Source organism: Pelagibius litoralis (genome assembly GCF_011683915.1).
Classification (GTDB): Bacteria; Pseudomonadota; Alphaproteobacteria; order Kiloniellales; family Kiloniellaceae; genus Pelagibius; species Pelagibius litoralis.
This window is the reverse complement of the sequence record NZ_JAAQPH010000011.1, coordinates 115,343-171,173: the sequence shown is the minus strand read 5'-3', so window position 1 is coordinate 171,173 and position 55,831 is coordinate 115,343. Positions and strand designations below refer to the sequence as shown.

At 63.8% G+C, this 55,831-nt stretch carries 54 protein-coding genes (2 of these 54 cut by a window edge); 24 read left to right on the top strand and 30 right to left on the bottom strand.

Going from position 1 to position 55,831, the window contains the following annotated elements:
- Both HBA54_RS15450 and znuC read right to left on the bottom strand, forming a co-directional pair.
- Nucleotides 1-700 carry the 5' portion of a metal ABC transporter permease gene (locus HBA54_RS15450; RefSeq protein ID WP_322096048.1) on the bottom strand. The gene continues 137 nt to the left of window position 1, outside the view, so only the first 700 of its 837 coding nucleotides appear in the window; the start codon lies at nt 698-700; its stop codon lies off the left edge, out of view.
- Nucleotides 675-1,532 (bottom strand): zinc ABC transporter ATP-binding protein ZnuC, encoded by an 858-nt coding sequence (znuC, locus tag HBA54_RS15445; protein WP_167226148.1) that lies wholly within the window; start codon nt 1,530-1,532, stop codon nt 675-677. Before znuC ends, HBA54_RS15450 begins: the two co-directional genes overlap by 26 nt.
- Nucleotides 1,533-1,638: 106 nt before the next feature.
- On the opposite strand from znuC, the gene znuA reads away from it, so the two are divergent.
- Nucleotides 1,639-2,646: a zinc ABC transporter substrate-binding protein ZnuA gene (gene znuA, locus HBA54_RS15440; protein ID WP_167226146.1), complete on the top strand. Its 1,008-nt coding sequence runs from the start codon at nt 1,639-1,641 to the stop codon at nt 2,644-2,646.
- Here the strand turns inward: znuA and HBA54_RS15435 are convergent.
- Nucleotides 2,643-3,833, bottom strand: coding sequence for a trans-sulfuration enzyme family protein (locus HBA54_RS15435; protein WP_167226144.1), 1,191 nt, complete (start codon nt 3,831-3,833; stop codon nt 2,643-2,645). The two genes, znuA and HBA54_RS15435, sit on opposite strands and share 4 nt — an antisense overlap.
- 168 nt (nt 3,834-4,001) lie before the next feature.
- Between HBA54_RS15435 and pcaD the strand changes: the two genes are divergently transcribed.
- The 8 genes from pcaD (at nt 4,002) to HBA54_RS15395 (ending at nt 10,613) form a co-directional block, all read left to right on the top strand.
- Entirely contained in the window at nt 4,002-4,796 is a 795-nt protein-coding gene (pcaD, locus tag HBA54_RS15430) for a 3-oxoadipate enol-lactonase (protein WP_167226142.1), read from the top strand.
- Nucleotides 4,789-5,181 (top strand): 4-carboxymuconolactone decarboxylase, encoded by a 393-nt coding sequence (gene pcaC / locus HBA54_RS15425; RefSeq protein ID WP_167226140.1) that lies wholly within the window; start codon nt 4,789-4,791, stop codon nt 5,179-5,181. Before pcaD ends, pcaC begins: the two co-directional genes overlap by 8 nt.
- On the top strand, nt 5,178-5,891 hold the full coding sequence (gene pcaH, locus HBA54_RS15420; RefSeq protein WP_167226138.1) for a protocatechuate 3,4-dioxygenase subunit beta: 714 nt from the start codon (nt 5,178-5,180) through the stop codon (nt 5,889-5,891). The genes pcaC and pcaH overlap by 4 nt, the downstream gene beginning before the upstream one ends.
- Nucleotides 5,888-6,463 (top strand): protocatechuate 3,4-dioxygenase subunit alpha, encoded by a 576-nt coding sequence (gene pcaG / locus HBA54_RS15415; RefSeq protein ID WP_167226136.1) that lies wholly within the window; start codon nt 5,888-5,890, stop codon nt 6,461-6,463. Before pcaH ends, pcaG begins: the two co-directional genes overlap by 4 nt.
- Entirely contained in the window at nt 6,456-7,310 is an 855-nt protein-coding gene (locus tag HBA54_RS15410; RefSeq protein WP_167226134.1) for a 3-oxoadipate:acetyl-CoA acetyltransferase, read from the top strand. The genes pcaG and HBA54_RS15410 overlap by 8 nt, the downstream gene beginning before the upstream one ends.
- A 6-nt stretch (nt 7,311-7,316) precedes the next feature.
- The gene (pcaB, locus tag HBA54_RS15405) at nt 7,317-8,642 is read left to right on the top strand and encodes a 3-carboxy-cis,cis-muconate cycloisomerase (protein ID WP_167226132.1); all 1,326 of its coding nucleotides are present in this window, start codon (nt 7,317-7,319) and stop codon (nt 8,640-8,642) included.
- Between the two features lie 140 nt (nt 8,643-8,782).
- Nucleotides 8,783-9,553, top strand: coding sequence for a fumarylacetoacetate hydrolase family protein (locus tag HBA54_RS15400; RefSeq protein ID WP_167226130.1), 771 nt, complete (start codon nt 8,783-8,785; stop codon nt 9,551-9,553).
- 52 nt (nt 9,554-9,605) lie between these two features.
- Complete coding sequence (locus tag HBA54_RS15395; protein ID WP_167226128.1) at nt 9,606-10,613, top strand: 2-dehydropantoate 2-reductase; 1,008 nt, start codon at nt 9,606-9,608, stop codon at nt 10,611-10,613.
- A 9-nt stretch (nt 10,614-10,622) separates the two neighbouring features.
- On the opposite strand, the gene HBA54_RS15390 is transcribed toward HBA54_RS15395, so the two are convergent.
- From HBA54_RS15390 to HBA54_RS15360, 7 genes are all read right to left on the bottom strand, one after another.
- The gene (locus tag HBA54_RS15390) at nt 10,623-11,609 is read right to left on the bottom strand and encodes an alcohol dehydrogenase catalytic domain-containing protein (RefSeq protein ID WP_167226126.1); all 987 of its coding nucleotides are present in this window, start codon (nt 11,607-11,609) and stop codon (nt 10,623-10,625) included.
- A 22-nt stretch (nt 11,610-11,631) separates the two neighbouring features.
- The gene (locus HBA54_RS15385) at nt 11,632-12,396 is read right to left on the bottom strand and encodes an SDR family NAD(P)-dependent oxidoreductase (RefSeq protein WP_322096047.1); all 765 of its coding nucleotides are present in this window, start codon (nt 12,394-12,396) and stop codon (nt 11,632-11,634) included.
- Complete coding sequence (hisD, locus tag HBA54_RS15380) at nt 12,393-13,700, bottom strand: histidinol dehydrogenase (RefSeq protein ID WP_167226124.1); 1,308 nt, start codon at nt 13,698-13,700, stop codon at nt 12,393-12,395. Before hisD ends, HBA54_RS15385 begins: the two co-directional genes overlap by 4 nt.
- A gap of 21 nt (nt 13,701-13,721) precedes the next feature.
- Entirely contained in the window at nt 13,722-15,041 is a 1,320-nt protein-coding gene (locus tag HBA54_RS15375; protein WP_167226122.1) for a TRAP transporter large permease, read from the bottom strand.
- Nucleotides 15,042-15,051: 10 nt separating this feature from the next.
- A complete protein-coding gene (locus HBA54_RS15370; RefSeq protein ID WP_167226120.1) occupies nt 15,052-15,579 on the bottom strand; it encodes a TRAP transporter small permease in 528 nt (175 codons plus the stop codon).
- Between the two features lie 104 nt (nt 15,580-15,683).
- Entirely contained in the window at nt 15,684-16,838 is a 1,155-nt protein-coding gene (locus tag HBA54_RS15365) for a TRAP transporter substrate-binding protein (RefSeq protein ID WP_167226118.1), read from the bottom strand.
- On the bottom strand, nt 16,828-17,085 hold the full coding sequence (locus tag HBA54_RS15360) for a hypothetical protein (RefSeq protein WP_167226116.1): 258 nt from the start codon (nt 17,083-17,085) through the stop codon (nt 16,828-16,830). The genes HBA54_RS15365 and HBA54_RS15360 overlap by 11 nt, the downstream gene beginning before the upstream one ends.
- Before the next feature lie 179 nt (nt 17,086-17,264).
- Between HBA54_RS15360 and HBA54_RS15355 the strand changes: the two genes are divergently transcribed.
- Nucleotides 17,265-18,293, top strand: a complete 1,029-nt coding sequence (locus tag HBA54_RS15355; RefSeq protein WP_167226114.1) for a LacI family DNA-binding transcriptional regulator — start codon at nt 17,265-17,267, stop codon at nt 18,291-18,293.
- A gap of 12 nt (nt 18,294-18,305) precedes the next feature.
- On the opposite strand, the gene HBA54_RS15350 is transcribed toward HBA54_RS15355, so the two are convergent.
- Entirely contained in the window at nt 18,306-18,917 is a 612-nt protein-coding gene (locus HBA54_RS15350; protein ID WP_167226112.1) for a pyridoxamine 5'-phosphate oxidase family protein, read from the bottom strand.
- A 62-nt stretch (nt 18,918-18,979) separates the two neighbouring features.
- Nucleotides 18,980-19,951, bottom strand: a complete 972-nt coding sequence (locus tag HBA54_RS15345) for a bifunctional methionine sulfoxide reductase B/A protein (protein ID WP_167226110.1) — start codon at nt 19,949-19,951, stop codon at nt 18,980-18,982.
- A 132-nt stretch (nt 19,952-20,083) separates the two neighbouring features.
- On the opposite strand from HBA54_RS15345, the gene HBA54_RS15340 reads away from it, so the two are divergent.
- Nucleotides 20,084-20,827, top strand: a complete 744-nt coding sequence (locus HBA54_RS15340) for an SDR family NAD(P)-dependent oxidoreductase (RefSeq protein ID WP_167226108.1) — start codon at nt 20,084-20,086, stop codon at nt 20,825-20,827.
- 15 nt (nt 20,828-20,842) lie between these two features.
- Here the strand turns inward: HBA54_RS15340 and HBA54_RS15335 are convergent, their stop codons facing one another.
- Both HBA54_RS15335 and HBA54_RS15330 read right to left on the bottom strand, forming a co-directional pair.
- A complete protein-coding gene (locus HBA54_RS15335; protein WP_167226106.1) occupies nt 20,843-21,445 on the bottom strand; it encodes a putative pterin-binding protein in 603 nt (200 codons plus the stop codon).
- A gap of 44 nt (nt 21,446-21,489) precedes the next feature.
- Nucleotides 21,490-22,521 carry an L-idonate 5-dehydrogenase gene (locus tag HBA54_RS15330; RefSeq protein ID WP_167226104.1) on the bottom strand — a complete coding sequence of 344 codons (1,032 nt, stop codon included), beginning with the start codon at nt 22,519-22,521 and terminating at the stop codon, nt 21,490-21,492.
- Nucleotides 22,522-22,721: 200 nt separating this feature from the next.
- Between HBA54_RS15330 and HBA54_RS15325 the strand changes: the two genes are divergently transcribed.
- Entirely contained in the window at nt 22,722-23,492 is a 771-nt protein-coding gene (locus HBA54_RS15325; RefSeq protein ID WP_167226102.1) for an SDR family oxidoreductase, read from the top strand.
- A gap of 39 nt (nt 23,493-23,531) precedes the next feature.
- On the top strand, nt 23,532-24,551 hold the full coding sequence (locus HBA54_RS15320; RefSeq protein ID WP_205944684.1) for a LacI family DNA-binding transcriptional regulator: 1,020 nt from the start codon (nt 23,532-23,534) through the stop codon (nt 24,549-24,551).
- 27 nt (nt 24,552-24,578) lie between these two features.
- On the opposite strand, the gene HBA54_RS15315 is transcribed toward HBA54_RS15320, so the two are convergent.
- From HBA54_RS15315 to HBA54_RS15295, 5 genes are all read right to left on the bottom strand, one after another.
- Nucleotides 24,579-25,118: a cupin domain-containing protein gene (locus tag HBA54_RS15315; protein WP_167226100.1), complete on the bottom strand. Its 540-nt coding sequence runs from the start codon at nt 25,116-25,118 to the stop codon at nt 24,579-24,581.
- Between the two features lie 27 nt (nt 25,119-25,145).
- On the bottom strand, nt 25,146-25,985 hold the full coding sequence (locus tag HBA54_RS15310) for a carbohydrate ABC transporter permease (RefSeq protein WP_205944683.1): 840 nt from the start codon (nt 25,983-25,985) through the stop codon (nt 25,146-25,148).
- Entirely contained in the window at nt 25,978-26,910 is a 933-nt protein-coding gene (locus tag HBA54_RS15305) for a carbohydrate ABC transporter permease (RefSeq protein WP_205944682.1), read from the bottom strand. The genes HBA54_RS15310 and HBA54_RS15305 overlap by 8 nt, the downstream gene beginning before the upstream one ends.
- Before the next feature lie 66 nt (nt 26,911-26,976).
- Nucleotides 26,977-28,323 carry an ABC transporter substrate-binding protein gene (locus tag HBA54_RS15300; RefSeq protein WP_205944681.1) on the bottom strand — a complete coding sequence of 449 codons (1,347 nt, stop codon included), beginning with the start codon at nt 28,321-28,323 and terminating at the stop codon, nt 26,977-26,979.
- 55 nt (nt 28,324-28,378) lie between these two features.
- Nucleotides 28,379-29,467 (bottom strand): ABC transporter ATP-binding protein, encoded by a 1,089-nt coding sequence (locus HBA54_RS15295; RefSeq protein WP_167226098.1) that lies wholly within the window; start codon nt 29,465-29,467, stop codon nt 28,379-28,381.
- 124 nt (nt 29,468-29,591) lie between these two features.
- On the opposite strand from HBA54_RS15295, the gene HBA54_RS15290 reads away from it, so the two are divergent.
- Nucleotides 29,592-30,632 (top strand): LacI family DNA-binding transcriptional regulator, encoded by a 1,041-nt coding sequence (locus HBA54_RS15290; protein ID WP_167226096.1) that lies wholly within the window; start codon nt 29,592-29,594, stop codon nt 30,630-30,632.
- 11 nt (nt 30,633-30,643) lie between these two features.
- Here the strand turns inward: HBA54_RS15290 and HBA54_RS15285 are convergent, their stop codons facing one another.
- Nucleotides 30,644-31,288 (bottom strand): cytochrome b561 domain-containing protein, encoded by a 645-nt coding sequence (locus tag HBA54_RS15285; protein WP_167226094.1) that lies wholly within the window; start codon nt 31,286-31,288, stop codon nt 30,644-30,646.
- A 206-nt stretch (nt 31,289-31,494) separates the two neighbouring features.
- On the opposite strand from HBA54_RS15285, the gene HBA54_RS15280 reads away from it, so the two are divergent.
- From HBA54_RS15280 to HBA54_RS15270, 3 genes are all read left to right on the top strand, one after another.
- Nucleotides 31,495-32,709 (top strand): CaiB/BaiF CoA transferase family protein, encoded by a 1,215-nt coding sequence (locus HBA54_RS15280; RefSeq protein ID WP_167226092.1) that lies wholly within the window; start codon nt 31,495-31,497, stop codon nt 32,707-32,709.
- A complete protein-coding gene (locus HBA54_RS15275; protein WP_167226090.1) occupies nt 32,706-33,407 on the top strand; it encodes a glutathione S-transferase family protein in 702 nt (233 codons plus the stop codon). The genes HBA54_RS15280 and HBA54_RS15275 overlap by 4 nt, the downstream gene beginning before the upstream one ends.
- Nucleotides 33,408-33,543: 136 nt before the next feature.
- Nucleotides 33,544-35,772 (top strand): esterase-like activity of phytase family protein, encoded by a 2,229-nt coding sequence (locus tag HBA54_RS15270; protein WP_167226087.1) that lies wholly within the window; start codon nt 33,544-33,546, stop codon nt 35,770-35,772.
- A 59-nt stretch (nt 35,773-35,831) separates the two neighbouring features.
- Here HBA54_RS15270 and HBA54_RS15265 read toward each other — a convergent pair whose 3' ends face one another.
- A complete protein-coding gene (locus tag HBA54_RS15265) occupies nt 35,832-36,758 on the bottom strand; it encodes a glutathione S-transferase family protein (protein WP_167226085.1) in 927 nt (308 codons plus the stop codon).
- Between the two features lie 76 nt (nt 36,759-36,834).
- Between HBA54_RS15265 and HBA54_RS15260 the strand changes: the two genes are divergently transcribed.
- The gene (locus tag HBA54_RS15260; RefSeq protein WP_167226084.1) at nt 36,835-38,271 is read left to right on the top strand and encodes a S8 family serine peptidase; all 1,437 of its coding nucleotides are present in this window, start codon (nt 36,835-36,837) and stop codon (nt 38,269-38,271) included.
- 2 nt (nt 38,272-38,273) lie between these two features.
- Here the strand turns inward: HBA54_RS15260 and HBA54_RS15255 are convergent, their stop codons facing one another.
- The 4 genes from HBA54_RS15255 to HBA54_RS15240 form a co-directional block, all read right to left on the bottom strand.
- Entirely contained in the window at nt 38,274-39,434 is a 1,161-nt protein-coding gene (locus HBA54_RS15255; protein ID WP_322096046.1) for a trypsin-like peptidase domain-containing protein, read from the bottom strand.
- 5 nt (nt 39,435-39,439) lie between these two features.
- Nucleotides 39,440-39,880: a VOC family protein gene (locus HBA54_RS15250; RefSeq protein ID WP_167226081.1), complete on the bottom strand. Its 441-nt coding sequence runs from the start codon at nt 39,878-39,880 to the stop codon at nt 39,440-39,442.
- A 98-nt stretch (nt 39,881-39,978) separates the two neighbouring features.
- A complete protein-coding gene (locus tag HBA54_RS15245; RefSeq protein WP_167226080.1) occupies nt 39,979-42,222 on the bottom strand; it encodes a DUF294 nucleotidyltransferase-like domain-containing protein in 2,244 nt (747 codons plus the stop codon).
- 94 nt (nt 42,223-42,316) lie between these two features.
- Complete coding sequence (locus HBA54_RS15240; protein ID WP_167226079.1) at nt 42,317-43,120, bottom strand: hypothetical protein; 804 nt, start codon at nt 43,118-43,120, stop codon at nt 42,317-42,319.
- Between the two features lie 117 nt (nt 43,121-43,237).
- Between HBA54_RS15240 and HBA54_RS15235 the strand changes: the two genes are divergently transcribed.
- From HBA54_RS15235 to HBA54_RS15225, 3 genes are all read left to right on the top strand, one after another.
- Nucleotides 43,238-43,501: a DUF4212 domain-containing protein gene (locus HBA54_RS15235; protein ID WP_167226078.1), complete on the top strand. Its 264-nt coding sequence runs from the start codon at nt 43,238-43,240 to the stop codon at nt 43,499-43,501.
- A 15-nt stretch (nt 43,502-43,516) separates the two neighbouring features.
- Nucleotides 43,517-45,334 (top strand): sodium:solute symporter family protein, encoded by a 1,818-nt coding sequence (locus HBA54_RS15230; protein WP_205944680.1) that lies wholly within the window; start codon nt 43,517-43,519, stop codon nt 45,332-45,334.
- 83 nt (nt 45,335-45,417) lie between these two features.
- On the top strand, nt 45,418-45,771 hold the full coding sequence (locus HBA54_RS15225; protein WP_167226077.1) for a YggT family protein: 354 nt from the start codon (nt 45,418-45,420) through the stop codon (nt 45,769-45,771).
- Between the two features lie 108 nt (nt 45,772-45,879).
- Here the strand turns inward: HBA54_RS15225 and HBA54_RS15220 are convergent, their stop codons facing one another.
- The 5 genes from HBA54_RS15220 to HBA54_RS15200 all read right to left on the bottom strand — a co-directional run bounded on the left by HBA54_RS15220 (nt 45,880) and on the right by HBA54_RS15200 (nt 51,055).
- On the bottom strand, nt 45,880-46,620 hold the full coding sequence (locus HBA54_RS15220) for a hypothetical protein (RefSeq protein WP_167226076.1): 741 nt from the start codon (nt 46,618-46,620) through the stop codon (nt 45,880-45,882).
- Between the two features lie 232 nt (nt 46,621-46,852).
- On the bottom strand, nt 46,853-47,785 hold the full coding sequence (locus HBA54_RS15215) for a carbohydrate kinase family protein (RefSeq protein WP_167226075.1): 933 nt from the start codon (nt 47,783-47,785) through the stop codon (nt 46,853-46,855).
- Nucleotides 47,786-47,897: 112 nt separating this feature from the next.
- Entirely contained in the window at nt 47,898-48,698 is an 801-nt protein-coding gene (locus HBA54_RS15210; RefSeq protein ID WP_167226074.1) for an ATP-binding cassette domain-containing protein, read from the bottom strand.
- On the bottom strand, nt 48,695-49,918 hold the full coding sequence (locus HBA54_RS15205; RefSeq protein ID WP_167226073.1) for an ABC transporter permease: 1,224 nt from the start codon (nt 49,916-49,918) through the stop codon (nt 48,695-48,697). Before HBA54_RS15205 ends, HBA54_RS15210 begins: the two co-directional genes overlap by 4 nt.
- Before the next feature lie 111 nt (nt 49,919-50,029).
- Nucleotides 50,030-51,055 (bottom strand): sugar ABC transporter substrate-binding protein, encoded by a 1,026-nt coding sequence (locus HBA54_RS15200; RefSeq protein WP_167226072.1) that lies wholly within the window; start codon nt 51,053-51,055, stop codon nt 50,030-50,032.
- 282 nt (nt 51,056-51,337) lie between these two features.
- On the opposite strand from HBA54_RS15200, the gene glgC reads away from it, so the two are divergent.
- The 3 genes in view from glgC to glgX are tightly spaced (at most 38 nt apart) and all read left to right on the top strand, a layout consistent with a single transcriptional unit that may run on beyond the window.
- Entirely contained in the window at nt 51,338-52,606 is a 1,269-nt protein-coding gene (gene glgC, locus HBA54_RS15195) for a glucose-1-phosphate adenylyltransferase (RefSeq protein ID WP_167226071.1), read from the top strand.
- Nucleotides 52,607-52,644: 38 nt separating this feature from the next.
- Entirely contained in the window at nt 52,645-54,105 is a 1,461-nt protein-coding gene (gene glgA, locus HBA54_RS15190) for a glycogen synthase GlgA (protein ID WP_167226069.1), read from the top strand.
- Nucleotides 54,106-54,107: 2 nt separating this feature from the next.
- A protein-coding gene (gene glgX, locus HBA54_RS15185) for a glycogen debranching protein GlgX (RefSeq protein ID WP_167226067.1) crosses the window boundary here: on the top strand, nt 54,108-55,831 show its 5' portion. It continues 370 nt past the right edge of the window; 1,724 of the gene's 2,094 nt are visible here — the first part of the coding sequence; its start codon is at nt 54,108-54,110; the stop codon falls past the right edge of the window.

Here is a 55,831-nt window from a genome sequence, read left to right as displayed (position 1 = left end):
CGAGAATCACGGCAAGCGCCCCGAGACCGGCGGCCATCAGCGCCATGGTTTCCGGCCCCCGCGCGAAACGCCGTGCGGTGGCGGCGGGGATGATCAACAGCGAGGTGATCAGCAGGATGCCGACGATCTTCATGGCGATGGCGATCACCGCGGCCATCAGGATCATGAAAACGAGCCTCGCCCGCTCCGGGTTCAGGGCCTCGGCCGCAGCCAGTTCCTCGCTGACGGTGCCGGCCAGCAGTGGCCGCCAGATCAACGCCAGAAGGCCCAGCACGGCAAGGCCGCCGCCGTAGATCAGCACGATATCGAAGAGCGAAACCGCCAGCAGATCGCCGAAGAGATAGCTGAGCAGATCAATTCTGAGCCAGGCCATGAAGGAAACCAGCACCAAGCCCAACGCCAGAGTGGAGTGGGAGAGAATCCCGAGCAGGGCGTCGGTCGGCAGGATGGACTGGCGCTGCAGCATGACCAGCGCCAGAGCGCCCCCGGTTGCGATGGTAAAAACGCCGAAGATGACGTTCACCTCCAGCAGCAGGGCCAGGGCAACGCCCAGCAGGGCGGAATGGGCCATGGTGTCACCGAAATAGGCCATGCGCCGCCAGACGATGAAACAGCCCAGCGGCCCCGCCACCAGGGCAACGCCGATGCCACCGATCAGCGCCCGCCAGAAGAAATCATCCAGCATCGTGATCCTCGCCATGCTTGTGCCCCCGGGAATGATCGTGTTCGTGATCATGAGCAACGACGCGGCCATCGGCGAGATGAACGTGATCATGGTCGTGGCGATAGATCGCCAGGGCCGAAGCCGCCCTGCTGCCGAAGAGCGCCCGGTATTCGGGGCTGGCGGTCACCACCTGCGGCGTGCCCGAACAGCAGACATGGCCGTTCAGGCAGACTACCGTGTCGGTCTGGCCCATGACGATGTGCAGGTCGTGGGAAATCATCAGGATGCCGCAGCCCAGGCGCTCACGGATATCGTGGATCAACTCGTAGAGGGCGATCTCGCCGGCGAAGTCGACGCCCTGCACCGGTTCATCCAGCACCAGAAGCTGGGGCCGGCGGATCAAGGCCCGGGCCAAAAGAGCGCGCTGGAATTCGCCGCCCGAAAGCTGCTGGACCGGCCGCTCCGCCAGATGCGCGATCGCCACCTCATTGAGGGCCGCTTCGATCTCCGCCCGGTCGTGCCGCCCGGTCAGGGTCATCAGGCGGCGCACCGTCAGCGGCATGGTCTGGTCGACCGAGAGCTTCTGCGGCACATAGCCGATGCGCAGGCCCGGCTGCCGCGACAGGCAGCCCTCCGAAGTCTCGAGGATGCCCAGCAGCGCCTTTACCGTCGTGCTCTTGCCGCTGCCGTTGGGCCCGATCAGGGTCACGATTTCGCCCGGCCGGATGGTCAGATCGACCCCGCGTACCAGCCAATGGGTCCCACGGCGCACACCCAGGCCGCTCGCTTCGATCAGGGGCGCTTCGATCTGGGGGGCTTCCGCCGCCGGGCGCTTCACCTCTTCAACAGCCTGTATCACGGATGCCATGGACCTTTCCTGAGACTCCTCTTGCGAGGCGAAAAAACATACGTTATATCATTACACTTCTTTGCTCAAGCCGGCATTCGCCGGGCACTCAGGACCTTTGGAAAACATGCAAAAAACCGCCCTTTCCCTGCTTTTCGCCGCTGCCGCGCTGGTATTCAGCCTACCGGCCATCGCCGCGGAGGCACCGACCGTCGTCACTTCGATCAAACCGGTTCATTCCCTGGTCGCCTCTGTGATGAAGGGCGCGGGCGAACCCCATCTGATCGTCAAGGCCGGCGGATCGCCGCACAGCTACAGCATGAAACCCTCCGACGCGGCGGCGCTGGAGAAGGCGAAGCTGGTGTTTTGGATCGGCGATGAGCTGGAGCTCTTCCTCGAAGATTCAATCGAACAACTGGCGCGCAATGCCGAAGTCGTCGGCCTCAGCGAGGCCCCCGGCGTGGCATTGCTGCCGTTCCGCGAAGGCGGACCCTGGGCGGAGCACGACGACGAGCATTCGGAGCAAGGGCACGAGAGGCACGAGCACGAAGAACACGGCCACGCCGAGCACGCCGACCATGGTCATGAGGCCGAGCATGATCACGCGCACGGCGAGCGGGACATGCATATCTGGCTGGACCCGGAAAATGCCAAAGCCATGGTCGCGGCGGTGGCCGAAGCGCTGATCCGCAGCGATCCCGACAACAGCGGCATCTATCACGCCAACCGCATGATCATGGAGCGCCGGCTCGACCAGTTGAGCGCGGAAATCGCCGCCGAACTGGCGCCGGTGAAAGACCGGCCCTTTGTCGTATTCCACGATGCCTTTCAGTACCTGGAACGGCGCTTCGGCCTGAACACCGTCGGCTCCATCACCGTCAGTCCGGACCGCCAGCCCGGCGCCGCACGGCTGAGCGAGATGCGCGGCAAGATCGCCGAATTGCAGGCCCGCTGCGTCTTTGCCGAACCCCAGTTCGAACCCAGGCTGGTCGGCGTGGTGGTCGAGGGCACCCAGGCCCGGACCGGCATCCTGGACCCGCTGGGTGCTGAGCTGGAGGACGGGCCAGATCTCTACTTCGAGCTGATGCGCCGCAACGCGGCGGCCTTGCGGAACTGCCTGAGCGAGAACAGCTAGGCTTTTGCGGCAGAGGCGGCCGCGACGGCGGCGGTCAGCTCGCGCTTCAGCAGGTCGATTTCCTCGACCCCGACGGAAACGCGGATAAAGCCCTCGCTGATGCCCAGGGCGGCGCGTTCTTCGGCGGAAAGCGCCCGATGGGAAGAGCTGGCCGGATGGCTGATGGTGGTGCCCACATCCCCCAGCGTCGGGGCGAAGGCGATGTTGCCCGCTGCCCGCACGAAAGCGTTCACCCCGGCGCGGTCGGCATCCAGCTCGAAACTGACCATGTGGCTGTAGTTGCCCTGCAGCAGGTCGCGCGCCAGGGCGCGGTCCGGATGATCGTCCTCGCCGGGATAGAGAACACGCAGCACACCGGGTAGCCCGCGCAGATGATCGGCCAGGGCCTTGGCGTTTTCCTGGGCCCGCTGGAAGCGCAGATCAAAGGTATTGAGGCCACGCTCGGCCAACCAGCAATCGAAGGGGCTGGCGTTCAGCCCCCAGGTGGTGACAGCGTCGTAGAGCGCCGTGTTCCGCGCTTCATCCTTGGCGGCCACATATCCCAGGGTGACGTCGCTATGCCCGGCCAGCAGCTTGGTGACGGAATGCACGACGACATCGGCGCCGAGATCGAAGGGCCGGAACGACCGGGGCGTGGTGAAGGTGTTGTCGACCACGAAGATCAGACCGCGTTGCCTGGCAAGCTTGGCCAGGCCTTTGATATCGGCCAGCCGCAGAGTCGGATTGGCGACAACCTCCACCAGCAACAGCTTGGTTTCCGGGCGCAGCGCCGCTTCGACCGCTGAAACATCGGCGGCATCGACAAGGCTGGCATCGAAGCCCAGACGCGGCAGGTCCTTGGTCAACAGCCTGAGACAGCGCCCGTAGAGCTGGTTTCCGGCGACGATGTGGTCGCCCTTGTCGAGCAGCGCCAGGAAAACCGCAGAAAGCGCGGCCATGCCGGAGGCGGTAATGATGCCGCCCTCGACCCCCTCCATCCAGGAGATCTTGTCGGCCAGAAGACTGGCGTTGGGGTGACCTTCGCGGGCATAGCTGTAGCCGCTGGCCCGCCCTTCATAGACATCGTCCAGGGCATCCGCATCCTCGGCACAGTAGACGACCGAGGGAAACAGCGGGGTGACCAGGGGCGTGGTTTTGGAGGCAGGCGGCGCCGAACGGCGCACGACGGAACGATCCTCAGGCTTCATGGGCGGGGTCTCTCTGGGGGGTCACAGTCACGATTTGATTGCATCCACTAGGCCTTAGGGTCCTGGCCGGGTCAAGACCCGCACCGCATCACGTTTTGAATAGTGGCCGAGATATGGAATAACGGGACGGTCAACAGAAACCAAAAAACGAGGGAGCAGAGGACGGCGATGCACTTCATGGCGGTGAACGGCCTCACCCTGCATGTCAGCGACAGTGGTATGACGGAAAGACCGGCGCTGGTGTTCTCCAATTCCCTGGGGACGGATTTCCGCATCTGGGATCAGGTCGTGGCGCGGCTGGGCGAGCGCTTCCGCATCCTGCGCTACGACAAGCGCGGGCACGGCCTTTCCGATATCGGGGTCTCGCCCTACGCCATGACGGACCATGTCGAAGACCTGGCGGCGCTCATGGACAGCCTGTCCATCGACAAGGCTGTCATCTGCGGGCTCTCGGTCGGCGGCCTGATCGCCCAGGGTCTCTACGCCAGCCGGCCGGATCTGGTGCGCGGCCTCATCCTCTGCGACACCGCCCACAAGATCGGCAATGACGCGCTCTGGAACAGCCGCATCGCCACGGTCGAGACGGAGGGGATCGCCGCCATCGCCGAGGGCGTCATGGAGCGCTGGTTCACCAAAGCGCTGCGCGAGGGCGATCCGGTCGCCCTGGCCGGCTGGCGCAACATGCTGACCCGTACCCCGGCCGCCGGCTATGCCGGTACCTCTGCAGCCATCCGTGACACGGACTTTACCGATCAGACCCCGGCAATCGCCGTACCGACCCTCTGCATGGTGGGCGAAGAAGACGGCGCGACCCCGCCGGCGCTGATGCAGGAGCTGACGGCCCTGATCCCCGGCGCCCGCTGCGAGGTGATTGCAGGCGCCGGTCACCTGCCCTGTATCGAACAGCCGCAGGTCGTCGCCGAGCTGATCCTCACTTTCACCCGGGAGGCCGGCCTTGTCTGAAGACAAACGCCTGACAACCGGGCGCGCAACCCGTGCCCAGGTACTGGGAGAGGCCCACGTGGCCCGCGCCGAGGCCAACACGACCGAGATCGACGCCGCCTTTCAGGATTTCATCACCGCCGGGGCCTGGGGCAGCGTCTGGTCGCGCCCCGGCCTCAGCCAGCGCGACCGCAGCCTGATCACCATCGCGCTGCTCGCCGCCCTCGGCCACGACGAGGAGGTTGCCATGCATGTCCGGGCGAGCGCCAACACCGGCGCCTCTGCCGAGGAAATCACCGAAGCCCTGTTGCATGTCGCCGTCTACGCCGGGGTACCGGCCGCCAACCGGGCCTTCAAGATCGCCAAGAAGACCCTCGGCCAAATGGCAAAGGAGTCCGGCGCATGAGTTTCCGGCCCAGGGACTGGTCCAGTCATCCGCTGTTGATCGACGCCGGCTACAAGTCAACGGGCCTGCGCGGCGCGACCAAGCCCCTGGTGCCGCTGCCGCAGGGCCTTTCGGAATTGACCGGCCCCGTCTACGGCGCCGAGGCCGTCGGCCCTGACGACGCCGACCTGACGCGCAACGGCCGCCGGGACGGCGACCCCCAGGGCGGACCATTGGGCGAGCGTATCATCGTGACCGGCCGCGTGCTGGACGAAGATGAAAAGCCGCAGCCCGGCATGCTGGTGGAGATATGGCAGGCCAATGCCGCCGGGCGCTACATCCACAAGGTGGACCAGCACGACGCGCCTGTTGATCCGAACTTCTTCGGTGGCGGGCGCTGCGTCACCGACGCCGAAGGCCGCTACCGCTTCATCTCCATCAAGCCCGGCGCCTATCCCTGGGGCAATCACGACAATGCCTGGCGGCCGGCACACATTCACCTTTCCGTCTTCGGCCCCTCGATCGCTACCCGGCTGGTCACCCAGATGTACTTTCCCGGCGATCCCCTGTTGCCGCTGGACCCGATCTTTCAGTCGACCCCGGCAGAGGCACAGGACCGGCTGGTTGCCGTCTTCGATATCGATGCCACGGAGGCCGGCTTCGCGCTCGGCTACCGCTTCGACATCGTGCTGCGCGGGCGCCTGGAAACGCCCTGGGAGGCAACGCCATGAGCAAGGGCCAGACGCCGTCGCAGACCGTCGGCCCCTTCTTCGCCTACGGCCTGACACCGGAACAGTACGGCTATGCCTTTCGCAGCCTGGCGGGCGCGGACCTGCGCGACCCGGCCACGGCGGGCCGGGAGATCGTCATCAAGGGCCAGGTGTTCGACGGCGCCGGCGCGGTGGTGACCGATGCCATGATCGAGATCTGGCAGGCCGATCCGCAGGGGCGATACCTTCAGCCGGGGGCCCAGGGTAACCGCGGCTTTACCGGGTTCGGGCGCTGCGGCACCGGTTACGATGATGAAAACGGCTTCCGCTTCACGACTTACAAGCCCGGCACCGTCGATGAGCGACAGGCACCGCACGTCACTGCCATCGTTTTCATGCGCGGCCTGCTGAGCCATCTCTACACCCGGATCTACTTTGCCGACGAAGCAGAAGCCAACGGGCGCGATCCGATCCTGGCTTCGGTCGAGCCCGCGCGCCGCGCCACCCTGATCGCAGAGCCCGAAGAACCCGGCACCTACCGCTTCGACATTCACATGCAAGGGGAGCGGGAAACCGTGTTCTTCGATGTCTGACACCCGAGAGCCCGGAACCGGGCCCTGCATCATCACCGTCGCCATCACCGGATCGGTGCCGCGCAAGGAAGACAATCCGGCGGTGCCGATCACCGTGGCCGAGCAGATCGAGTCGACCCAGGAGGCCTTTGAGGCCGGCGCCACCATCGTCCACGTGCATGTGCGCGACGAACAACAGCGCGCTTCCTCCGACCCCGAGAAGTTCGCTGCTTTCCAGGAAGGCGTGCACAGGCACTGCCCGGGCATGATCGTGCAATTCTCCACCGGCGGGCGCGGGCGCGCGGCGGATCAGCGCGGCGCGATGCTGCACCACTGTCCGGACATGGCCTCACTCGCCACCGGCTCGGTGAACTTCCCCAACATGATCTATGAGAATCCGCCCGAGCTCATCGACACCCTGGCAAGCGATATGCTGCGCTACGGCATCAAGCCGGAGGTCGAGATCTTCGATCTGGCGATGCTCTATGCCGCCGCCGACATGGCGACAAGCGGGCAGCTGAAAACACCGCTTCATGTGCAGTTCGTGTTCGGCCTGAAGAACGCCCTGCCGCCGCGGCGCGCGATATTGGAATTCGAGGTCGCGCAACTGAAGGCCCTGTTGCCGGACGCAACCTGGACCGCCGCCGGCATCGGCCGCAGCCAGCTGGACCTGAACCTCTGGGCGCTGGAGATGGGCGGGCACTGCCGCACCGGATTGGAGGACAACATCCGTTTCGACAAGGCGCGCCTCGCCGCGAGCAATGCCGAGCTGGTGGCGCGGGTGGCCGCGCTCTGCGGCTACTACGGCCGCCACCCCGCCAGCGTGGCCGAAGCGCGGGAGATCCTGAAACTCCCGGCGGCGGCTTGATCCAAGATGAGTGCCCTTCCCTTCGACAGTGTTCTCTATGGCGCCCTGCTGTCCGACGCCGAGAGCATCGCCTTGTTGGACGATACCGCGCAGCTGCGCGCGATGCTGGATTTCGAAGCCGCTTTGGCGGAGGCGGGGGGAGACTGCGCCGCCATTCCCGAAAGCGCCGCACTGCGCATCGCGGAAGTGGCCAGAACCTTCGACCCGGACCCTGCAGAACTGACCGAAGCCACCGCACGCGACGGCATTCCGATACCGGCCCTGGTCGCGGCGCTGCGCGAAGCCGTCGGCGGCGAGGCGGCCAGCTTCGTACACTGGGGCGCCACCAGCCAGGACGTCATGGATACGGCCCTGTTGTTACGCCTGTGCAAGATCCTGGACATCTTCGATAAGCGCCTCGTCGCGGTCTGCGGAAAACTCGCCACAACGGCGGCTGCCGAAGGCGACACGGTCATGGTGGCACGGACCCGCGGCCAGCAGGCGACGCCGACCACCTTCGGCCTCAAGGTCGCCGGCTGGCTTGCGCCGCTCCAACGCCACCGTGAAAGGCTGGACGAATTGCGGCCAAGGCTGGAGGTACTTTCCTTCGGCGGCGCCTCCGGCACCCTGTCGGCGCTCGGCGAGCGGGCCGCCGCCAAGGTCGAAACTGCCCTGGCCGCGCGGCTCGATCTCGCGGTTCCCGCCCTGCCCTGGCACAATCAGCGCGACGGCCTGATCGAGCTGTCATCCTGGCTCGCCCTGGTGACCGGCAGCCTCGGCAAGATCGCCGGGGACGTCCTGCTGCTCAGCCAGAGCGAGGTCGGCGAAGTCCGCGAAGGCGCCGGCGGCGGCTCCTCCACCATGCCGCAGAAAGCCAATCCGGTCCGCTCCGAGGCGATCCTGGCGCTGGCCCGACTGAACGCCGGCCTGGCCGGGCAGATGCAGGCAACCGCCCTGCACAATCAGGAGCGCGACGGCGCCGCCTGGCAGCAGGAGTGGCTGGTCCTGCCACAGATGCTGCTCGCCTGCGGCAGTGCCCTGAACCACATTAATGGCCTGCTGGAGGCTCTGCAGGTCAACGCCGAACGCATGCGCGCCAATCTGGAAGCCGCCAACGGCCTGGTGCTGGCCGAAGCCGCAAGCTTCGCGCTTTCCCGCCACCTGCCGCGCGAGGATGCCCAGGCCCTGGTGAAACAGGCCTGCAAGGAAGTCTCGGCGAGCGGGCGGCATCTCTTCGACATCCTGGCCGCGGCCAGCGACGCCCCCGTCGATTGGCAGGCCCTGCGCGACCCGGCGCAGCACGCGGGGATGAGCCGTCAATTCATTGAGCGGGTTTTGCGCCGCGGCAAGTGAGACGACCGACCCGTTTCCACGATGTGGAAAAGTTTTTCAGATGCCTTTACGGTGGCGGCGAAGCTGCCCCATAGTGTCGATCAACAAGCGATCTGCTGGCGACTCAGCCAAGCGGGCGAGCCGTCAAGGGAGCAAAGTCCATGCATTGGGTTCGATTCCGGCACAACGGAACCGTGACAGTCGGTCGACTGGAAAACGGGACCATTCAGGTCTGCGACGGCGGCCTTTTCGACGATCCGCAGCCCAGTGGCGAGACGCTGGCGCTGGACGGCGCCGAGCTGCTGACGCCCTGCGACCCCGGCAAGATGATCTGCCTGTGGAACAACTTCCATGCCCTGGCCGCCAAGCTGGAGGTCGCCGAGCCGGAGGAACCGCTGTTCCTGCTGAAGGCGCCCAACGCTTTCCTGGCGACGGGGCAGACCATCCGCCGGCCAAAGAGCTACGACGGCCCGGTGGTCTACGAAGGCGAACTGGGCATCGTCATCGGCAAGACCTGCAGCGAAGTGAGCGAAGAGGACGCCCCCGGCCACATCTTCGGCTACACCTGCATCAACGATGTGACGGCGGCCAAGATCATTTCCAAGGACCCGACCTTTCCCCAGTGGGCGCGGGCCAAGAGCTACGACACCTTCGGCGTCTTCGGCCCGGCCATCGCGACGGATATCGACCCTCTGACCTGTTCGGTGAAAACCGTTTTGAACGGCCAGGAACGGCAGAACTACCCGCTGTCCGACATGATCTTTCCGCCGCATCGGCTGGTCAGCCTGCTGTCCCATGACATGACCCTGCTGCCCGGCGATGTCATCGCCTGCGGCACCTCCATCGGGGTCGGCTCGATGAAGGAGCCGAGCAACAGCATTGAAATCAGCATCGAAGGTATTGGCAGTCTGTCCAATACCTTCGTTCAGTAAGCGCACGCAACAAGCGCACGAGGAAAAAGCTTTAGCAGGAGAGGAAGTCACTATGCGGATCTGTGTGGTCGGTGCCGGCGCCATCGGCGGTCTGATGGCGGTAAAACTCGCCCTGGCGGGCAATGACGTCACCGTGGTCGATCAGGGCGCCCATCTTGCCGCGATCCAGAAAGACGGCCTGAAACTGATCTGGGAGGACGGCCAGGAGTTCGTCGCCCCGATGAAGGCCGTCGGCAGCGCCGCCGAGGCCGGCAAGCAGGATCTGATCATTCTGGCGGTGAAGGCCCATTTCCTGGACCAGATTGCGCGGGATATCGAGACCCTGCTGGACGACACCACCATGATCATGACCGTGCAGAACGGCATGCCCTGGTGGTACTTCCACAGCTTCGGCGGGGAACTGGACGGGCGCAGGCTGGACAGCCTCGATCCCTCGGGTCTGCTTGGCCGCCATATCCCGGCAGAGCGCATCGTCGGCTGCGTCGTCTATCCGGCGGCGGCGGTCACCGAAGCCGGCGTCATCAAGCACGTCGAGGGCGACCGCTTCCCGATCGGCGAGTTGGACGGTTCTACCAGCGAAAGGGGCCAGCAGCTTCACGACCTGCTGGTCGAAGCCGGATTCCGGTCCCGTATTCTCGACGACATCCGCTCCGAAATCTGGCTGAAGGCCTGGGGCAATCTCTCCTTCAATCCGATCTCGGCCCTGACCCATGCCACGCTGGAAGACATTTGCCGCTTTCCGCAGACCCGCGATCTCGCCGCCACCATGATGGCCGAAGCCCAGGCCATCGGCGAGAAGCTGGGCGTCACCTTCCGCCACACCATCGAAAAGCGCATCGCCGGGGCCGAGTCCGTCGGCCGGCACAAGACCTCGATGCTGCAGGATGTCGAGGCAGGGCGCTCTCTGGAGACCGAAGCCCTGATCGGCTCGATCCTGGAAATGGGCCGCCTGACCGATACACCGGCCCCCGCCATCGAAGCGGTCTATGCCTGCGTGATGCTGCTCAACAGGACCATGACGCTTGAGGGATCGGGCGTGAAGATGGTCTCTGCCGCGTGAGATAAGGCGTCAGGGTCTCAGGATGACTTTTGCGGCAGAGCTGCGCCCGGCATCCAGATCCTCGAAAGCCCGGCCCCCCTCGGCGAGGGGTCGCTGGTCGATCCAGTTCAAGGACCCGAGCCGGCCGTCCTGAAGGGCGGCGAGCGAGGCCCGCAGATCGGTTTCGGTATAGGTATAGACGCCGACAAAGGTGATCTCGGAAAGGGTGACGCTGCGGGCATCGAAGTCGCCCGCCGGCTCCTGAAGGCCGACGTGGGCAACAACCCCGCCGGGCGCAACGGTCTGCGTCGCCGCCCGGCGTGTGGCCACCATGCCGACCGCATCGAGCACCAGATCGAAACCCGCAGGCACCGCGGGCTCTGCGATGGGATCGAAGGCATCCAGGCCTGCAGCCGTCGCGGTCTCGCGCCGCAGCGCATTGGTCTCGGCGAGGCGGACCTCTGCCGCCCCCCAGGTCTTTAGAATCAGAGCGCCCAGAAGACCGACCGAGCCGCCGCCGATCACCAGCGCCCGGCTCTCGGCCAGCGGTCGCCAGGCAGCGCGCGCCGCCAGGGCCAACGCGTGCCAGGCCGTCGCACAAGGCTCCGTCAAGGCCGCATGGGCCGGGTCCATGCCGTCGGGGACCGCGATCAGGTTGTTTTCGGGAATCGCAATCCGCTCTCCAAAGGCGCCCGGCCGGCGCATCCCGATCAGGTCCCGCGACGGACAGAGATTGGACCGGCCCTCAACGCAGTAACGGCAGAGCCCGCAGGTGATCAAAGGATTGAGCACGACCCGCGTTCCCGGATTGCTGCCCTCCAGCACCGTGCCGCAGGCCTCGTGACCCAGAATCAGCGGCGGCACGCGGCGCGGATCGTGACCGTGCCAGGCATGCATGTCGGACCCGCAGATGCCCACCGCCTCGATGCGCACCAGGGCCTCGCCGTTCTCGGGTTGCGGCTCCGGTTCGTCGCGGTATTCGGTTTGCTTGGTCGCCGTATATACAAGCGCTTTCATGAGATCCTCACTTGGCCTGATGCTATTTGGCGGTAAAGCCGCCGTCGACGAAAAGCGTCTGCCCCGTCACATAGTCCGAAGCGGGCGAAGCCAGAAACACCGCCGGGCCCACCAGATCGTCCAGCTTGCCGTTGCGGCCGATACAGGTCTGGGCCGCGTTACGCTCGGCCCGGGCCGCATCGTCAAAGACGGCGGCGGTCAGCTCGGTCGGAAAGAACCCGGGCGCCAGCGCGTTGCAGGTGATGCCGTCGCGCGACCAGGCCTCTGCCATGGCGCGGGTCATCTGCACGACGCCGCCCTTGGAGGTGCCATAGGCGATCCCCCCTGCAAAAGCCCGCTCCGACTGCAGCGAGGCCAGATTGATAATGCGCCCCCAGCCCCTGGCCCGCATGGCCGGAACCAGCGCCTGTGCCAGAAAGAACGGGGCGGAGAGATTCAGGTCGAGCGTCCGCTGCCAGCCCTCCGCCGTGACCGCATCGGCAGCCTGACGCGTGTTGAGACCGGCCGCGTTCACCAGAATATCCGGCGCACCGCCAGCCTCCGCAATCCGCGCTGCAATATCCTCAAGCGCCGCGAGATCGGCCAGATCGGCGACACAGGCAAGGCCGCGGCCACCGGCCGCCTCGGCTTCAGTCAACCAGGCATCAAGCTGATCCTGCCGGCGCGCCACGCCAACCACCGTCGCACCGGCCTCGGCCAGGGCGGTGGCCAGCCTTCGCCCGATGCCCGAACTGGCCCCGGTTACGCAGGCAACGCGCCCTGACAGATCGAACAGCCCGGCGATCACTCAACCGCCGCCAGATCGAAGTTTTCGTCGGGGAACCACTTTTCAAGCCGCACGTCGGCGGTCCGGGCATGGGCCTCCATGCCTTCGAGACGCGATATCCGCGCGGTGACCTGGGCGATATCCCTGGTCGATTCCCGGGTCATCCTTTGCCAGGTGACGGTCTTCATGAACTTGCCGACGGAAAGCCCCCCCGTATAGCGTGCCGCGCCTTTGGTCGGCAGGATGTGGTTGGGGCCCGAGGTCTTGTCACCGAAGGCAACCGTGGTCTCTTCGCCCAGGAAAAGGGAGCCATAGTTGCGCAGGCGCTTCAACCACCAATCCAGGTCGGCGCAGTGCACCTCCAGATGCTCCGACGCATAGTTATCGGACAGCGCGGCACCGGCCTCCGGCGAATCAACCAGGGCAATCTCGCCATAGTCCCGCCAGGCCGCCGCCGCGTTGGTCTGGTTCACTTCGGGAAGGCTGGCGATCAGTTCTGGCACCAGCACGGCGACCCGTTCGGCAAGCTTGCGGTCCAGGGCGATCAGCCAGGCCGGCGAGTTGTAGCCATGCTCGGCCTGGCCGACGAGATCCCAGGCGACGATCTCCGGGTCGGCCGTTGCATCGGCAATCACCATCACCTCGGACGGCCCGGCAAACATGTCGATGCCCACGCGGCCGTAGAGGATCCGCTTCGCCTCGGCGACAAACTGATTGCCCGGCCCGACCAGGATATCCGCCGGATGACCGGTGAAGAGGCCGAAGGCCATGGCCGCCACGCCCTGGACGCCGCCAAGCGCCAACACCGAGTCCGCACCACAGAGATCGAGGGTATAGAGGATCGCCGGATTGACGCCCTCCCCCGCCTTGGCTGGAGAACAGGCGACCACCTGATCGACGCCCGCCGTCTTCGCGGTGGTGACCGACATGATGGCGGAGGCGACATGGGCGTAACGCCCGCCGGGCACGTAGCAACCGGCGGCGGACATCGGGATGTTGCGGTGACCGGCGATCAGGCCGGGCCGCAACTCCACTTCCGTATCCTGCAGCGTCGCAAGCTGCGCTTCGGCAAACCGCCGCACATGGTCATGGGCAAAGCGGATGTCGTCTTTCAGCTTCTGTGACACCTTGGCCGAGGCTTCCGCAATGGCCTCCGGCGTCACCAGGATGTCGCCCTCCCACTTGTCGAACTTTGCCGCATAGTCGCGCGCCTTGGCCTCACCGCCCGCTTCGATGTCGTCCAATATCGCCTGCACCGTCTCGCGAACGTCCTGCTCTCCGGTGGCGGCGGTCATTTCGGCTTTTTTCAGGTACTCGATTGTCATGGGTCAGGGGCCTTTGGATGATCAATAGATATCAGGCAGGAACACGGTGGACAGCGAGGGTACGTAGGCAATGAGAAGCACCACAACCAGCATGCCGAAGACATAGGGCACGGCACGCCAGGCAATCTTCAGGACCGATTCGCCGGTGATACCGGCGATGACGAACAGATTGAGGCCGAGTGGCGGCGTGATAAAACCGACACCAAGCGCACTCACCATCATCACACAGAACTGGATGTCGTTCATGCCGATTTCCTGCGCCAAAGGCAGCAGGATCGGCGAGAGAATAACGATGTTCGGGGTCGTCTCCATGACACAGCCGGCCGCGATCAGTATACCGATCATCAACAGGACGATCATCACCGGATCATCAGTCAGCGCGGTCACGGCGAAGACAAACCCCTGAGGCACCTGCAGCGCCGCCAGAGTCTGCGCCAAGGGCAGGGAGAGGGCAATGATCGGCAGGATCACGCCGTTTACCTTGGCCGAGCTCACCAGCATTTTCGGGAAATCGGCCAAGGTCAGGGTGCCTTGCAGCATACCGATCAGGATGGTGGTGGTTACCGCGACGGCTGCGGCCTCGGTCGGCGTGAAAATGCCGGAGTAAATGCCGCCGAGAATGATGAAGGGCACCATCAGGGCATAGCGCCCCTCCCAGACCGCTTTACGCCAACGCTCAAAGTCAAAGCCCTGCGTCTCCCCCTCAAATCGGTAGATACGGTTGAGGACAGCGTTGGTCACCATGATCGATACCATGATCATGACGCCGGGAATGGCAGCGGCGAGAAACAGCGTCGAGGCGGAGATGCCAAGGATCAACCCAATGATGATGTAAGCAATCGACGGGGGAATAAGGATACCGGTACAGGCGCCGGCCGCGACCAAGGCACAGGCATAGGGGCGCGGGTAACCCTTTTCGACCAGCTTGCCGATGGTCATCCGGCCAACCGCCGCGGCACCGGCCGCATCGGAGCCGGAGATACAGGCAAAAAAGCCGCAGCCCAACACCGTCGCGGTGCCAAGGCCGGCGCGGAGTCCGCCTGTGGTGGCGTCGGCGACATCCAGCAGTCTGCCGGACAGGCCGGTGCGGACCAGCACATCCCCGGTGAGGATGAAAAGCGGCACGGCGATCAGCGCGAAGTGATCGATCCCGTCGAACAGCGATTCCCCGAGTAGGGAGATGGGGAGCGCATCGGTGATCAGAAGCATGGCGACCGCGCCGATGCCAAGCGCCGCCCAGACCGGCACCGCCAGCGCGATGAGCAGAACGATGAGCAGAACCGGGCCGTAGAATTCCCAACCCAGGTCGACGCTCTGTTCCTGCAATTGTTGCCAAAGCATGCCGTTCTCCTCAGTCGTCGAACAGCTTCGCGCCGTCACTGACCGCGCGGCCGGCGCAGAGGTCCGTGAAGTCGCGCCGCATCGACTGCAGCAGGCGGAAGATCATGAGCGAGAAACCAAGCGGAACGGCGGCGAGGAACCAGACCAGACTGATCCGCAGGCCATGGGTGACGGAGCCGAAGCGCAGCGAGATTTCGATGGATTCAAGGGCGGTGTAGACGGCGATCACGGCCAGCGCCAGCATGCAGAAATCGCCGAAGAGGTAGACTGCCGCCTTACCCCGCTCGGACAGCATGTGGACGATCACGTCGATGCGGATATGCGCCCGGTCCTTGACCGCCGCCGAAGCGCCCACCCAGGCGAGATAGATAAAGGCGTAGCGCGCGATCTCCTCGCCCCAGATCGACGAATAGGACAGCACAAACCGCCTGACGACCTCCACAACGATGGTGGCAACAATGAGCGCATAGAAGACCAGCAACAACCAGCGTTCGGCATTCTGGTCCAGCTTATGCCAGAAGCTTGTTTTTTGGTTCACGGGCGCACCCCTTCAGGCGGCCGCCGCGATGGCGGCGCCTTTGGATCCAAGAGAAGAACAGCGGGCTGCCGGGAAGGCCGAAAGGGCCCTCCCGGAGCATGACGCTAAGCGTCGTGGACGTAGAGCCGGCTTTGGGTATTGGCGGCGTCTTCCAGTTTTCCGAAAGTCTCCAGCGAGCCGGCCAGTTCCTTCTTGAAGCCGTCCCATTCGCTGCGCTGGTAGCCGCCGGCTTTGGCCCACTCCCCCAGTTCGTCGGTGGTAGGCGAGTAGAACTGAACGCCCGCCTTGCCCATCTCCGCCATGGCGTAGTTGCGCGCGGCGGGAACCTTCGCGAGATTCTGCTGCGCGGAGATGTCGGAGGCAAAGAGAATGCCTTCCTGCACATCGCCGGGCAGACCGTTGAACCATTCGAGATTGCAGGAATAGACCTGGCTGTCGGGCACCGCCTGGGAGAAGGTGACCCAGGACAGGATATCCTTGAACCCGAAGACATGCAGCGCCCCGACCGCCGGGTCCAGCGCGTCGGCAACACCCTGCTTGATGGCCGAGGGTGTTTCGCCCCAGGCCACCGGAGTCGGGTTCGCCCCGATCATGCGGTAGTATTGCTGCAGCATCTTCGATCCCGGCACCCGGAACTTCATGCCCGAGAGATCGCCCGGCGTTTTGATCGGCCCCTTGCCGCCTTTGCGCACGGCAACGACCCGCGGATCGATGACGACATACCAGAGCGGCTTGAAACCCTTGGACTCGACAAGGGGATCGACCTCGGCCTTCCAGGCCGATGAGGAAACGAGGTTCACAAAGCGCTGATTGGCGCCGCAGAAATACGGCAGGTTGATCAGATCGACGACCGGCGCAAAGGGCGCAAAATTGGAAAGCGAATGCTGGGCCGCCTGAATGGTGCCGTTCTGCACCTTCTGGGCCAAGGCACCACCGGCGCCGAGCTGCCCGCCGGGTGCAAGTTTCACATAGACCTTGCCGGCGGTCGCGTTCTGGATGTTCTCCTTGAAATCCAGCTGCATGATCGGATAGCTGCGCGAGGCGCCAAGGATGTAGGCGGTCGCAATCGTCATGCTGTGTTCCGCCGCGCGCTCGCGCTCTTTTTCCTCCTTCGCGGTCTGTGCCGCCGCTTCGGCACTGAACAGCATACCGCCGGCTCCGGCAACCACCGCAGCGGTGAACCCGTACTTTGCGGAAATTTCGAAGAACCGGCGGCGCTCCAACGACTGCGGGCTCGACTCCTTTGACTTATTCGGCATCCCCGTCTCCTTCTTTTTTTGCTTGGTTACGAATTTCACGATCGGCGGCCATTTCACGCCGCAGACAAACGCCGATGAACAGCACCACCGACACGAAAAGAACCAGAAACTCGCCAACATCACCCAGGCCGGGAACGACCGTCGCCCCGCCCAGAATGGCGAATTTTCCGATAATCACATTGGCGATGAAGAGCACGAACAGCAGGGCCGCAGCGAGCAGCAGCTTGTCTTTCAGTATCCTCCCCATGCTTGCTCCTTTATTTTTGCAAGCGCTTACATTTTCAAAACAATGCACCTCTGCCAGCCGGGAGTCAAGGGAGCGACAGTTGGGATGCTTTCGCGCCAACAATGGGATATGATGGGCGAACTGCTGGCGCAGAGGTCTTTTCCGGCCGGCAGACGGCATGAGAAAAGAGAAGTAAGCGCTTGCAACAACAGCCGGATCGCCGCCCGACACTTGATGACGTCGCCAACCGCGTCGGGGTTTCGACGGCAACGGTTTCGCGTTGTCTGAGCGCGCCCGAAAAAGTCCGCCCCAAGCTGCGCGAAAAGGTGATGGCCGCCATCACTGAGACCGGCTATCGGCCCCATGGCGCAGCACGCGCTCTGGCTTCGAGGCGGACCAACACCATCGGCGCCGTGATCCCGACCCTCGACAATGCCATCTTCGCAAAGGTGGCGCAGACCCTGCAGGATGCCTTGGACGTCCGTGGCAGAACGCTGCTCCTCGCCTCCTCCGATTACCTGCCCGAGCGTGAGCAAAACCAGATCGAGAACCTCATCATCAGGGGTGTCGACGGTATCATGCTGACCGGCGAGCAGCGTGACCCTGAGATTTACGAACTGCTGGACCGGCGCGGCATCCGCTACGTCAACACCTACGTCCATCACCCGGATTCGCCGCACCCGACCATCGGTTTCGACAATGTCGGCGCGATGGAGAAGATCGTTTCCTATCTCTACGACCTGGGCCACCGGCGCTTTGCCATGATCGGCGGCCTCACCGCCGGTAACGACCGCGCCGCGGAGCGAATTCAGGGAACACGGGAGGCACTGCAGAGGCGATCGATTGACCTTCCGCCGGAACGCATCTTGGAGTGCCCCTATGCGCTCACCGCGGGCCGCACAGCCTGCCGCGCCCTACTCGCCGCCGCAGAGCCGCCGACGGCGATCGTCTGCGGCAACGACGTATTGGCCCTGGGCACCCTCTTTGAAGCCGCTGCCCTGGGCACAGCGGTACCGGGATCGCTTTCGATCACAGGTTTCGACGATCTTGAACTGGCCCGGGAAATCGCGCCCGGCCTCACCACCATTCACGCCCCCCTGGTGGAGATGGGGCGCCTGGCGGCCGACTTTCTGCTGAGCGAAGCTGATAGCGGAGCAGAGCAGGGCCGCCATATCGAGCTGCCGGCCGAACTGGTGGTGCGGGGATCGACGGGCCCGGTTTCCGTATAGCCCCGAATAAAGCTACCAGAGGGTTTTTTGGGCCCGCCCTTCCCAGGCGTCGTCATAGACCTTACCGCCGATCCTGTCATCGCTGAGGGCGGCGAGAATCTCACCGGGAGTCGGCAGGGACTTGCTGTCCGCGTGCTTCTCCGGGTTCCAGAGATCGGAGCGCACGATGGCACGGGCGCACTGGAAGTAGATCGCCTCCACCGTCATTACCAGGACCGAACGCGGCGGCTTGGCGTCAACGGCAAAGGAAGCCAGCAGTTCGGCATCGATGCTGAGATGGGCGCGGCCATTGACCCGCAGTGTCGTTCCGGCGCCGGGAATGAGGAACAGCAGGGCGATGCGCGGGTCGCGCACCACGTTGCGCAGCGAATCGATCCGGTTGTTACCGCGCCGGTCCGGCAGCATCAGGGTGCGCTCGTCATGGATCCGCACGAAACCGGCAAGATCGCCGCGCGGCGAGCAATCCAGGCCCTCCGGCCCCGCCGTCGCCAGAGCGGCAAAGGGCGAAGCCTCGATGATCCGCCGGTACTCCGGGGTGATGTGGCTGACCTCCTTGACGGTGGAGGTTTCCTTGGGAAGGCCATAGAGGCCTTCCAACTGTTCAACGCTTGTGATGATCGACATGGTCGGATCCGGCGCAGGTAAAGGCGCGCGAAACTACCACCCCCATCGAACCCGTTCCAGCGTCACGCCACCTCGTTGCGCGGAAGCCGCCAGTTCGGCCGGATGAAGTGACAGGTGTAGCCCTGGGGAAAGCGCTGCAGATAGTCCTGATGCTCCGGCTCCGCCTCATAAAAAGGTTGCGCCTTCACCACTTCGGTCACCACCCGGCCCGGCCACAAGCCGGAGGCATCGACAGCCGCGATCACTTTTGCCACCGTCGCAGCCTCTTCATCCGAATTCACGAAGATGGCCGAACGGTACTGCGTACCGATGTCGTTGCCCTGGCGGTTGGTGGTGGTCGGGTCGTGAATCTGGAAGAAGAACCCCAAAAGGTCCTCATAGTTCACGCGCGCGGGGTCGTAGGTGATCTCCAGCGCCTCGGCATGGCCGGTGGTTCCCGTCGTGATATCGCGGTAACCCGGGTTGTCCAAATCGCCGCCGGTATAGCCGACCCGCGTCGCGAGAACGCCCGGCAGCTTGCGGAACAGGTCCTGCATGCCCCAGAAGCAGCCGCCGGCCAGAACCGTCTTGGCCTGAGAAGACTGGCTTTCCGGCGGATCAATGTGATCGCGATAGGCGCCGTAACCCGCGGCCTCCAGTTCGGCCAGGGGGACAAACCGCAGGGCCGCGGAGTTGATGCAGTAGCGCAGTCCGGTCGGGGCGGGCCCGTCCGGGAAGAGATGTCCCAAATGGCTGTCACCGTTCTTGGAGCGCACCTCGGTGCGCACCATGCCGTGGCTGGAATCGCTTTTCTCGACAACGTTGTCCGCCGCGGCCGGTCTGAAAAAGCTCGGCCAGCCGCTGCCAGAATCGTACTTGTCACTCGATGCAAAGAGGGGTTCGCCGCTGACGACGTCGACATAGAGCCCGGCTTCCTTGTGGTTCCAGAATTCGTTCTGGAAGGGCCGCTCGGTCGCGTCCTGCTGGGTGACCGCGAACTGTTCCGCCGTCAGATTCTCCAAGGTTTCCGGGGTCTTCTTATAACCTTCGCTCATCAGGACACTCCCCTTCTCTAAGCCTGGGAAAAGGGCGGCACCAGCGCCCTTTCCTTCGTCTTCCTACAATATAGCTTTCTAAGAGTATTTCCCAAGGCCGCCCTGTCATTCCTGTAACGCGATCACAATGAAATGACCCGTTTCTCCAGTTTCAGCAGGCCACTGAGAACCGCCGTCGTCGGTGCGTCCGGCGGCATCGGCGGGGCTTTTGTCGAGCTCCTGGTCAGCGATGCAGCGGTGGAATCCGTCCACGTTTTCTCGCGCCGCCCCCTGCCGGCCGGCAACAAGCTGTTTCGCGGCCGGATCGACTACGACGAGGAGGCGTCGATCGCCGAGGCAGCGGCCATGGTAAAGGAAGGCGGGCCACTTGATCTGGTGCTGGTCGCCACCGGCCTGCTCCATGACGGGGCGGCGCTGCAGCCTGAAAAGAGCTTCCGCAGCCTCGACGCGGGCAATCTGACCCGGTCGTTTCAGATCAACGCGGTTGGGCCCGGTCTGATCGCCAAGCACTTTCTGCCGCTCCTTGCGCGGGATCGTAAAGCCGTCTTCGCCGCGCTTTCCGCGCGGGTCGGCAGCATCAGCGACAACCATCTGGGCGGCTGGTACGGCTACCGGGCGACCAAGGCGGCGCTCAACATGATGATCCGCTGCATGGCAATCGAGACCGGCCGCAACCGCAAGCAGGCGTTCTGCGTCGGCCTGCATCCCGGCACCGTCGACAGCCGGCTCTCACAGCCCTTTCAGGGCGGCGTGGCACAGGACAAGCTGTTCACGCCCGCCATTGCGGCCAGCCATCTGCTGGCCGTTGTCGATGGTCTGACGACCGGCGACAGCGGCAAGCTCTTCGCCTGGGACGGAAAGGAAATCCCCTTCTAGCCGAGCTTTCCTTGTCTATTTGACCTCGATGTAGAAAGACGCCCAGGGCCAGCGCTGCTCGTCTTCAGCTGTCGGCGCCTTGCCGTCCGGCCGCCGGTAGACGACCCAGAGCGGTCCGCGCTGGCCGATGGTGAGATAGCGCCCATCCCGCTTCACCCCGACGATCCAGTCGAAAGCCGCGATATCCTCTGCTGAAATCTCAGAACCGAAACCGTCCAGGGCGACGATGGTGATGTCCCTGCCCGAGGCCCCGGCGGCGGTAAGCACGTCCTTCAACCAGGGGCCCTCAAAGGTATAGCTGGACGGCCAGGCATCGAAGCTGACCTCCACCTTCTGCATGCCGAGAGCTTCCAGCATCGCAAGATCAAACTCCGCCGCCGGGCCGAACGATTTCTCATGGTAGTTGAGGAAGCCGTCCTCGAACGCCGAGAAACCCGGGCGGTTGGTCTTTGAAACCTGACCCGCAACGGTCAGTACCACCGGGCCGCTGGCTTTTGGCAGATCGGCGGCTTGCGCGCCGGGGCCTGCGTTCAGAACAAAAAGGGCGCAAAGAACAGCGCCGAAAAGACGAAGCGCCGGGCCCCTCCGGGACCAGCAGAAACTCTGAAAATCAGTCATCGGACTCTCCCCCTGTGCAAGCTGGGAGACTCATACCGCAGCAATCAGTTGAAAGCTATCTGCGCTTTCATCACCTGGGAACGGTCGCCGGCCAGTTCGAAGGCCTCGATGGCGCGGTCGAACGCGATGGTGTGGGTGATCAGCGGCTTCACGTCGATCAACCCCTTGGACATCATCTCGACCGCCAGGGGAAACTCCTCATGAAAACGGAAGGAGCCGCGCAGCTCCAACTCTTTGGCGGTAATCTGCATCATCGGCAGGGTCATATCGCCGCCCATGCCGAGCTGCACGACCACCCCGCGCGGGCGCATCGCCGCCAGGGCCGAGACCAAGGCCGGCTGGGCGCCTGAGGCCTCATAAAGCACATCGAAGTGCCCCTTGCCGGCGGCATAACTTTCCAGGGCATCGGGCTCGGCAACCACGTTGATCGTGCGGTCGGCACCGGCGCCCGCGGCATGGGACAGCGCCTTATCCTCAAGATCCGTCGCCACGATCTCGGCGGCGCCCGCCCGCCGGGCAGCCAGCACCGCCAGAACGCCGATCGGGCCGCAGCCGGTAACCAGCACCCTTTTGCCGAACAGTGCGCCGGCCCGGCGGGTGGCATGCAGCGCCACCGACAACGGCTCCGCCATGGCCGCTTCGCCGGCGCTCAGGCCATCGGCCTTCACGCATTGCGAGGCATCGGCAACCATCTCCTGGCGAAACGCGCCTTGAATATGGGGGAACGGCATGGCCGAACCGTAGAAGCGCATGTTCAGGCAATGGTTCGGCGCACCCTCGGTGCAAAAGCCGCAGGTGCCGCAGGGCCGCGACGGATTGATCGCCACCAGGTCTCCCAGGGAAAGGCCGGCCACGCCGGAACCAAGCGCCGCCACGCGGCCCGAGACCTCATGGCCCAGCACCATGGGCTCCTTGATCCTGACCGGGCCGAATCCGCCATGGTTGTAGTAGTGCAGGTCGGACCCGCAGACGCCGCCGGCCTCCATGCGGATCAAAACCTGCCCTTCGCCAGGCGCCTCCTCCTGCCAGTCTTCCGCCCGCAGGTCCTTGGGAGCATGGATTACAAGTGCGCGCATGGCTTTGCCTTTCAAACAACCCGTTGTTAGCTTTCGGTGCCGGACTTGGAGAACAACCCGAAAGCGCCATTTCAGGGCCTATTCCGGATCATTGGCGCCTTCTTCGTTGACAGATAAATGTTATCGATAACAAATAATAGCACAAGTCTTGTCGTCACGCCCTAGACAAACCTATCCAGCCGCCAAAGGAAAAGCCCTGCATGACATCCCTCTCGCTTTTCGACCTCACCGGGCAGCGCTGCCTGATCACCGGATCCAGCCAGGGCATCGGCTTCGCCCTGGCCCGCGGTTTGGCCGGCGCAGGGGCCGAGCTGATCCTGAACGGGCGCAACCGGGCGCGCCTGTCGGCGGCGGCCGACAAACTGCGGGGTGAAGGTGCAACGGTACAGGAACTGGCTTTCGACGCCACCGATCACAGCGCGGTCAAGGCGGCGGTCGACGGGTTTGAGGAGAGCAGCGGCCCGATCGATATCCTGATCAACAATGCCGGACTTCAACACCGCGGCCCCCTGGAAGACTTCGAGCCTGAGGACTTTGACTTCCTGATGAAGACCAACATCAATTCGGTCTTCAGCGTCGGTCAGGCGGTGGCCAAGCACATGATCGGGCGCGGCAAGGGAAAGATCGTCAACATCTGTTCAGTGCAGACGGCCCTTGCGCGCCCGGGCATCGCACCCTACACCGCCTCCAAGGGGGCGGTCGCCAACCTGACCAAGGGCATGGCGACGGACTGGGCCAAACACGGCCTGCAGATCAACGGCCTGGCCCCGGGCTACTTCAAGACCGAACTGACCGCCGCCTTGGTCACCGACGAGGCCTTCACCGCCTGGCTGACGAACCGCACGCCGGCCGGCCGCTGGGGCGACGTCGAGGAACTGGTGGGCGCAGCCGTCTTTCTGAGTTCCGGCGCATCGAGCTTCGTGAACGGACACATTCTCTATGTCGACGGCGGCATCACCGCCTGCCTGTAAAACCCCGGAGAGGAGCATGACTGCAGAGGCAGCCGAACCATGAGCCAGGACCATAAGAAAGCACCGACCATGGCCGATGTCGCCCGGCTCGCGGGGGTCTCGTCGATGACCGTCTCCCGCGCGCTGCGCGCCGATGCGCCGGCTTCTGAGGAAACACGCAAGAAGATCCGCGAGGCGGCGGACCAACTGGGCTATGTCCTGAACAGCACCGCTGCCGGCCTGTCATCGCGCAAAACCGGCTTCGTGGCAGTCACCATACCCTCGATCAACAACTCGAACTTCGCCGACACCGTACGCGGCCTGACAGACGGCCTGAATTCACTCAATATTCAGGTCCTGCTGGGCTACACCGATTACGATGCGGACATCGAGGAAAAGCACATTGAGTCCATGCTGCGACGGCGCCCGGAAGCGATTGTCGTCACCGGCGGGGCCCACACGCCGCGCGCCCGCCGGCTGATGTCAAACGCCGGTATCCCGGTGATCGAGATGTGGGACCTGCCCGACAGCCCCATCGGCCATGTGGTCGGCTTTTCCAACCGCGAAACCTCACGCACCATGTGCCAGCGCCTCCACGACAAAGGCTATCGCCGCATCGGCTTCATCGGCGGCGCATCGAGCCGCGATACAAGGGGTGCCGACCGCCGGCGCGGCTATGAGGAGGCGATGCGCGAACTGGGTTGCGAGCCACGGGTGACGGCTTACGGCGATCCGCCGATCACCATGCGCCAGGGCGGCGGGGCGCTGGCCGAGATGCTGGAGACCTGGCCGGATATCGACGCCGTACTCTGCGTATCCGATCTCTCCGCCTTCGGCGCCCTAAGCGAATGCCGCAGACGGGGCCTGCAGGTGCCCGGAGACATCGCCATTGCCGGCTTCGGAAACTACGACCTGGCGGAATGCGCCGTGCCGTCGCTGACCACGGTCGAGGTTCATGCAGAGGATATCGGCCGCCGGGTCGCGGAACTGGTGCGCGAACAGCTCAGCGGCGAGACCGACAACCGTGATCACGTGACCTCCCTGATACCCTTCGAGATCATCGAACGCGAGAGCGCCTGATCCCAGGATAGTCGGGACAGACCTGCCCTATTCCTTCGCCGCGGCGAAAACCGGCTGCAGATCCTCCGCCCAGATGCAGTGGCCGGTATTGTGGGCGCCCAGCACGACGAGCAAAACGGCCTCCGTGTCCGCGATGTTGCGAAAGCCGCGCAGAACCCCGCCCGGCACCACGATCCCGTCATAGGGCTCCAGGATCGCCATGTCCGCGCCTGCGTCGCCCCAGAAAACCTGCCAGCGGCCGGTGAGCGCAATGAAGGTTTCCTCCGATCCGTGACTGTGCAGGGCCGCGCCGTTCTGCGGAGCCGCCTTCACGAAATCGATGTGATAGTTCTCCGCCTGCTCGACCGCCGTCCCTTCAAGCTGCTCGTCGTCCGCCCCCCTGCCCAATGCGCTGAAAAGCGTGCGGACATGGCCCGGCAGGGTGCAATCCAGGAAGGCGCGCGGCGAAGGTGTCAGTTCGCCAAAACGCCAGACGCGGCTTTCCATCTCCGCCCGGTCGACCGGCATCGACTTGCCGAACCAGGCCCCGGTGGCCTCGTCAAAGCGCACATCACGTTCTTTTCGCATCGTCGTCCCTTTCAGAACCGGCCGGCCTCAACCCTTTACGGCACCGGCCGTCATACCCGCAATGATCTGCCGCGCCGCAAAGAAAGTGAAGAGCAGCGGCGGGATTACGATCAAGGTGCCCATCGCCATGATGCGCCCCCACTCCACACCGGTATCGGTGATGAAGCCCGCCGCCCCGACCGGCAACGTGCGGGTTTTCCGTCCGGTGAGGAGAAGCGCGAGGATGAATTCGTTCCAGGCAATGCGGAAAGCGAAGATTCCAGCGACCGCATAGCCCGACTTCATGAGCGGCAGCAAAACCCGGAAGAAGACCTGCAGCGGCGAGGCGCCGTCGACGATGGCCGCCTCCTCCAGTTCCACCGGGATCTGCTTGTAGAAGCCGAACAGCAGCCAGATGGCAAAGGGCAGGTTGAGCGCGGTGTAGAAGAAGGTCAGCACCGCCAGGTCGTTGTCCAGGCTGAAGGTCACCACCATGGCAAAGGCCGGTACCGCCAGGACCGCCGGCGGCACCATGCGCACCAGCAGGGTGGCGTTGGCGACGAAGCGCCGGCCCTTGAATTCGGTGCGCGCCAGGGCATAGGCGCAGAGCCCGCCGAGAAAGAGGGTCAGGAAGGTCGAGAGGCTGGCGACGATGACCGAGTTGGTCAGGTAGCGGTCGAACTTGCCGCGGGTCAGGATGTATTCGTAGTTCTCCAGGGTCGGGAAGAAGAAGAACCAGACCGGCGTACCGTCGAAGATCAGTACCTCGTTTTTCAGCGAGGTGGAGATCATCACCCAGATCGGCATCAGACAGATCGCGGCCAGTACCAGCAATCCGGCATAGTGGGCCCAGATCTTCATCGGGCTATCGATTCTGCCGCTAGACATCGGCTTTATCCTTCATGGGGTTGCTGATGACCAGAATGCCGAGACTGAGGGTAAAGACGATCACGATGAGCAAGACCGAGATCGCCGAGGCATAGCCAAGCAGTTGCGCATCAAAGGCGCGGTTGTAAATGTGCAGTGACATCAGTTCGGTCGCCCGGCCCGGCCCGCCGCCGGTCATGATGTACATGACCTCCAGCGCGCGGAAGACGTCGATCAGGCGCATCAAAAGGGCGATCACCAGGATCGAGCGGATCATCGGCAGCTTCACCAGGAAGATCTGCTGCCACCAGTTGGCACCGTCGATGCGCGAAGCTTCCAGTACCTCCGACGGCAGGGCCTGCAGGCCGGCGATCACGATGATGAAAATGAACGGCGTCCACTGCCAGATGTCGGTAAAGACGATGGCGAAGAAAGCCAGATCCGCGTCGCCCAGCCAGACCTGCGGTTCGATGCCGAACCACTGGGCGAGGTAGAAGTTGATCCAGCCGACCCGGGCGTCGAAGAGATAGCGCCAGACCAGGCCGACAACGACCGGGGAGACCATCAAAGGCAGGATGAAGATGGTACGGAAAATACTGGCGCCGCGGATCGGCTTTTCCAGCATCAGCGCCAGGGCGACACCCAGCACCATCTCGATACTGATGGTCCAGAAGCCGAAGCGAAAGGTGACCCAGATGGATTCCCATACATCGGGGTCGCCCAGCATACGCCAGTAGTTGTCCAGGCCGACGTGTTCCGCCTTGGAAAAAGGCGTGCCGATCTTCCAGTCAAAAAAGGAGAGGTAGACCGCATCGATCACCGGATAGAGCAGCCCCCCGGCCATCACCAGGACCGCCGGCAGGATGAAGAAGTAAGGCGTCATCGCCCGCGTGTCGAAACGCGGCGGCACCTTCTCCGGCAGTTCCTCGGCTGTCGTCTCGGTCATGACTGTCCCGATAGGGGTTATGGGACGGGAGGGACCGTGGCGCCCCTCCCGCTTCCCACGGCTTTTCTACTGACGATAGCTCGTCCAGGCGTAGTAGCCCTCGCGCTCCATGATCGCCCGGGCCTTCTCCGCCGCCGCGTCCATGATCGGCTGGATCGGCTTGTCGGAGGTGATCACCTCGGTCAAGGCCTGGCCCAGGACGTCGATGTTCAGCTCGTTCCACTCCGGAATCAGCGGGCGCCAATCCGGGTCGGCGCAGGGCAGCTGTTCGGCCACCACCGGATACTCGGGAAACTGATCGGCGAAGTGGGCGATCGTCGACAGGCGGATCGGATCGCCGCCCAGTTCCACCATGCGTTTGTCGCCGGCCTTGGAGGTGATGTACTGGATGAACAGGAAGGCGGCTTCCTTGTTCTGGCTGTTGGCGGGAATACCCACGGCAAAGCCGCCGGTTTCAGAGCCGCAGCGCGAGCCGACCGGATGCAGGGCGAAACCCACCTTGCCGTCGATCTTGGAAAGTTTCGGGTCGCGCGACATGGCGGCGATCTTCAGGGTATCGATGTACATCGCCGCATCGCCCTGCAGAAAAGCGGCCGAGGCTTCCGAGAAACCGTAGGAGGCGATCCCCGTCGGACCGGTCCGGGTAATCTCACGCATGACCCGGGCGGCTTCGACACCGGCGGCATCGTTGAACACCGGATTCCATTGATCGTCGAAGATCTTGCCGCCGAGCGGCGCCAGATGCAGCAACCAGCCGGCGGTTACCTGGTGACCGGTCTTGCCGCGCGATGTGAGAGCGCCGACGCCGGTTTTTTCCTTGATGACCGGCAGGGCCGCCAGCAGTTCGTCATAGGTCTTCGGCGGTTCGATGCCGGCCTGCTCCAGCAGGTCCTTGCGATAGGCCATGATGGAGGTCTCGGCCCCGAAGGGAATGCCGTAGAGGCCGCCGGACTTGCCGGGCATGTAGCCTTTCTTGCCACCGACGATACCGCCGTTCTGCAGATAGGCATCGGCGATATCATCGATGTCATAGGCCGGATCGACCAGGGCGCCGTTGGTGAACATCTGGCTGAGCGGGGTCAGCAAACCCTTGGAAACGTACTCGCCCTTCCACATGACGACCCAGGAAACCACATCGTACTCGCCCTCACCCTTGGCCATCTCCAGGATCTGCCGGTCGCGCAGCTTGAGGTACTGCAGCGCATCGACCTCCACTTCGATGCCGGTCTCCTCGGTGAACTCCTCGACCAGTTCCTCGGCCTTTTGGAAGTGACTGAGGGCCGGCCAGGAAACGACAATGGTCGTCCCTTCGTATTTTTCATAAGGGTTGGCGGCCGCAGCGCCGCTGAAGAGCCCGGTTCCCAAAGCCACAGCGGCAAGGGAACCTGCCGCCATCGCGATCCATCTGTTCATTTCATCCTCCCGTCCAGGGTTGTTGTTATGGCCCGTCATCCGCCGGGCAACCGCTTCAAAGGGCTTGGCCGCTCGCACGGTCAAAAAGGTAGATCCGGTCCGCGTCGAAGTAGTAATCGCCGGATCTCAGGGGTTCGGCATCGGGCCCCACGTCAACCGAAGCGGTGACGTGCTGCTGGCCCACCACGGCGGCCAGAAACTGGCTGGAGCCGATGTATTCGGCAACGTCGACCTGCAGTTGGATCGGCGCCAAGACACCGCCGCTGTCGTTCGCCGAGAAATGCTCGGGCCGAAGGCCGACTGTAACGTCACGGTTCCGGGCCGCAGAGACGCGCTCCTTCATGCGTCCGGGGACCGGCAGGTCGAAGCCGGCGCCCCGCACCCTCAAGACCCCGGCCTCATCGGCGATCTCGCCCTCCAGGAAATTCATTGAGGGCGAGCCGATGAAACCCGCCACGAAGAGATTTGCCGGCGCGGTGTAAACCTCCCGCGGGGTGCCGACCTGCTGGATCACGCCCTTCTCCATGATCACGATGCGGTCGGCCATGGTCATGGCCTCGATCTGGTCGTGAGTCACATAGACCATGGTGCGCTCCAGGCGCTTGTGCAGCACTGCAAGCTCGGTGCGCATGGTCGCGCGCAGCTTCGCATCCAGGTTGGAAAGCGGTTCGTCAAAGAGAAAGCAGTAGGCATCGCGGACGATGGAGCGGCCCATGGCGACACGCTGACGCTGGCCGCCGGAGAGATCCTTCGGCTTGCGGTCGAGATAGGGGATCAGTTCCAACATCTCCGCCGCCCGGCGCACCCGCTCTTCGACCTCGGCTTTGGGGGTGCCGGCCAGGCGCAGGGCGAAGGACATGTTGCCGGCGACATTCATATGCGGATAGAGCGCATAGGACTGAAACACCATGGCGATGTCGCGGGCTTTGGGGGCCGCGTGGGTCACTTCCTTGCCGGCAATGTATATGCTGCCGCCGGAAACCGTCTCCAGCCCGGCAATCATGCGCAGCGTCGTCGACTTGCCGCAGCCCGAGGGGCCGACAATGACGACGAACTCGCCCTCCTTGATCGTCAGGTCCAGTTTGGGAATGACGACGACCGGCCCATAGGCCTTGGTCACCTCCCGGAGCATGACTCCGGCCATATGCCTTTTCCTCCCAGTTCAAAGCCGGCTTCTCGCGGTCTTGTGAGACAGGCTAACAAGCTTTCCACTGGCGCAGCAACGCAAAAATGTCATACGCTAACATTCTAATGGACAAAGAGGCGAAATGCCCAAGACAGAAACCAAAAACCGGCCCGGCAAACGTATCTCCAGCGGTTCGGGCACTTTGAACGAGGTTGCCAAGGCAGCCGGCGTCAGCGAGATGACCGTGTCGCGGGTGCTGCGCGGCAAAACCAATGTCTCCCAGAAGACACGCGACAAGGTTCAGGCGGCGGTGAAGGCTCTGGGCTATGTGCCCAACCGGTTGGCCGGCGCCCTGGCCTCGGCGAAGTCGATGCAGCTGGCGGTCATCATCCCCTCGCTGCGTAACATTGTCTTCCCGGAGGTTCTGGCCGGCATCACCGATTGTCTCGATACCGCCGGCTATCACGCGGTCATAGGCGTTTCCGAGTACGACCTGGGGCGGGAGGCCGAGTTGATCGCCGCCATGATGTCCTGGCGGCCCGCCGGCATCATCATCGCCAATGCCCAGCACCATCGCGATGCAGTCACCATCCTGCGCGCCTCCCCCGCGCCGGTGGTCGAGGTCATGGAGCTTACCCGCAAGCCGATCGACATGTGCGTCGGCCTCGATCATCGCAAAGCCGCGGTGATGACGGCGGAGCGTTTGCTGAAAAAGGGCTACCGCCGCTTCGCCTACCTGGGCTGCGATCTGCAGCGCGACAAAGCCGCCGGAAAACGCTTCAAGGGCTTTTCCGACACGGTCCTGAAAGGCGGCGGCAAAATGGTTGCCGAGCTGACCGTCGATGAACCTTCGGGCATCGGGCTTGGCCGCCGGCATATGGCCAGCCTGCTCGCCCAGTCGGCCAAAATCGAAATCGTTTATGCATCGAACGACGCGGTGGCCAGCGGTGCGCTGATGTACTGCCTGGCCGAGGGGATCTCCGTACCCCGGGAACTGGCCCTCGCGAGTTTCAGCGGACTGGAGGTCGGACAATCGATGCCGCTGCCCCTGACCACGATCCGCTCGCCCCGCTACGAAATGGGGCGCCTCAGCGCGGAGCGGATTCTGGACCGCCTGAACGGCAAAACCCCGCCGCGCATCACAGACGCGGGCTTCGAGTTCATCGAAGGAGAAACCACCTAGGGCAAACTGTTCTATCGCCGGCCGGGTCCTCGGCGATTGCCGGGATGGGCTTCGTCCGGCCCCCAGATCGCGCGATAGGTGTCCTTGGCAAAGCCGGCGCGCTGCAGAACCCCGTAGACCAGCAGGAACAGCAGCGGCAGGGCGACAAGCCAGGCCAGAAACGGCTGAAGCCAGCCGAGCAGTTCCAGACCGCTGGCCGCGGCGGCCAGGGCCAGCAGCAAAACGCCATAGCCCGCGACCTTGTGCCAGGCCTCAAAGGCGATACGCCGTGCCGTCATGTCGTAATGGTCGCCCCGCCAGGTGCTCGGGTCGTTTCTTGCCGCCCGCCGGTCGGTCGGGCCGCCCTTGCTGCCCCGCAGCCAGCCGCTCAACACCTGCAGAACGGCCAGTCCCACCGCCATCGATCCAAAAGCCGCATGCAGCGAAAGCTCAAAGCCCCCGGTGGTGGAAACCGCTGTCCAGACCGCCAGTCCGGCAAGACCGACAGCCCCATACATGCAGATCAGATGGCCGTACCACCAGAAGCGGTTGTCCAACTGGCGGGGCCAGTCCTGCCGCGGCGTGATCTTGAAGAAGCGGGCCAGCAAGATACCCAGCGGCGCCAGAACCAGCCAAGCGACCAGCATCAACAGGGCATGCAGGATCAAAGGGTCCAAGATTGCGGCCTCCTTATGGCGCACAGGGTGCCCCAGCCGGCCCGGCGACATCAAGCGGCAAGAGAATCAGGTGGATCAATCGGCTTGCTGCGGCGGCGGCAAATAGCTGGCAGAATAACGGCCGGTATAAATCCACCCCCTGAGAAGGCCTTCCCCGCGGATCAGGCCTCTGCCGGAAGAAACTTGGAACCTAGGAGACCTCAACGATGCCCGGACCGCTTGACGGCTTCAAAGTGATCGACCTCACGACCATGGTCTCAGGCCCCCTGGGCACCATGATCCTGGCCGACCAGGGTGCCGACGTGATCAAGGTGGAAACCCCCGAAGGTGGCGACCATACGCGGCAGGTGGCAACGCGCCGCAACGGTTTCTCCGCGTCCTTTCTGAACAACAACCGCAACAAGCGCTCCATCGCCCTGAACCTGAAAACGCCGGAAGGCCTGGCCGCCGTAAAGCACCTGGCACGCGACGCCGATGTCTTCATCCAGAACTTCCGGCCGGGCGTGATCGACCGCCTCGGCCTGGGCTACGAGGCCTTGCGTGGGGAGAATCCGAAACTGGTGTATGCCTCCATCAGTGGTTTCGGTTTCGAGGGTCCTTTTGCCCAGAAGCCGGTCTTCGACCCCCTGGTTCAGTGCCTCTCGGGCCTGACCACGGTGCAGGCCGGCGCCGACGAAGAACGCCCGCGTCTGGTGCGCACCATCTTGCCGGACAAGCTGACCGGCTTTACCATGGCACAGGCGATCTGCGCCGCCCTGCTGGCGCGCAGCCGCAGCGGCGAGGGCCAGCACATCAAGCTTTCCATGCTCGATACCGTCCTGTCTTTCCTCTGGGGCTCCGACATGGGCGGTCACACCTTCGTCGGCGACGAGATGGAAAAAGAAACGGCCCAGAGCTTCATCGACCTGATCTACGAAACCAGGGACGGCTACATCTCCGTCGCCGTCATGCGCCACAAGGAGTGGTGCGGCCTGGCCCGCGCGGCGGAACGGCCGGAGTGGCTCGACGATCCGCGCTTCCAGAATTCAGAGGGCCTGGACCTGCACAAGCACGCCCGTCTGGCGTTGACCCAGGAGGCCCTGCGGGAACGAACCTCGGCGGAGTGGATCGAACGGCTGGAGGCAGAGGGCGTGCCCTGCGCGCCGGTGCTGACCCGGCGCGAGGCAATCCGCCACCCCCAGGCCGTGGCCAACGGCATTGTCATGGAAAGCGACCACCCGGTCGCCGGACGCCTGCGCCAGGCAAGATCGCCCGCAGTCTTCTCCGCAACACCCCCCGACCATCGCTTTGGGGCACCGGCGCTGGGCGGTCACACGCGCGAGATTTTATCGGAGGCCGGCTACGACGATGCGGCCATCGACGCGATGATCGAAAACGGCAGCGCCGCCGAAACCAAGACCAGAAGCGAGGACGCGGCATGATCGACTTCTATTTCGCGCCAACGCCCAACGGCTGGAAAGTCGCCATCATGCTGGAGGAATGCGGCCTGCCCTACCGCACCCACCTGATGAAGCTGTCCCAGGGCGATCAGTTCAAGGCCGACTATCTGGCGATCAGCCCCAACGCGAAGATGCCGGCCATCGTCGACAGCGACGTTCCCGGCGAAGCGGTCAGTGTCTTCGAAAGTGGCGCCATCCTGTTCTACCTGGCGGAAAAAGTGGGACGCTTCATGCCGACGGACCCGCTGGGCCGCAAAGAAACCCTGGAATGGCTGTTCTGGCAGGTCGGCAACCAGGGGCCCATGGCCGGCCAGCTCAGTCACTTCAAGAACTATGCACCCGAGGGAGAGGATTACGGCTTCAAGCGTTACCTCGGGGAATACGAACGCAATCTGGCGGTCCTGGAGCGCCGCCTGGAAGGCCGGGATTACATTCTGGGCGACTACTCCATTGCCGACATGATCGCCTTTCCCTGGGTGCTGATCGCCAAGCCCCTGGGCTCCACCCTCAACGACTTTCCGCAGGTCGCGGACTGGCGCGGACGGATCAAGGAACGCCCGGCGGTGCGCCGCGCCATCGACCTGCACAAGGACCAGCAGAACCGCGGCAAGCATACGGCGCAAAACAACAGTCTTCTGTTCAATCAAACCGCAGACCATCTGAAGGCTGGGAAAAGCTAGTGTGTTTTCAACCTGCATCGAAGCGGTTCCAGCCGAGGACCAAATCAGGGTACGCAACAAATCTGACGCAAATTCGTCATCGCGACGACGCAACGATGCGTCAAGTTGGCTTTTTACCTGCTTCACGGAGAATCCGATGTTCCGCCCTGTTCTCGCCGTCGGGCTGACGGCCGGTTTGGCTTGGCTTGCCCCGGCGGCAATGACACCAGCCACAGCCACCGAACCCTTCACCCGCGTTTCCTCCTTCCCGATTTTCCAGAATCTTCCCGAAGGAACCGATCCGGCCACCGAAACCGTCGCCGAGATCGTGACCTCGGCGATGGACGGCAACCTGCTGGTCTATACCGACTCGGAGCTGGAAGCCATCGGCCGGGTCGACATCGCCGATCCCGCCAACCCCAAGCCGGCCGGCATCGTCATGGTCGGGGGCGAACCCACCTCGGTCGCGGTGCTGGGCAAGCACGCCTATGTCGGCGTGAACACTTCGGAAAGCTACGAAAAGCCCTCCGGCCATGTCGCGGTGGTCGAGCTGGATAGCGGCAGGATCGCAACCACCTGCGACGTGCAGGGCCAGCCGGACAGCGTGGCGATCAGCCCGGACGGCCGCTACCTCGCCATCGCCATCGAAAACGAGCGCGATGAAGACCTGAACGAAGGCGAGATCCCGCAGCTGCCTGCCGGTCACCTCGCCAGCTTCCAGGTCGAGGGAGACGGCATGCTTGCCAACTGTGCGGCCGTGACGGTCACCGACCTGACCGGTCTTGCCGAGATCGCCCCGAGCGACCCGGAACCGGAGTTCGTGTCGATCAACAGCCTGAACCAGGCCGTGGTGACGCTGCAGGAGAACAACCACCTGGCGGTCGTCGATCTGGCGCGCAACAAGGTGATCAATCATTTCTCCGCCGGCAGCGTCGACCTGGAAAACGCCGACTTCACAAAGGACGGCGTCATCAACCTGAGCGAGCGCAAAGAAGGCCTGCGCCGCGAACCCGACGCCGTTGCCTGGCTGGACAACACCCGTTTCGTGACCGCCAACGAAGGCGATTACGAGGGCGGATCGCGCGGCTTCAGCGTTTTCACCGTCGACGGCCGGATCCCCTATGATTCCGGTACGGTGACCGAACGCATGGCGGTTTCCCTGGGTCATTATCCGGAGAAGCGCTCCGGCAAGAAGGGCAGCGAACCCGAAGGCGTGGCGGTTGGCAGCTTCAACGGCGAGCGCCTGGTCATGGTCGGCCTGGAGCGCGCCAACCTCGTCGGCCTGTTTCGCGAAGACATCGCCAACGGCGGTATGGAGCTGATCCAGGCCCTGCCCTCCGGCGGTGTCGGCCCGGAAGGCATCACCACGATTGGCGAGCGCGGCCTGATCGTCATCTCCAACGAAAAGGACAGTGCCGAAGACGGCCTGCGGTCCACCATCGCGATCTATCAGCAGGGCGGCGACGGCCCGCTTCTGCCGCAGATCGTCTCTGTCGATGGCCCCGACGGCCAGCCGATCGGCTGGGGCGCACTCTCCGGTCTCGCTGCCCATCCGAGCGACCCGGCGATCCTCTACGCGGTGAACGACAGCTTCTATAGCGTCGCCCATATCTACACCCTCGACGTCTCTGCAGAGCCCGCCCGCATCGTAGCGGCACAGGCGATCACCCGGGACGGCAAGCCGGTCGAGAACCTCGATCCCGAAGGCATCGCCGCCGCCCCGGACGGCAGCTTCTACGTCGCTTCCGAAGGACACCCCGACAAGGATCGCGCCAACCTGATCCTCCACGTCCTGCCCGATGGGGAAGTGGCGCGGGAGATTACCTTGCCGGAAGTCCTGGAATCGGCCAAGAAGCGCTTCGGCCTGGAAGGCGTTGCCCTGGAAGGCAACAGGCTCTACGTCGTGGTCCAGCGCGAATGGCACGACGATCCCAAGGGCATGACCAAGATCCTGACAATGGACCTCGCCAGCTCGACCTGGGGCGTCATGCACTATCCGCTGGACAAGCCGGAGAGCGCCGCCGGCGGCTGGGTCGGCCTCAGCGAAATCACCGCCCTGGGCAACGGCCGCTTCGCCATCCTTGAGCGGGACAATCAGGCCGGAACCGATGCTGCCATCAAGCGGGTCTATCAGGTCGATCTCAGCGCGGTCACGCCGGCCGCGGTCGGCGCCGAGCCGCCCGTACTCAGCAAGACCCTGGCGATGGACCTGCTGCCAATGCTGCAGGCCGCCAAGGGTTGGACCGCCGACAAGGTGGAGGGCTTTACCCTCGCCGCCGACGGCCAACTCTATGCGGTGACCGACAACGACGGCGTCGACGGCTCGCCGGGCGAAAGCCTGTTCCTGCGCCTGGGTCCGGTCAACCAGCTGCAGGCCAGCAGATAGCCCGATCCGCAGCGTCTCGCCCTACAGCCCCGGACCATCAGGTCCGGGGCTGTTCGCTTCTAAGCGCGGGTAATTCTGTAGCCGACGCGCGGGAAGTGCAGGCAGACCTGACCGACACGCGCGTGCTCATGAATCAGGACAACCGTCTCCCGGTCCGCATAGCGCAACCTGCCATGAACGACTGGATCGCCACCGTCCACCGCCGGCACCACGGCAAGCCGGTCGCCGCAGCGCAGGCCTTGCGGGTCTTCCGCATCGTCGCCTTCAGTCGTCACGGTTTCACTACGCTGCGCGATATCGAGCGCCTCTGTCGACTCCATTGCCGCAACGTCGCCATGCTCCCGGTCGCGCAGCTTGCTTTCCCAGGATACCAGGGCCGGGAACTGGGCGAGAAACGACGGCCCCTGTGGCCAGCGGCCGCGAATGAACCAGGCGAGATAATAGACCAGGGCATCGGCGAGGCTGGGCTGCGGGCCCAGCACGAAACCGCCGTTGCGCTCAATGCTCGACTCTATCCAGGCGAAGGCGGCCCGAAGCTGCCCGATAATGTTGGGCAGGTCCGCCTTCAGATCCCCGACCGTCTGGTCGGGGCCGAGATAGAGCCGCCCTCGGTCGCGGGCGAAGTCTGCAGGCAGGCTCTCGGCACCGGCGCCCAGCACCAGGCGTACCGCCAGATCGAGCAGTTCACCATCGGTCCAGCGGCTGAGCGCCCAGACCAGTCCGGGGTTCCCCTCGGGAAAGAAACTGGGATCGGGAAAGCGCTGCTCCAGCGCCCGCAGGATGCATTGGGTATCGCAGTAGATATCGGCGCCGATCTGCATCACCGGCGCACGGCGGTAACCGCCGGTCAGCGGCATCAGATCGGGCTTCGGCGGCAGGCGCGGCACGGTCACCGAGCGCCAGGCAAGCCCCTTCAAGCCGAAGGCGATGCGCACCTTTTCCGAAACCGGTGACTGTGGATAGTGGTGCAGGATGATGTCGTTCAATAGAGTACTCGCTTAACTATCAGCAGATAGGGCCTCTGTCGCGCCCGCATCCTGGCCCAGGACAGCGGTTCTGTCGATGACAGAGGTAGACAGGCGCTTGATTCTAGAGAACAATTTTCTGTTAGCAGCGATCCGGGACCGGCGCGATTCCAGGCGGGAGAGAAACTGCCGCCTGCCGCAGGCGGGCAGTGTTGCGGACCTGGCCAAGGGCGGACTCGGAGTCCTGCTGTCGGTTTTCCTGGTGCCCGCCCTGGCCGTTGCGGCAGAGCCCGCCTCTGACGATAATCTGCAGCAAGCGGGCGCCCTGTTGCGGGCCGCGGCGACCGAACGCTGCCCGGCGGCCTTTCTCGATCCACAGGGTGTTGAGGACCAAACCCCGGGTCCGTTGAAAGGCTACCTTGCCGCCGCCGTCAACGACCGCGGCCCGGCAGACGCCTGGGTCCGGCGGGAGGTCATTCTGGAAAAGGCCGGCAGCGACCTTTCCATCAGCCTGAGCGCCACAAGGGCGGGCGGCGCATTGCGGCGCATCTCACTGACCGCCCTCGATGAAGCGGGCAAACGCCCGCTGATGACCGCACTGGCCGATGGCACCTGCCTTATCCATCACGGCCGGGCCTTGCAGTATGACGCGGCGGGAGATGCCAGCACGCTGATCCACCTCGCCCCGGATCTGGCGCAGGTTGAAACCACCGAACCCCTGAACCCGCCGGTGCCGGCGGGCGACGATCCCGGCGGCGTCACGGTCGCCCACATCGACAGCGGCGTGAATTACCTGCTGCCGGAAATCACCAAACGGTTGGCGCGCGATCAGGAAGGCAAGGCCCTGGGCCAGGACTTCTGGGATCTCGACGACAGGCCCTTTGACGGCGATACCGGGCGCTCCCCCTTCTTTCCGATCCGCCACGGAACCCCGGTGGCGAGCCTGCTGGTGGCGGAAGCGCCTGATATCCGCCTTGTCCCCTACCGCTATCCGCGCCCGGACATGACCCGTATGGGCGAGATCGTCTCGGCCGCCGCCGCTGCAGGCGCCGGGATCGTCGCCCTGCCCATGGGCAGCCGACAGCCGGGGGACTGGGAAAGCTTCGCCGCCGCTGCGAAGCGATACAGCAATCTGCTTTTCATCGTCTCCGCCGGCAACGACGGCCGCGACATCGACGCCGACCCGCTTTATCCGGCCAGCCTTACATTGGAGAACATGATCGTCGTGACCTCTTCCGATGCCTTCGGGCGTCTGGCCAGGGGCTCCAACTGGGGGCCCCTGTCGGTCGACCTGATGGTGCCGGCCGAGCAGCTTGAGGTCATCGATTATCGCGGCGCCCGGGGCCAGGCCTCCGGCTCCAGCTATGCCGTGCCGCGGGTGGCGGCCCTGGCGGCACGCCTGAAGGCGGCCCATCCGGATTGGCAGGCCGCGGAGCTGAAACGGGCCATACTGGCGCGCGCGGTCACACCGTTGCAGCGCGGCGCAGCGCGTGTCGCCGCTGGATGGATTCCCAACCCGGCGGATGATGACTGATTTCAGTTCGCCAACTTCGGCGGTCTTGGTGGCGGCTGGTTCAGGAAACGCTCCGCCGCCGGGGCGGTCTGCGGATTGACCTGTTTCAGGTGCTCGAAGGCGCGGCGCGCCAGCGCAGTATCGCCGCCCCAGGTGCCGGCCTGGATGGCAAAGCGCAGAACCTGCAGATCGTCGCCGGCCCGATCCATCAGCCAGTGCAGATGCGGCAGTTCCGCCTCGTAGTCGCGCAGCAGGTGATGGGTGATGACCAGCCCAAGGCGCGTGTTGATCGCATTGGGGTCTTCGGCCAGACCGCGTTCGAAGAGCGCGACCGCCGCCTCACCCGCGCCGCCGCGCCCCAGGGTCTGCCCGGCGAGGTCGAAGAGCTGGCGATTGCCGCTGCGCCCGCAGGCGGTGGCGATGGCCTTGGCCTGCTGGTCATCAAGACGCCCCGGCCTTGCCTGGTGGTCCTCGACCAGGGTGGTGCAGATACGCACAGCGGCACCGATCTCGGCGCTCGCCTCGGCGAAATCCGTGCCGCTTTGCGCCGCCAGCGCGGTCAGCGCCGCGGCCGGTATGGCCTCGAAACGGCCTTCGCCGCCGGAGGCGACGATACCGACAAGGCCGCCTTCGGCGTCCACCAGCGCACCGCCGCTGTTCCCCGGCTGGCTGTAGGCCGTGTGGTGCAGTCGGGCGAGGGGATGGTCCGGCGCCGGTAGCGCCACGGTCCTGCCCGGGTCGTAGGCGCGGATCTGCTGGCGCCCGACATCGGCGCCGACAGTAAAGAGCCCGCTGCCGGGTGTCGCTTCAGCCGCCGTCAGGCTGGGTCCGGCCGGCAGGCCGTTCACCTCCAGGAAAACCAGATCGGCGGGATAAGCGCTCGGCACGACCTGCGCCGTCAGGGGCGTGCCGTCGGCCAGGAAAAGCGTCGCTTCCTTCTCATCCGCCACCACATGGCGCGCGGTCACCAGGCGGTTCGGTGCAATCCGAACGGCTGAACCAACGGGATCGAAGGCAGAGATTGCAAAGACCGCCGCCCTGACATCGCAAACCGGTTGCGGTTGATCGCAGGGCCCCAGCTGCGCCCTGGCCGGCAAGGTGCCGACCAGAGTTGCAGCGACCAGAGCAACGGGCAGAAGCCACCGAAGTACAGCCGTTCGCGTCCTTATGGCGAAAGGCGCCACAGAGCTTACCAGCTGCCGGTATTTTCCATCGAAGACCAGGGCTCCGCCGGCGCCAGGGAATCGCCTTTCTGGAGGAGTTCCACCGAGATACCGTCGGGCGAACGCACGAAGGCCATGTGACCGTCGCGCGGCGGGCGGTTGATCACCACACCGCCGTCCTGCAGCTTCTGGCAGAGGCCGTAGATGTCGTCCACCGCATAAGCCAGATGACCGAAGTTGCGGCCGCCGTCGTAGTTCTCCGGGTCCCAGTTGTAGGTCAGTTCGACCAGCGGCGCCTTGTCTTCCCGGGCCCGTCCTTCGTCTTCCGGCGCGGCCAGGAAAACCAGGGTAAAGCGGCCCTTCTCGCTGTCCATGCGACGGACCTCGGTCAGGCCGAGCAGGTTGCAGTAAAAGTTCAGCGAGGCGTCCAGGTCCTTGACCCGAACCATAGTGTGCAGATAACGCAAGAGATCTCCCCTCATATCAAAATGCCTGATGGTGACCTGAGACTCGCCAGGCCAAGGCTTATCCTTAAGATAGAGACGATCCGGGAAATCGCAAACAGTCAGCCCAGAGCGGGCGTGCCCAGAACGTCGGCAACGGAGGGGATACGCTCCAGCGCCCACTTCATCTGCTGCCTGTCATAAGCCGTCAGCTCGCCGGGCGCGACCTTGTTGGACAGCGGCACGCCGTGGGCGATATCGCGCAATTGCTGGCGCAGAATAAGGTTCAGCAGGATCCGGTGGGCCTCGATCAGGTTGCCGATGTTCTTATCGCCCCCCCTGTCAGCCCCCCTATCGGGCCCCATGCCGGACCCGATGCCGGCGGATTCCTGCAGCGCCCGGTATGCCTCCAGGCGCTCGCGCGTCGACACGGCCTTTAGCCCATATTGCAGGGCGAGAACGCGCGCCGTGGAAAACACCGGCATGATGCCACCCTTCTTGAGATCGACCCGCCCGTCCTGCAGCCTGACCTTGCCGAACCAGCCGAGCGGCAAGGTAAAACTCCCGGCATTCAGCGCCAGCAGTTTTGTGAAGCTCCGCGCGCTCTGGGCGGCCGCCAGAGCCTCATCCTTCAGCGTTTGGGCGAGCGTCGTGTCGCCGTGAACCGGGGTGGCATCGAAGAAAATGTCACAGTTCAGGATATCCTCGGGCTTGGAGCGGGTAATCCACGCCCCTATGGTCTCCCGCCAGCCATCGAGATCCTGGCGCCAGGCCGCGTTCGAGGCCATGATACCACCCTTGCAGTAGACGACACCGGCATCGTTCAGGGTATCGGCGACCCGCTTGCCGAGTTCTTCGAACCAGAGGTCGGCAGTCCCGCCGGGGGCGCCCTCGCTGAAAACGATGGCATTGTCCTGATCCATCGCCAAAAGGCTCTCGCCGCGGCCGCCAGAACCGAGGACGAGCATGGCGTAGGGAACCGGCGGCGGCCCCTTGCCCTCCGCCGCCATATCGCTTTCCGCCAGCTCGCAGGCCCGCCGCGTCAGGGCGCGCAGCTCCCGCGAAACGATCGCCGCGATATCGCGGGCATCGACATCCTCATGAGCCAGGGTGCGCACGACCGTGGTCAGTTCCGACCAGATGAGCCCAAGGGCCGCCGGGGTCGTGGCCGTTTCGATGCTGTCGCCCAGCGACACCGCATCGTCGGCGCGTTGACGCAGCAGGTCACGCGCGCTCAAAGCCCCGGTCAGCGCGCCCGCCGGATCGACCACGCCAAGATGGCGGAACCCCTTGGTGCTCATACGGGCGAGGGCGCGATAGACAAACTCGTCGCCGCCGATGGTCACCAGCGGGCTCTGGCTGAATCGGTCTACTTTCTGATCCAGCGCACCTGCGCCTTCGGCAGCAAGCGCCCGCAGGACGTCGCGCTCGGTAACGATCCCGAAGGCTTCGCCTTTTGCCTTCCCAATGTTGCCCTCGGGCCCAGTGTTGCTTTCCGGCGCGACGAAAAGGGAACTGACCTTCTTCTGCGCCATAAGACCCAGCGCGTCTTTGAGGGGCGTCGTGCCGGCGACGACAAGCGGCGGTGCGCTCATGATGTCGGCGACCCGGTGCCGGTAGGGAAAGCTGTCGACCCGCGCGTATTCGGCAACGCTTTGCTTGACAGCACCGCCGTCGGCGCCTTGGGCGTGCCATCCGGCCTTCGCCTCCTCATCCATCCGGGCGGTCAGGGAGCGGCAGGCGCGCTCCGCCTCCGACAGCGTCGCGATGCCGCGCTGGCGCAACTGCGGAATCAGGGCGGCGAAGACCTGCGCCGTCAGCAGCGCGTCGCTCAGTGCCCGATGCCGCTCGGTGACCTCAAGGCCGAGCCAGGCAGCCACGGTTTCCAGCGACGGATCCGTCAGGCTGGGGGAAACCAGCTGCACCAGATGGCGCACGTCGAGGCTGCGCGGCGTCTGCCACGCCAAGCCGTTCCGCTCATGTTCCGCCTTCAGGATCGCCAGATCGAAACCGATGGAATAGCCGACAATGACCGCCGGACCGCTCCACTGCGCGAAATCCGCCATGGCCTCGGCAAATTCCGGCGCGGCGGCCACGTCGGCGTCGCCGATATGGTGGATCTCGGACGAAGCGGGCGGGATCGGGATCGCCGGGTTGACCAACGCCGAATAGGTTTCGATCTCCTCAAACTCGCCGCCACCTTTACCCTTGGCGTCTTTACCGCTACCGCCGCTGCGTACGGCGCCGATCTCGATGACCCGGTCCTCGGCCACGTCGAGGCCGGTGGTTTCCGTATCCAGAACCACCGCCGGCAAGGCGGCCAGCGGCAGCGCCGAAATACTCATTTGTATGCGGGCAAAACTCATCCCCAGACTCCCCCAGGCCCGGACTCCCCAAGCCTAGCGCCCAATGCGCGTCGCAATATAGCGCCTATCCGCAGGGCGGAGGACTTGATCCGGATCAATTCCGGGACAACCGAAAGCTGTTCAGATCCGTCGCAACACCAGCCGCGTCTATCCGCTTTTCGAACTGAGCGCGCACATCCCGCCAGGTGAACCTGATGGAGTTCTCGACAATCTCCTTGTCTTGGCGCTTCAGCTCCGGGGCGATGGGGGCCCATTTGAAAAGCGCCGCCGGGCTGGCGGTAAAGAGTTCCGGCGCCGGCAATCCGCCGTACCAGTCCTGAAAAGCCAGGCGCTGCTCGAAGGCGGCCAGGGCCTCGGACGGAGAGAAAGCATTGGTACTGAGGACCTGTTCCTCGTTGTCGCTTAACCCGCGTTTGAAGCAACGAAGCGCCAGATCCCTGTAAACCGCGCCGTCAGGCGATGCATCGCGCAGTGTCCGCGTCGCCGCATAGATCGCCAGATCCGAAAGGCAGGCCGCAAAAATATTCATTTTGGCAATGTTGACCGATGAAATGAGTACATCATTCTCGAACATACTCGGATAACGCGTGCCCATGCGCGTTTTTACATAGCCATAGAGAGTCTTCTGGGCGACAAAAGCAGAGCGAGTCGAGACGAAGGAACACACGCTATCCAGGCTGTCGAGCGGCCCCGAGTCGCGCCGCACAGTCAGTCGCGCAACGAAATCAGGGACAAAATTCAAGGCCATCTTTAGTAAGGCCAAGCCACTCTTTAATAACGAAATCACGCGCCAAAGTCCCTTTTCCAGCGGGGTCCAGCGTCTTGCTTCGTTGTACCGATCAAAATCAGCCAGAGGATCATCATAAGCGGTACTACTAAGGTTTTCATTTTCGCACAATCATGATCTACTCCCAGCTCTTCGCTGAGAGCGCTTGAGTACTGGGGTAGAATCGACAAGCACTTGGGATTGCAATGATAGAAGCCATCGACAGAGACGGCAGTTGGGGGAGCAAACATGTCCGATATCAGTAGTGAAGCCAAAACGCGCCACTGGTCGCGAACCCGGGGTCTTACGATCCTGGTTCTGGCGATCTGGGCGATCTTCGCCTTTATCCTGCCTTGGAATGCCAAGGCACTGAATGAATTTTCCTTCCTGGGCTTTCCGCTCGGCTACTACCTGATCGTTCAAGGTTCATTGGTCGTCTTTGTGGTGCTGATTTTCTTTCAGAATTGGCGCCAGGACACGATCGACGATGAAGCCGGCGTCGGCGACGAATAGGGGGGATAGATCGATATGATAAAAGGCAGTTTCATCGAAAACCTTGGCAAGGTGTACGCGATGTACACCGGCGGTTTTCTTGTTTTCGTGGCCTTGATGGCCATCCTTGAACAGATGGGCGTCGGTGCCGACACCATCGGCATCCTCTTCGTTGCCTTCACGGTCGTCATCTATGCGTTGATCGGCTGGCTGTCACGGACCATGCAGGTCGATGCCTATTACGTCGCCGGGCGCGAAGTGCCCGCCGTCTACAACGGCATGGCGACAGCCGCGGACTGGATGTCCGGTGCCTCCTTCGTCGCCCTGGCCGGTGGAATCTACTTCGGCGGCTACGGTTATCTGGGCTTCATCGTGGGCTGGACCGGCGGCTATGTGCTGGTGAACTCGCTGATGGCGCCCTACCTGCGCAAGTTCGGTTGCTACACCGTGCCGGACTTCATCGGTACCCGCTATGGCGGCAACGTTGCGCGCTTCTGCGCTGTCATCATTCTGGTGGTCGCCTCTTTCACCTACGTGACCGCTCAGATCAACGCTTCCGGCACCATCGCCGCGCGTGCCTTGCACATTCCCTTCGAGTTCGGCGTCTGGATCGGCCTGCTCGGTATCCTGCTGTGCTCCATGCTCGGCGGTATGCGGGCGGTGACCTGGACCCAGGTGGCGCAGTACATCGTGCTGATCATCGCCTATCTGGCACCGGTTATCTGGATGTCCAACAAGCAGGGTTTCGGGATCATTCCGCACTTTTCCTATGGGGATGCGGTCGCCCGAATTCAGGAACTGGAGCCCTTGCTCAGTCTTGGGGTCGCGGCGACTGAAAGCGCACCCTTTGGCGGTGTCAGGACTCTGATAACACCGCACAACGATCCGCAGGGCGGCATGGACTCCTGGAAGTTCGTCTCCCTGGCGTTCTGCATGATGGCGGGCACGGCCTCTCTGCCGCACATTCTGATGCGTTACTTCACGACGCCGTCGGTTCGTGCAGCCCGCAAATCGGTCGCCTTTTCCCTGCTCTTCATCTTCCTGCTGTACTTTACGGCGCCGGCCCTGGCCACGCTGACCAAGCTGCAGCTTCTCGATCCGACCCTGCCCACCGCGATCATCGGACAGTCTTTCGAGATAGTGAAGAGCCTGGCCTGGGTGCAGAACTGGGAAAGCGTGAACATGCTGTGGCTTTCCGACAGCAACGGTGACGGTATCCTGCAGCTGAACGAGTTCTTCATGCGGCCTGATATCGTGGTGCTGGCAACGCCGGAAATCGCCGGCCTGCCGTACGTGGTGTCCGGTCTGGTTGCCGCCGGCGGCCTGGCTGCCGCCATGTCGACCGCGGACGGCCTGTTGCTGGCCATCGCCAACGCCCTCAGCCATGATCTTTACTACAAGATCATCGACCCCAAGGCGGATACGAAGCATCGTCTCATCGTTGCCCGCATCCTGCTGGTCGGTATCGGTATGGCGGCTGCCCTTGTGGCCAGCCTTCAGCTCACCGGTATCCTTGGTGCGGTGGCCTGGGCATTCTGCTTTGCGGCATCGGGCTTGTTCTTCCCCTTGGTTCTGGGGGTCTGGTGGAAACGGGCCAACACCCAGGGGGCGATTGCCGGAATGATCTGCGGTTTCGTTGCCGGATCGGCCTATCTCTTCCTGATCCACAACAAGATCATCGATCCGGTCTTCGCGATTGACGGTCTGCGGTTTGCCATCATCGGCATGCCGGTCAGCCTGGTTGCCATGGTGGTGGTCAGCCTGATGACCCCGGCACCGGATGCCGAGACCCAGGCGATGGTCGACGAGGTTCGCATCCCTTCGGGCGAGACGATCCTCGGTGCCAAGCACTAAGCCTGCAGTTACAGGATCTAAACTTCGGGGGGCGGAGATTTTCCGCCCCCCTTCCTTATTCCGATAGAGCCGGACAAGCCTAGATGACTGATCCTCTTGCCATCTTCCCGATCTGGATCATCGCCATCGACTATACGCTGGGCGTGATCATGTGGACGCTGATCGGCCGCGTCGCCATGAACATGTTCCTGCCGGAGAACTCCGACTTCTTTTTCATGAAGTTCTTCGTCAAAGCGACCAACCCGATCATTCGCGTGTTCCGGCCAGTGACGCCAAGCTTCCTGCTCGACCCGCTGGTGCCGCTCTACGTCGCCTGGTTCTTCTTCATGATCCGCTTCTATCTGATGCCCTGGCTGCTGGGCTACTCGGTCATGGGCATGTTGTCGTTTCCGCTGGAAGGCGAAATCGCCCGGTCGATCTACAACTCCTTCAACTAAGTCACAACTGCTACCAGCCTGACCGAATGCTCGGCGAGGTCGGACAAACCGGGGCGCTGGATCACACGGGGGATCGCTGCCGGCGGTGCCATGCGCCCCGGATTTGCGCTAGTTTCCGCCGCGCTTGGGCAGACCGGCATAGAGATGAACGTGCGAATAGGTGGCGAAGGCTCCGGGCACGACGCCATAGGTCTTGCCGTCGCTGTGCCAGGCGATCGCCAGGCCGGCGGCGAGATGTTCACCGGTGAGCTGCAGGCAGGGTTTGAAGGTGGCCTCGAACCTTGCCACGCCCGCCTTGTCGGCAGCGAAGACAGATTGACTGCCGTCACGCGTCCCCAACGGCAGGTCGTAGGTCCCGATAAAGGGATCCGTCGGCGGCGAAGCCATGAAGAAGTGCCACATGGTGTAGACGCCGTCGGGAATGAGTCCGCTGAAGTCGGCCGTCAAGGTCCCGGCGCCGTCCTGGCAGCTATAGCGCGCCTCGCCCTTGGCGTTCAACCATTCACCCAGAGTGAGCCCGAGGGGCCGGCCTTTGGGCCAAGGGCCCTCGGCGGTCTCGTCGAAAGGGTTGTGATCCAACTGCCGCGCCGCCGCATAGAGCGGCAACTTGAGGTCTTGGTCACCCTTGGTCGGCCGATAGACCTTGCCGGAACCTGCTTCGCGCTCAATGAACACATCCTGCTCCGCCAGATTATCATCGACATGCCGTTTAAAGCTCAAAGACACATTAACCGGTGCGTCATAGGCGATCTGAGTGATGGGTTGGCTGACGCTGCTGTCAGCCATAGCAGCGCCGGCGCCCAGGGCCATCGCTGCGCAAGTGGTAATGAGAAGGTGCTTCAGGTGCATTATACGTCTCCTAGAATGCGGCAAAAAGCGAAGCGGCGGCCATGAGGTATCGCCGATCGGCGGGCTGCTGAAAATCGGGCAATTGTCCCGGCCATGTGCATTTTGCGTCCGCGATCCGGGACATCTGTCCCGGGTTCCTGGGAGAAACGATCCTCAAAGATTCCTGGACATCCGACAGGATGGGCATGCCCGCTTCGCAGGGGGCCGGCGCACAGAAACCGATTCGGCGCGGTTAGAGCGTCGGCAGCTCTTCCCGGCGCGGCAGATCAGCGCCACGCCGCCCGCAGGTCACACCAGCCGCTTCGACAGCGAAAGCGACGATACGGCGACAATCGTCGAGCGGCAGGTTGACCAGACCTTCCCGCGTTGCCCTGCCAAGTTCCTGCAGGCCGCAAAGCAATGCCGCCTGAAAGGTATCGCCGGCCCCCACGGTATCAACGGTATCGACCTGGCGGCCGGGCGTCTCGAACACCTCACCGCGCAGGGAGACCAGGGCTCCCTCGGCACCTCTGGTTATCACCACAAGCTGCACACCCTGGCGATGCCAGGCAGTCGCGACTTCGCAGGGGCCAGTGGCTGGGAAAAGCGTCTCAAGGTCTTCGTCGCTTACCTTTATGAGATCGGCCGCCCTAGCAAAGGCCTCGATCCGCTCGCGCCAGCGCAAGGTGTCCGGTTCGACGTTCAAGCGCACGTTGGGATCGAGAGAGATAAGGCTTTGGCCGGTCTGCTGACGCGCAAGCGCCAACAAGGTGCTGCCGGTCGGCTCAACCACCAGCGAATAAGAACCGAAATGCAGCCCCGTGATGTCTTCGGAGAGTGAGGGGAGATCAGCCGGGCCCAGCGCCCGGTCTGCCGCCTCATGGCCATAGAAGCTGTATTGCGGAACACCGCTCTCATCCAGACCGACGAGCGCCAAGGTTGTCGGATTGACCTTGCTGACGACAAAGCGGGTATCGACACCCTCTTCACGCAGCACCCCTTCCAGACGCCGGCCCAGCGGATCGCTTGAGATTCCGCCGAACAGGGCCGCCGCGCGCCCAAGCCGCGAAAGGCCGATGGCGACATTAAAGGGTGAGCCGCCAATGCGCGCATCAAGGCTGAAGCCTGTCGCCGTCTCTTCCGAGAGAAAGACATCGTAGAGGGCCTCGCCGCAAATCAGAAACATCTCGTTCTAACCCAAACCATTGAAAAAAAATGGGGCGCGAAGCTGCTTGCTCATATCGCGCCCCAGGCAAGTCGGCGGCCCACCATGGCCGGACCGCCGCAGGGAGACTTCCTTAGTTCAAAACCGCACCTTCGGGCAAAGCAATGTCCGCCGGTGGTTCCATCGCGCCGGTCATGATCGCCACGGCATCCGACATCGAAAAATCCTTGGGACGAATAACCGCATGACGCCGGCTCAGCCGGTGGATATGAATGCGGTCGGCGACCTCGAAGACATGGGGCATGTTGTGCGAGATCAGGACAATCGGCATGCCCCGCGACTTCACATCCTGGATCAATTCCAGAACGCGCCGGCTTTCCTTCACACCCAGCGCCGCCGTCGGCTCGTCCATGATGACGAACTTTGTGGCGAAGGCAGCGGCCCGGGCAACGGCGACACCCTGGCGCTGGCCGCCGGAGAGGGTCTCCACCGCCTGGGTGATGGACTGCACCGTCATCAGGCCGAGTTCCGTCAGCTTATCGCGGGCGAAATCGCGCATCTGCTTTTTGTCGAGCATTCTGAAAACCGAGCCGGCGATGCCATCTTTATAGATCTCCCGCCCAAGAAACATGTTGTCCGCGATGGACAACGCCGGTGAAAGCGCAAGGTTCTGATAGACGGTTTCGATACCGGCATCCCGGGCCTCCATCGGTGAGGAGAAACTGATCGCCTCGCCATCGAGCCGGATTTCGCCTTCGTCGATCTGAACCGCGCCGCAAAGCGCCTTCACCAGGGTCGACTTGCCGGCACCGTTATCGCCGATGATGGCGAGGACTTCGCCGGGAAAGACTTCAAAGTCCGCGCCGTCCATGGCGGTCACGCGGCCATAGCGCTTGGTGAGACCACGTCCGGTCATGACTGGTTGCAGGCTCATGCGCTGACCCTCCTGATCCACTGGTCCATAGCCACGGCAACGATGATGAGCAGGCCCACCGCAAAGGTCTGCCACAGCACGTCGACGCCGCCGAGTTTGAGGCCGGAGCGGAACACGCCGACGATCAAGGCGCCGAAGAGCGTCCCGAAGATCGCGCCCCTGCCACCGAACAGCGACGTGCCGCCAATGACCACCGCAGTAATGGCATCCAGGTTGCCTTCGTAAAAGGATTGCGGCGAGGCCGAACCGACGCGGCCGATGGCCGCCCAGCCGCCGAGCGCACAGAGAAAACCGGCAGCGCCATAGACAGACAACAGCACGCGGTCGGTGCGGATGCCGGAAAGCTCCGCCGCCTCCCGGTCATCGCCGACGGCATAGACCGCGCGCCCCCAGGCGGTCCAGTTCAGCGCATACCAAAGCACGATGAAGATACCGACCATCAGGAAAGAGCCCAGAGTAAACTGGGCGCCGAGCAGCTCCACCCGGAGGCCGAAGATCTTCAGCAGCGGCGCCGTGGCGTCGATATCCTGGCTGCGGATCGTCTCGGATTCCGAGTACCAGAGGTTCAGGGCAAAGAAGATCGACCAGGCCCCCAGGGTAACGATGAAGGGCGGCAAGCGCAGCTCCAGAGCCGGCCCGAAATTGAGCCAACCGACAACCAGCCCCCCGATGATCCCGATCGGAACGACGTAGATCAGCGGCAGGTCGAGGCTGAGCAGAAACACCCAGGCAAGGACGGTCACGGCGATCGGCACCAGACGCGCGCGCGTTGCCAGGCTGCCGTTGAACAGGCCGCAGGCCAGCCCGACCCCCAGGCCGATAACGACCGCCAGGATCGAGGGAACGTCGCCCTGAACCGCCAGCCGCCCCATTACCATGTAACTCAACACCATAATCGCCGCGACGCTGAGGTCGATGCCGGCGGTCAGGATCACCAGGGTCTGGGCAGCGCCCAGAATGCCGATGACGGTGACCTGCTGAATGATCAGCGAGAGATTGAAAGCCGAGAAGAAATTGTTGGCGATCAGTCCGAACACCAGGCAACTGAGAATCAGCACCACCACCGGCGCGGCGGTCGGATTGGCGTGCAGGAAGTGATGAAATCTGGCGAGCGGCGAATTGTCGTGCACCTCGAACGAGGCAGCCTCAGTGGAGCTTTGCTCAAGAACTTTCTCGAAATCCTGAGGTCCGCGCGGCGGCACCGCCTGATCGTCGGCCATAGCGATTCCTCCCAAATTTTTTCTATGCCGAGTTTTCTGGTTGGGGAGGCGCTTGAAAACGCCTCCCCAAGCTTCTGCACCTCCCGGTGCAGTGCTTCGGCTAGATGCCGATCAGCCCCAGCACTTCTTCAGCGCTTCTTCCGACGTGATGGAAGGAATGCCCTCGACAGGCTGGTCGGTGACCAGCTCGACACCGGTGTTGTAGAAGCTGAGACCTTCGGAATTCGCCGGCTTCTTGCCGGTCTTGGCGAACTCCGCCACCGCTTCGACACCGAGAGAGGCCATCAGCAACGGAAACTGCATGGAGGTTGCGCCGATGACGCCGTCCTTCACGTTCTGAACGCCGGGGCAGCCGCCGTCGACGGAAACAATCAACACCTTGTCGGCAAGGCCGAAAGACTTCAGCCCTTCATAGGCACCCGCCGCCGCGGGCTCGTTGATGGTGTGAATGATGTTGATCCCCGGATCCTTCTGCAGAAGGTTCTCGATGGCGGTGCGTCCGCCTTCTTCCGAGCCCTGCGTGGAATCGCCACCGACGATACGCGGATCGTCTTCGTCGTACATCTTGTCGATGTTTTTCACATCGACGCCGAAGCCCTTCAGGAAACCCTGATTGCGCAGCACGTCGACGGTGATCTGCGCCTCCGATAGGTCCAGGGTGGCGATCTTGGCCGTCGCCGTGTCGCCCATCTTCGCCGCCGCCCACTGGCCGATCAACTCACCGGCCTTGAAGTTATCGGTCGCGAAGGTCGCATCAGCCGATTCAGCCGGGTCGAAGGGGGTGTCCAGGGCAATGACCAGAAGACCGGCCTCGCGTGCCCGCTTCACCGTATCAGCCAGGCCGGCGGGGTCGGAGGGCGTAATCAGGATGCCCTTGGCGCCAGCGGCGACAAGGCTTTCGATGGCTTCAATCTGGGCTTCGTTGTCGCCGTCGTACTTGCCGGCGAAGGTGCGCAGCTCAACGCCCATTTCCTTGGCCTTGGCTTCGGCACCCTGGCGCATCTTCACGAAGAAGGGGTTGGTGTTGGTCTTGGTGATCAGGCCGACGATGACGTCGTCAGCCAGAACGGGGGTCGTAAGGCTGCTCATCGCAAGCAGGCTGAAAGCCGTCAAAGCGGCGGTAACTCTGGGTTTCATGGCGGTATCCTCCCTTAAGGGGCGTGACGAATTTTAACGTTTCGTTTTTCCGGAGCTTCAATGGCCTGACCGAACACCGGACCGGCCGCTCCTTATCCTCCGATTTAAACGCTGGCCGTGTGGTATGTCAATAAATAAATCAAATTGAGTTTCTTATTGGCAGCGACTCCGGGATAAGGCATGATGTTCTCGAATAAACAGCACCGCCGAGGGCCCCCGCCCTCTATATTGGGCGGAACAGGCCCGAAAAAGGGCCGCTGGCGTCACCAAGGGAGGAAGACGATGAAGACAATCCAAGGAGGCACCGGCACCCTGACCCGTCAGTCGATGGCTTTCGTCCTGGCCGGCGGACGGGGCAGCCGCCTGGAGGAACTGACCGACCGCCGGGCAAAGCCGGCGGTCTACTTCGGCGGCAAAAGCCGGATCATCGATTTCGCCCTCTCCAACGCAGTGAATTCCGGAATCCGACGGATCGGCGTGGCGACCCAGTACAAGGCCCATAGCCTAATCCGCCATTTGCAGCGCGGCTGGAACTTCTTTAGGGCCGAGCGCAACGAAATGCTGGATATCCTGCCCGCCTCCCAGCGCGTCGACGAAGGGCATTGGTACCTCGGCACGGCGGACGCGGTGACCCAGAATATCGATATCATCGAGAGTTACGGCGTGAATTACATCGTCGTGCTGGCCGGCGATCACGTCTACAAGATGGATTATGGCGTGATGCTCGCCCAGCACGTCGATTCCGGCGCCGACGTAACCGTCGGCTGCATCGAGGTGCCGCGCATGGAGGCGACGGGATTCGGCGTCATGCACGTGGATGAGACCGCCCGCATCATCGAGTTCTTCGAAAAGCCCGCCGACCCGCCGGCAATTCCCGGCAACCCCGACCAGGCCCTGGCATCGATGGGCATCTATGTCTTCGACACCGGTTTCCTGATCAACCTGCTGCGCAAGGACGCCGCAGACCCGGCTTCCGACCACGACTTCGGCAGGAACCTCATCCCCCATATCGTCAAGAACGGCAAGGCGATCGCCCATAAGTTCTCCGATTCCTGCGTGATCACCGGTACGGAAAAGCACCCCTACTGGCGCGACGTCGGCACCGTCGATTCCTTCTGGCGCGCCAACATCGACCTGACCGACTTCGAGCCCGAGCTCGATATCTATTCAACAGACTGGCCGATCTGGACCTACGGCGAAGTGACACCACCGGCCAAGTTCATTCATGACGAAGCCGACCGGCGCGGCTCCGCCGTTTCCTCCATGGTTTCGGGCGGCTGTATCATTTCAGGGTCCAACGTTTCCGAAAGCTTGCTCTTCACCGGGGTTCACTGTCATTCCTTCAGCCAACTGGAAAAGGTGGTCGCCCTGCCCCACTGCGTCATCAATCGCAATGCCCGGCTGTCCAACGTCGTCCTGGATCGTGGCGTTATCGTTCCCGAAGGTCTTGTCGTCGGCGAGGACCCGGAGGAAGATGCGCGTCATTTCAGGGTTACGGCCAACGGCGTAACCCTGGTGACCCAGAAAATGATCGACGCCCTGGATTCGTAGACACTGCGAACTCTCGCCTGCTTTGGAATTTTGACTGCATGAAGGTTTTGTTCGTCGCTTCGGAGTGCGTGCCCTTCGTGAAGACCGGTGGGCTCGCCGATGTCGTCGGGGCGCTGCCCGCAGCCCTGGCCACAGAAGGCGTCGAGGTTCGCGTGCTGCTGCCGGCCTATCCCCCGGTCAAGGCGGCCCTGTCCGATCCGGCGGTCCTGCGGCAGTTTCCGAAGTCCTTCGGCGGGCGCGGACAGCTCATTGCCGGACCGGCGCAAGGGCTCGACGTACTCGCGCTGGACGCGCCCCATCTCTACGACCGGCCCGGCAATCCCTACCTCGGCCCGAACGGCAAGGACTGGCCCGACAATCATCTGCGCTACGGCGCGCTCTGCCGTGTCGCCGCGCGCATCGCGACGGAGGGCTGCGACGGCTGGCAACCCGACCTGATCCATCTGCACGACTGGCAGGCGGGCCTCACCGCGGCCTACCTGAAACTGGGCCGACGCCCGGCGCCGCCGTGCATGATCACGATCCACAACATCGCGTTCCAGGGCCTGTTTCCGCCCGCGACCCTGGCCCCGCTCGGCCTGCCGAAATCTGGGTTCCAGCTGGAAGGCTTCGAGTACTTCGGCAAGATCGGTTTCCTGAAGGCCGGTCTGGTCTATGCCGACAGGATCACCACCGTCAGCCCGACCTATGCCCGCGAGCTGACCAGCCCCGAGTTCGGCATGGGGCTGGAGGGCGTGATCGCCGCGCGGCGGGCCGAGGTCAGCGGTATCCTGAACGGTATCGACCTCGACACCTGGAACCCCGAAACCGATAAAGAGATCGCGGCAGGCTACTCGGCCAGAGGGCTCGTGCCCAAGGCAGAGAACCGGAGGGTCCTGGCCGAGCGTTTCGGACTGGCCCCTGATACCCCCGCGCCGCTGTTCTGCGTGGTCAGCCGGCTCACCCGCCAAAAGGGCCTCGACCTGTTGCTGGAGACGCTGCCGCGCCTGCTGGCGCGCGGCGCCAGCCTGGCGATCCTCGGCTCCGGCGACGCCGATATGGAGGCCGCCTATGTAAAGGCGGCGCGCGACAACCCGGGCCGGGTCGGGGTCGTCATCGGCTATGACGAGGCGCTGTCCCATCTCATGCAGGCCGGCGCCGACGCCATTCTCGTACCCTCGCGGTTCGAGCCCTGCGGCCTGACCCAGCTTTACGGCCTGCGCTACGGCACGCTGCCGGTGGTCGCGCGCACCGGCGGCCTGGCAGACACCGTGATCGACGCCAACGAAGCAGCCCTGCAGGCGGGCGTGGCAACCGGCTTTCAGTTCGCGCCCGTCGCCGCGGCGCCCCTGGCCGATGCCGTCGACCGGGCCTGCGATGTTTTTGCCGACAAAAAGCTATGGACCGCAATGGTGCGGCGGGCGATGAAACATCCGGTCGGTTGGGAGACCTCCGCCGCAGCCTACGCGAGGATCTACCGCGAAATGACCGGGCCGGGACGTAACGGGGCCGGAATATGAAGATGGCTGGAGAACGCAGCCTGCGCGCCGGACGGCCAGATCCGCTGGGCGTCCACTGGGACGGTCGCGGTGCCAACATCGCGGTGTTCTCGGAAAACGCCACAAGGATCGAGCTTTGCGTGTTTTCAGAGGACGGCAAACGGGAGATCGAGCGGCTGAGCCTGCCGGAGAAAACCGGGGCGGTCTGGCACGGCTATCTGCCCGGCCTGACGCCGGGAAGTCTCTACGGCCTGCGCGCCCATGGCCCCTACGCGCCCGAACAGGGACACCGCTTCAACCCCCACAAGCTGCTGCTTGACCCCTATGCCCGCGCGCTGCACGGCGCCTTTAGCACCGGCGAGACAACACTGGGCTACGACCCCACCGCGGCGGAAGCCGATCTGTCGTTCTCCACCAGCGACAGCGCCGCAGAGATGTCCAAGTGTGTGGTCACCGAGGCGATGGCGCCGGTACCCGACGACGAGCGGCCCGACATCGCCTGGGCCGACAGCATCCTCTACGAAGCCCATCCCAAAGGCCTGACCCGGCTCTGGCCGGCGGTGCCCGAGGCCTTGCGCGGCAGCTATGAGGCGCTGGCCTGCGCGCCCGTCCTGGAACACCTCACCGCACTCGGCGTCACGGCGGTGGAGCTGATGCCGGTACAGGCCTTCGTCGATGACCGATGGCTGGTGCAGAAGGGCCTGGTCAACTACTGGGGCTATAACTCCATCGGCTTTTTCATGGCCGAGCCGCGCTACTTCGGACCCAAGGGAGCGGCGGGGTTTCGAGAAACGGTCCGCCGGCTTCACGGCGCCGGGATCGAGGTCATTCTGGACGTGGTCTACAACCACACGGCCGAAGGCGACCAAAGCGGCCCGACCCTGTCGTTCCGTGGTCTCGACAACGCCGCTTACTATCGCCTGCAGGACGACCAGCCGCGCTACTACGTGAACGAGACCGGCTGCGGCAACACCCTGAACGTCGCCCATCCCCATGTTCTGCGCCTGGTGCTGGACAGCCTGCGCTGGTGGGTCGAGGCCATGGGCGTCGACGGCTTCCGCTTCGACCTGGCAACCACCCTGGGACGCGAAGCCCAGGGCTTCGATCCGGCGGGCGGATTTTTCGACGCGTTGCGCCAGGACCCGCTGCTGTCCAAGGTGAAACTGATTGCCGAACCCTGGGACCTGGGGCCCGGTGGCTACCGTCTCGGTGAGTTTCCGCCCGGCTTCGCGGAATGGAACGACGGATTCCGCGACGGCCTGCGCAAGTTCTGGCGCGGCGACGCCCACAGCGCCCAGGAAATGGCCGAGCGCCTGCTGGGTTCGGCGGCAAGCTTCGACCACAGCGGACGCCGCAGTTGGTCCTCCGTGAACTTCGTCGCCTGCCACGACGGCTTCACGCTCGCCGACACCACGGCCTACAGCGAAAAGCATAACCAGGCCAACGGCGAAGACAATCAGGACGGCCACCAGGAGAACTACAGCGACAACTGCGGCGCAGAAGGCGAGACCCAGGACCCGGAGATCCGCCTGCGCCGGGCACAGCGCCGCCGCAACCTGCTGGCCACGGTGTTCCTGGCTCAGGGTACACCCATGCTGCTGGCCGGCGACGAAATCGGTGCCAGCCAGCAGGGCAACAACAATGCCTACTGCCAAGACAACGAAATCTCCTGGATCGACTGGTCGGCCGCCGACAACGCCTTCCTCGGCTTTACCCGCCGCCTGATCGCCTTTCGCAAGGCCCATCC

Bases quoted from the DNA above. Each gene is read 5' to 3' on its own strand.
- znuC (WP_167226148.1), bottom strand. From the start codon at position 1,532: ATGGCATCCGTGATACAGGCTGTTGAAGAGGTGAAGCGCCCGGCGGCG.
- znuA (WP_167226146.1), top strand. From the start codon at position 1,639: ATGCAAAAAACCGCCCTTTCCCTGCTTTTCGCCGCTGCCGCGCTGGTA.
- HBA54_RS15435 (WP_167226144.1), bottom strand. From the start codon at position 3,833: ATGAAGCCTGAGGATCGTTCCGTCGTGCGCCGTTCGGCGCCGCCTGCC.
- pcaD (WP_167226142.1), top strand. From the start codon at position 4,002: ATGCACTTCATGGCGGTGAACGGCCTCACCCTGCATGTCAGCGACAGT.
- pcaH (WP_167226138.1), top strand. From the start codon at position 5,178: ATGAGTTTCCGGCCCAGGGACTGGTCCAGTCATCCGCTGTTGATCGAC.
- pcaG (WP_167226136.1), top strand. From the start codon at position 5,888: ATGAGCAAGGGCCAGACGCCGTCGCAGACCGTCGGCCCCTTCTTCGCC.
- HBA54_RS15410 (WP_167226134.1), top strand. From the start codon at position 6,456: ATGTCTGACACCCGAGAGCCCGGAACCGGGCCCTGCATCATCACCGTC.
- pcaB (WP_167226132.1), top strand. From the start codon at position 7,317: ATGAGTGCCCTTCCCTTCGACAGTGTTCTCTATGGCGCCCTGCTGTCC.
- HBA54_RS15400 (WP_167226130.1), top strand. From the start codon at position 8,783: ATGCATTGGGTTCGATTCCGGCACAACGGAACCGTGACAGTCGGTCGA.
- HBA54_RS15395 (WP_167226128.1), top strand. From the start codon at position 9,606: ATGCGGATCTGTGTGGTCGGTGCCGGCGCCATCGGCGGTCTGATGGCG.
- HBA54_RS15390 (WP_167226126.1), bottom strand. From the start codon at position 11,609: ATGAAAGCGCTTGTATATACGGCGACCAAGCAAACCGAATACCGCGAC.
- hisD (WP_167226124.1), bottom strand. From the start codon at position 13,700: ATGACAATCGAGTACCTGAAAAAAGCCGAAATGACCGCCGCCACCGGA.
- HBA54_RS15375 (WP_167226122.1), bottom strand. From the start codon at position 15,041: ATGCTTTGGCAACAATTGCAGGAACAGAGCGTCGACCTGGGTTGGGAA.
- HBA54_RS15365 (WP_167226118.1), bottom strand. From the start codon at position 16,838: ATGCCGAATAAGTCAAAGGAGTCGAGCCCGCAGTCGTTGGAGCGCCGC.
- HBA54_RS15360 (WP_167226116.1), bottom strand. From the start codon at position 17,085: ATGGGGAGGATACTGAAAGACAAGCTGCTGCTCGCTGCGGCCCTGCTG.
- HBA54_RS15350 (WP_167226112.1), bottom strand. From the start codon at position 18,917: ATGTCGATCATCACAAGCGTTGAACAGTTGGAAGGCCTCTATGGCCTT.
- HBA54_RS15345 (WP_167226110.1), bottom strand. From the start codon at position 19,951: ATGAGCGAAGGTTATAAGAAGACCCCGGAAACCTTGGAGAATCTGACG.
- HBA54_RS15340 (WP_167226108.1), top strand. From the start codon at position 20,084: ATGACCCGTTTCTCCAGTTTCAGCAGGCCACTGAGAACCGCCGTCGTC.
- HBA54_RS15335 (WP_167226106.1), bottom strand. From the start codon at position 21,445: ATGACTGATTTTCAGAGTTTCTGCTGGTCCCGGAGGGGCCCGGCGCTT.
- HBA54_RS15330 (WP_167226104.1), bottom strand. From the start codon at position 22,521: ATGCGCGCACTTGTAATCCATGCTCCCAAGGACCTGCGGGCGGAAGAC.
- HBA54_RS15325 (WP_167226102.1), top strand. From the start codon at position 22,722: ATGACATCCCTCTCGCTTTTCGACCTCACCGGGCAGCGCTGCCTGATC.
- HBA54_RS15320 (WP_205944684.1), top strand. From the start codon at position 23,532: ATGAGCCAGGACCATAAGAAAGCACCGACCATGGCCGATGTCGCCCGG.
- HBA54_RS15315 (WP_167226100.1), bottom strand. From the start codon at position 25,118: ATGCGAAAAGAACGTGATGTGCGCTTTGACGAGGCCACCGGGGCCTGG.
- HBA54_RS15310 (WP_205944683.1), bottom strand. From the start codon at position 25,985: ATGTCTAGCGGCAGAATCGATAGCCCGATGAAGATCTGGGCCCACTAT.
- HBA54_RS15305 (WP_205944682.1), bottom strand. From the start codon at position 26,910: ATGACCGAGACGACAGCCGAGGAACTGCCGGAGAAGGTGCCGCCGCGT.
- HBA54_RS15300 (WP_205944681.1), bottom strand. From the start codon at position 28,323: ATGAACAGATGGATCGCGATGGCGGCAGGTTCCCTTGCCGCTGTGGCT.
- HBA54_RS15295 (WP_167226098.1), bottom strand. From the start codon at position 29,467: ATGGCCGGAGTCATGCTCCGGGAGGTGACCAAGGCCTATGGGCCGGTC.
- HBA54_RS15290 (WP_167226096.1), top strand. From the start codon at position 29,592: ATGCCCAAGACAGAAACCAAAAACCGGCCCGGCAAACGTATCTCCAGC.
- HBA54_RS15280 (WP_167226092.1), top strand. From the start codon at position 31,495: ATGCCCGGACCGCTTGACGGCTTCAAAGTGATCGACCTCACGACCATG.
- HBA54_RS15275 (WP_167226090.1), top strand. From the start codon at position 32,706: ATGATCGACTTCTATTTCGCGCCAACGCCCAACGGCTGGAAAGTCGCC.
- HBA54_RS15270 (WP_167226087.1), top strand. From the start codon at position 33,544: ATGTTCCGCCCTGTTCTCGCCGTCGGGCTGACGGCCGGTTTGGCTTGG.
- HBA54_RS15260 (WP_167226084.1), top strand. From the start codon at position 36,835: ATGACAGAGGTAGACAGGCGCTTGATTCTAGAGAACAATTTTCTGTTA.
- HBA54_RS15245 (WP_167226080.1), bottom strand. From the start codon at position 42,222: ATGAGTTTTGCCCGCATACAAATGAGTATTTCGGCGCTGCCGCTGGCC.
- HBA54_RS15235 (WP_167226078.1), top strand. From the start codon at position 43,238: ATGTCCGATATCAGTAGTGAAGCCAAAACGCGCCACTGGTCGCGAACC.
- HBA54_RS15230 (WP_205944680.1), top strand. From the start codon at position 43,517: ATGATAAAAGGCAGTTTCATCGAAAACCTTGGCAAGGTGTACGCGATG.
- HBA54_RS15225 (WP_167226077.1), top strand. From the start codon at position 45,418: ATGACTGATCCTCTTGCCATCTTCCCGATCTGGATCATCGCCATCGAC.
- HBA54_RS15220 (WP_167226076.1), bottom strand. From the start codon at position 46,620: ATGCACCTGAAGCACCTTCTCATTACCACTTGCGCAGCGATGGCCCTG.
- HBA54_RS15215 (WP_167226075.1), bottom strand. From the start codon at position 47,785: ATGTTTCTGATTTGCGGCGAGGCCCTCTACGATGTCTTTCTCTCGGAA.
- HBA54_RS15210 (WP_167226074.1), bottom strand. From the start codon at position 48,698: ATGAGCCTGCAACCAGTCATGACCGGACGTGGTCTCACCAAGCGCTAT.
- HBA54_RS15205 (WP_167226073.1), bottom strand. From the start codon at position 49,918: ATGGCCGACGATCAGGCGGTGCCGCCGCGCGGACCTCAGGATTTCGAG.
- HBA54_RS15200 (WP_167226072.1), bottom strand. From the start codon at position 51,055: ATGAAACCCAGAGTTACCGCCGCTTTGACGGCTTTCAGCCTGCTTGCG.
- glgC (WP_167226071.1), top strand. From the start codon at position 51,338: ATGAAGACAATCCAAGGAGGCACCGGCACCCTGACCCGTCAGTCGATG.
- glgA (WP_167226069.1), top strand. From the start codon at position 52,645: ATGAAGGTTTTGTTCGTCGCTTCGGAGTGCGTGCCCTTCGTGAAGACC.